This window comes from Bacteroidales bacterium, from assembly GCA_035353855.1.
GTDB lineage: Bacteria > Bacteroidota > Bacteroidia > Bacteroidales > CG2-30-32-10 > DAOQAK01.
Window position 1 is genome coordinate 1 of record DAOQAK010000030.1, and the last position, 49,284, is coordinate 49,284.

The 49,284-nt window shown below is 33.9% G+C and carries 39 protein-coding genes, 1 other RNA gene and 1 pseudogene; 27 read left to right on the forward strand and 14 right to left on the reverse strand.

Annotated features, from left to right (window positions below; genetic code table 11):
• The first annotated feature begins 97 nt into the window (after positions 1 to 97).
• From PKK00_08885 to fabG, 10 genes and pseudogenes are all read left to right on the forward strand, one after another.
• Positions 98 to 2,044 (forward strand): amylo-alpha-1,6-glucosidase, encoded by a 1,947-nt coding sequence (locus tag PKK00_08885; protein ID HNW98509.1) that lies wholly within the window; start codon positions 98 to 100, stop codon positions 2,042 to 2,044.
• Between the two features lie 97 nt (positions 2,045 to 2,141).
• Positions 2,142 to 3,428: a glycosyltransferase family 4 protein gene (locus tag PKK00_08890; protein ID HNW98510.1), complete on the forward strand. Its 1,287-nt coding sequence runs from the start codon at positions 2,142 to 2,144 to the stop codon at positions 3,426 to 3,428.
• Between the two features lie 33 nt (positions 3,429 to 3,461).
• A pseudogene (locus PKK00_08895) lies at positions 3,462 to 4,640 on the forward strand (glycoside hydrolase family 57 protein).
• Between the two features lie 12 nt (positions 4,641 to 4,652).
• The gene (locus PKK00_08900; GenBank protein HNW98511.1) at positions 4,653 to 5,141 is read left to right on the forward strand and encodes a FliG C-terminal domain-containing protein; all 489 of its coding nucleotides are present in this window, start codon (positions 4,653 to 4,655) and stop codon (positions 5,139 to 5,141) included.
• 375 nt (positions 5,142 to 5,516) lie between these two features.
• Entirely contained in the window at positions 5,517 to 9,788 is a 4,272-nt protein-coding gene (glgP, locus tag PKK00_08905) for an alpha-glucan family phosphorylase (GenBank protein HNW98512.1), read from the forward strand.
• Positions 9,789 to 9,921: 133 nt separating this feature from the next.
• The gene (locus PKK00_08910; protein HNW98513.1) at positions 9,922 to 10,533 is read left to right on the forward strand and encodes a hypothetical protein; all 612 of its coding nucleotides are present in this window, start codon (positions 9,922 to 9,924) and stop codon (positions 10,531 to 10,533) included.
• Between the two features lie 29 nt (positions 10,534 to 10,562).
• On the forward strand, positions 10,563 to 10,751 hold the full coding sequence (locus PKK00_08915) for a hypothetical protein (protein HNW98514.1): 189 nt from the start codon (positions 10,563 to 10,565) through the stop codon (positions 10,749 to 10,751).
• A gap of 71 nt (positions 10,752 to 10,822) precedes the next feature.
• Positions 10,823 to 11,647: a penicillin-binding transpeptidase domain-containing protein gene (locus tag PKK00_08920; GenBank protein HNW98515.1), complete on the forward strand. Its 825-nt coding sequence runs from the start codon at positions 10,823 to 10,825 to the stop codon at positions 11,645 to 11,647.
• Between the two features lie 112 nt (positions 11,648 to 11,759).
• Positions 11,760 to 12,200, forward strand: a complete 441-nt coding sequence (locus PKK00_08925; protein HNW98516.1) for a VOC family protein — start codon at positions 11,760 to 11,762, stop codon at positions 12,198 to 12,200.
• 217 nt (positions 12,201 to 12,417) lie between these two features.
• Positions 12,418 to 13,164: a 3-oxoacyl-[acyl-carrier-protein] reductase gene (gene fabG, locus PKK00_08930; GenBank protein ID HNW98517.1), complete on the forward strand. Its 747-nt coding sequence runs from the start codon at positions 12,418 to 12,420 to the stop codon at positions 13,162 to 13,164.
• A 558-nt stretch (positions 13,165 to 13,722) separates the two neighbouring features.
• Here the strand turns inward: fabG and PKK00_08935 are convergent.
• The 3 genes from PKK00_08935 to PKK00_08945 are packed head-to-tail and all read right to left on the reverse strand — an operon-like array spanning position 13,723 to position 19,605.
• Positions 13,723 to 15,777, reverse strand: coding sequence for a T9SS type A sorting domain-containing protein (locus PKK00_08935; GenBank protein ID HNW98518.1), 2,055 nt, complete (start codon positions 15,775 to 15,777; stop codon positions 13,723 to 13,725).
• Entirely contained in the window at positions 15,774 to 17,000 is a 1,227-nt protein-coding gene (locus PKK00_08940; GenBank protein HNW98519.1) for a T9SS type A sorting domain-containing protein, read from the reverse strand. Before PKK00_08940 ends, PKK00_08935 begins: the two co-directional genes overlap by 4 nt.
• A 4-nt stretch (positions 17,001 to 17,004) precedes the next feature.
• Positions 17,005 to 19,605, reverse strand: coding sequence for a right-handed parallel beta-helix repeat-containing protein (locus PKK00_08945; protein ID HNW98520.1), 2,601 nt, complete (start codon positions 19,603 to 19,605; stop codon positions 17,005 to 17,007).
• Between the two features lie 577 nt (positions 19,606 to 20,182).
• On the opposite strand from PKK00_08945, the gene PKK00_08950 reads away from it, so the two are divergent.
• Positions 20,183 to 22,276, forward strand: a complete 2,094-nt coding sequence (locus PKK00_08950) for a hypothetical protein (protein HNW98521.1) — start codon at positions 20,183 to 20,185, stop codon at positions 22,274 to 22,276.
• Positions 22,277 to 22,281: 5 nt separating this feature from the next.
• On the opposite strand, the gene PKK00_08955 is transcribed toward PKK00_08950, so the two are convergent.
• The 3 genes from PKK00_08955 to ffs form a co-directional block, all read right to left on the reverse strand.
• Positions 22,282 to 22,605, reverse strand: a complete 324-nt coding sequence (locus PKK00_08955) for a cupin domain-containing protein (protein ID HNW98522.1) — start codon at positions 22,603 to 22,605, stop codon at positions 22,282 to 22,284.
• Positions 22,606 to 22,641: 36 nt separating this feature from the next.
• A complete protein-coding gene (locus PKK00_08960; protein HNW98523.1) occupies positions 22,642 to 23,262 on the reverse strand; it encodes an L-threonylcarbamoyladenylate synthase in 621 nt (206 codons plus the stop codon).
• 128 nt (positions 23,263 to 23,390) lie between these two features.
• Positions 23,391 to 23,490: signal recognition particle sRNA small type (gene ffs, locus PKK00_08965), an RNA gene on the reverse strand.
• Between the two features lie 99 nt (positions 23,491 to 23,589).
• On the opposite strand from ffs, the gene PKK00_08970 reads away from it, so the two are divergent.
• From PKK00_08970 to PKK00_09005, 8 genes are all read left to right on the forward strand, one after another.
• Positions 23,590 to 24,138 (forward strand): DUF4199 domain-containing protein, encoded by a 549-nt coding sequence (locus PKK00_08970; protein ID HNW98524.1) that lies wholly within the window; start codon positions 23,590 to 23,592, stop codon positions 24,136 to 24,138.
• Positions 24,139 to 24,145: 7 nt separating this feature from the next.
• On the forward strand, positions 24,146 to 25,084 hold the full coding sequence (locus tag PKK00_08975; GenBank protein HNW98525.1) for a glycosyltransferase: 939 nt from the start codon (positions 24,146 to 24,148) through the stop codon (positions 25,082 to 25,084).
• Between the two features lie 12 nt (positions 25,085 to 25,096).
• A complete protein-coding gene (locus tag PKK00_08980) occupies positions 25,097 to 25,492 on the forward strand; it encodes a glycoside hydrolase family 43 C-terminal domain-containing protein (GenBank protein ID HNW98526.1) in 396 nt (131 codons plus the stop codon).
• Between the two features lie 39 nt (positions 25,493 to 25,531).
• Positions 25,532 to 26,677, forward strand: coding sequence for an AAA family ATPase (locus PKK00_08985; GenBank protein HNW98527.1), 1,146 nt, complete (start codon positions 25,532 to 25,534; stop codon positions 26,675 to 26,677).
• 1 nt (position 26,678) lies between these two features.
• Complete coding sequence (locus PKK00_08990) at positions 26,679 to 27,278, forward strand: DUF4276 family protein (GenBank protein ID HNW98528.1); 600 nt, start codon at positions 26,679 to 26,681, stop codon at positions 27,276 to 27,278.
• A 17-nt stretch (positions 27,279 to 27,295) separates the two neighbouring features.
• Positions 27,296 to 28,426, forward strand: a complete 1,131-nt coding sequence (locus PKK00_08995; protein ID HNW98529.1) for a glycosyltransferase — start codon at positions 27,296 to 27,298, stop codon at positions 28,424 to 28,426.
• An 11-nt stretch (positions 28,427 to 28,437) separates the two neighbouring features.
• Positions 28,438 to 29,124 (forward strand): SagB/ThcOx family dehydrogenase, encoded by a 687-nt coding sequence (locus PKK00_09000; protein ID HNW98530.1) that lies wholly within the window; start codon positions 28,438 to 28,440, stop codon positions 29,122 to 29,124.
• 192 nt (positions 29,125 to 29,316) lie between these two features.
• On the forward strand, positions 29,317 to 29,898 hold the full coding sequence (locus PKK00_09005; protein ID HNW98531.1) for a SagB/ThcOx family dehydrogenase: 582 nt from the start codon (positions 29,317 to 29,319) through the stop codon (positions 29,896 to 29,898).
• Between the two features lie 43 nt (positions 29,899 to 29,941).
• Here the strand turns inward: PKK00_09005 and PKK00_09010 are convergent, their stop codons facing one another.
• The 6 genes from PKK00_09010 to PKK00_09035 all read right to left on the reverse strand — a co-directional run bounded on the left by PKK00_09010 (position 29,942) and on the right by PKK00_09035 (position 37,236).
• Positions 29,942 to 30,085 (reverse strand): hypothetical protein, encoded by a 144-nt coding sequence (locus PKK00_09010; GenBank protein HNW98532.1) that lies wholly within the window; start codon positions 30,083 to 30,085, stop codon positions 29,942 to 29,944.
• Positions 30,086 to 30,260: 175 nt separating this feature from the next.
• Positions 30,261 to 32,228: a hypothetical protein gene (locus tag PKK00_09015; GenBank protein HNW98533.1), complete on the reverse strand. Its 1,968-nt coding sequence runs from the start codon at positions 32,226 to 32,228 to the stop codon at positions 30,261 to 30,263.
• 416 nt (positions 32,229 to 32,644) lie between these two features.
• Positions 32,645 to 33,886 carry a DUF1015 domain-containing protein gene (locus PKK00_09020; protein HNW98534.1) on the reverse strand — a complete coding sequence of 414 codons (1,242 nt, stop codon included), beginning with the start codon at positions 33,884 to 33,886 and terminating at the stop codon, positions 32,645 to 32,647.
• Positions 33,887 to 34,011: 125 nt separating this feature from the next.
• Positions 34,012 to 34,935 carry an NAD(P)-dependent oxidoreductase gene (locus PKK00_09025; protein HNW98535.1) on the reverse strand — a complete coding sequence of 308 codons (924 nt, stop codon included), beginning with the start codon at positions 34,933 to 34,935 and terminating at the stop codon, positions 34,012 to 34,014.
• Between the two features lie 104 nt (positions 34,936 to 35,039).
• Entirely contained in the window at positions 35,040 to 36,113 is a 1,074-nt protein-coding gene (serC, locus tag PKK00_09030) for a 3-phosphoserine/phosphohydroxythreonine transaminase (protein HNW98536.1), read from the reverse strand.
• A gap of 133 nt (positions 36,114 to 36,246) precedes the next feature.
• Entirely contained in the window at positions 36,247 to 37,236 is a 990-nt protein-coding gene (locus PKK00_09035) for a hypothetical protein (protein HNW98537.1), read from the reverse strand.
• A 96-nt stretch (positions 37,237 to 37,332) separates the two neighbouring features.
• Here PKK00_09035 and PKK00_09040 point away from each other — a divergent pair, with 96 nt between their 5' ends.
• The 8 genes from PKK00_09040 (at position 37,333) to PKK00_09075 (ending at position 47,285) form a co-directional block, all read left to right on the forward strand.
• Complete coding sequence (locus PKK00_09040) at positions 37,333 to 38,394, forward strand: acyl-CoA reductase (protein ID HNW98538.1); 1,062 nt, start codon at positions 37,333 to 37,335, stop codon at positions 38,392 to 38,394.
• A 116-nt stretch (positions 38,395 to 38,510) separates the two neighbouring features.
• Positions 38,511 to 38,777 (forward strand): type B 50S ribosomal protein L31, encoded by a 267-nt coding sequence (locus PKK00_09045; GenBank protein HNW98539.1) that lies wholly within the window; start codon positions 38,511 to 38,513, stop codon positions 38,775 to 38,777.
• 153 nt (positions 38,778 to 38,930) lie between these two features.
• Positions 38,931 to 40,115 (forward strand): GlmU family protein, encoded by a 1,185-nt coding sequence (locus PKK00_09050; GenBank protein ID HNW98540.1) that lies wholly within the window; start codon positions 38,931 to 38,933, stop codon positions 40,113 to 40,115.
• An 81-nt stretch (positions 40,116 to 40,196) separates the two neighbouring features.
• Positions 40,197 to 42,653, forward strand: a complete 2,457-nt coding sequence (gene lon, locus PKK00_09055; GenBank protein ID HNW98541.1) for an endopeptidase La — start codon at positions 40,197 to 40,199, stop codon at positions 42,651 to 42,653.
• Positions 42,654 to 43,271: 618 nt separating this feature from the next.
• Positions 43,272 to 44,927, forward strand: coding sequence for an ABC transporter substrate-binding protein (locus tag PKK00_09060; GenBank protein ID HNW98542.1), 1,656 nt, complete (start codon positions 43,272 to 43,274; stop codon positions 44,925 to 44,927).
• A 142-nt stretch (positions 44,928 to 45,069) separates the two neighbouring features.
• Positions 45,070 to 46,023, forward strand: a complete 954-nt coding sequence (locus PKK00_09065) for a hypothetical protein (GenBank protein HNW98543.1) — start codon at positions 45,070 to 45,072, stop codon at positions 46,021 to 46,023.
• A gap of 147 nt (positions 46,024 to 46,170) precedes the next feature.
• The gene (locus PKK00_09070; GenBank protein ID HNW98544.1) at positions 46,171 to 46,449 is read left to right on the forward strand and encodes an ATP-dependent Clp protease adaptor ClpS; all 279 of its coding nucleotides are present in this window, start codon (positions 46,171 to 46,173) and stop codon (positions 46,447 to 46,449) included.
• An 11-nt stretch (positions 46,450 to 46,460) separates the two neighbouring features.
• A complete protein-coding gene (locus PKK00_09075) occupies positions 46,461 to 47,285 on the forward strand; it encodes a M48 family metallopeptidase (protein ID HNW98545.1) in 825 nt (274 codons plus the stop codon).
• A 15-nt stretch (positions 47,286 to 47,300) separates the two neighbouring features.
• Here PKK00_09075 and PKK00_09080 read toward each other — a convergent pair whose 3' ends face one another.
• Positions 47,301 to 48,161 (reverse strand): cation diffusion facilitator family transporter, encoded by an 861-nt coding sequence (locus PKK00_09080; protein ID HNW98546.1) that lies wholly within the window; start codon positions 48,159 to 48,161, stop codon positions 47,301 to 47,303.
• Between the two features lie 17 nt (positions 48,162 to 48,178).
• A complete protein-coding gene (locus tag PKK00_09085) occupies positions 48,179 to 49,078 on the reverse strand; it encodes a hypothetical protein (protein ID HNW98547.1) in 900 nt (299 codons plus the stop codon).
• Positions 49,079 to 49,284 lie beyond the last annotated feature (206 nt).

The following is a 49,284-nucleotide window of genomic DNA, read 5'->3' on the forward strand; positions in this document are numbered from 1 at the left end:
CTATATTTACAACTTAATTTGTTTGGCTAAATTTTAGTCGGACAGCAATGAAAAATTAATTATATTTGCAAATCATTTCTTTTTAAGGCAAAATTTTATGAGTTATCTAACTTTTGATAAAAGCCAACTGGTTAATTTAGAATATATTCTGAGCAAAGAACTGCTTCGTTCAAATCGGGCAGGATCGTATGCCTGTACAACAATAATAGGGTGTAACACCCGAAAATATCATGGTTTGCTTGTAACACCTCAACCTGCACTTGATGGCGAAAATCATGTTTTGCTTTCAACACTTGATATTTCTGTGGTGCAAAGAGATGCTGAATTTAATTTCGGAATTCATAAATATCCTGGCGGAGTTTATAGTCCGAAAGGAAATAAATATTTCAGCGATTTTACAACAGAACCTATTCCTAAGTTGACATTTCGTGTTGGTGGAGTAATTCTTTCTATGGAATTACTACTTGCAATTGATGATGAACGTTTACTGATAAAATATACTCTCGAGGATGCTCATTCTCCGACAATCCTTAGGTTTAAACCTTTTCTTGCTTTCCGTAATGTACATAAACTGGCACATGCAAATGTTTTTGTAGACAGGAAATATGAAAAAATAGAAAATGGAATAAAATACAGGATGTACTCCGGGTATACTAATCTTTTCATGCAGTTTTCCAAAACTGTTGAATATACCCATGCTCCTGATTGGAATTATAATATTGAATATTCAGAAGAGCAAAACAGGGGATACGATTACCAGGAAGATTTATTTGTTCCCGGCTTCTTTGAATTGCCTATAAAAAAAGGAGAATCAGTAGTGTTCTCAGCAGGTACAAGTGATATCAACCCTGCGCTTCTGAAAAAACTTTTTACATCAGAAACTAAAAGAAGAATTCCTCGCGATAGTTTTTATAATAACCTTGTCAATTCGGCTCACCAGTTTGTTGTACGCCGTGATAAGAAAACAAAAATAAAGGCAGGCTTCCCTTGGTTTGGAGCATGGGGGCGCGATACTTTCATTTCATTGCCGGGATTAACTCTTGCTATTGATGATCCCAAAACATGTAAAGCTGTTCTCGATACAGCTTTAACAGAATTACACGGACCATTATTCCCCAATGTTGGAGAAGGTCATAATGCGGCGTTCAACTCGGCTGATGCTCCACTTTGGTTTTTCTGGGCTTTACAGCAGTATGCTGAATATACCAATACCAAAGAACAGATTTGGAAAGAATACGGTCGTAAAATGCAAATGATATTAAAAGGTTTCAAGGATGGAACTTTGTACAATATTAAAATGCTTGATAATGGATTAATATATGCCGGTGAACAGGGAAGTGCCGTAACTTGGATGGATGCAATTGTTGGAGGAAAGCCTGTAACACCACGAATTGGACAAGCTGTTGAATTAAGCGCTTTATGGTATAACGCGATTATGTTTTCACTGGAAGTTGCATGCATGGCAGAAGATGAATCATTTATTGAAGAATGGAAAGGTATTGCCGGCATTATTCCCGAGTCGTTTAAGAATACATTCTGGTGTAAAGACAGAGGTTACCTTGCCGATTATGTTAATGGTGATTTTGCTGATTGGACTGTTAGACCGAATATGGTTTTTGCAACTTCTCTTCCTTATGTTCCATTGAGTGAAAAAATACGTCAATTGATTTTAGAGAAAATTCAACAGGATCTTTTGACACCTCGCGGGTTAAGAACACTCACTCCTAAACATCCCGATTATAAAGGTATTTATGCCGGAAACCAGGTAGAGCGGGATATGGCGTATCACCAGGGAACGGTGTGGCCATGGTTGCTCGGGCATTTTGCAGAAGGATATTTAAAAGTTCATGGTAAAAGCGGATTACCATTCATAAAATCGTTGTATGACGGATTTGACTCAGCAATGAAAGAACATTGCATTGGAACCATATCGGAAGTGTATGATGGCGATCCTCCGCATAAAGCAGGTGGCGCGATTTCGCAGGCATGGAGTGTTGCAGAGATATTACGAATGTGGAAGTTGATCGAGAAATATGAAAAATAGTTTGTAGGCAATAATTGTAGTTTTTTGTTATTCTCATTAAATAATTTTTTAACAACAAACAACTAACTACAAACCACAAACAAAATTTAAAAATAGAATGAAAGTATTAATGTTTGGTTGGGAGTTTCCTCCTCATATTACTGGTGGGTTGGGAACAGCATGTTTTGGGCTGACAAAAGCATTGCTGAAGCAGGGTGTGGAAATATTATTTGTTGTTCCTAAAGCATATGGCGACGAAAGTCAGGAAGCTGTAAGGCTTATCAATGCAAGTGATGTAAGTATTGATATCAGGAATGAGATATACCAGGAATATTGGAAACAGATCACTTATATGGAAATAGGTTCAAACCTGATTCCTTACACATCACCTGAAGAGTTTCAGAAAATTATTTCACAAAATCTACTTGATGGAGCTGATATAAATCAATCAGTATTTTCTGAACATTTTGTGTTTAGCGGGAAGTATGGCAAAGACCTTATGCAGGAAGTGTCGCGTTATGCGTTGATTGCAACATCGCTAGCTGCTACGAATACTTTTGATGTGATTCATGCGCACGACTGGCTTACTTATCCTGCAGGTATAGCTGCAAAAAATATCAGCGGTAAACCATTGGTAATTCACGTCCATGCTACAGAGTTCGATCGTTCCGGTGAAAATATAAACCAGAATGTTTACGATATTGAACGTAAAGGAATGGAAGCTGCCGATATGATTATTACCGTAAGTAATTTAACCCGGCAGATCGTGATTGACCGTTACGGAATTCATCCTGATAAAGTGATTACTGTTCATAATGCTGTTGATGATCCTGTTAATCCTGCTGTTCTGGATGCAAAGAAACATGTGAAAGAAAAAGTAGTAACATTTCTTGGTCGGGTTACTTTTCAGAAAGGTCCTGATTATTTTGTTGAAGCTGCAAATAAAGTATTACAAAAAGATGGCAATGTCCGTTTTGTAATGGCAGGGCAGGGCGACATGCTGAACCGTATGATAAAACGTGTAGCGCAATTACGCATTTCTACAAAATTTCACTTTACCGGATTTTTAAAAGGTGATGATGTTGACCGGATGTTTGCTATGAGTGATGTTTACGTGATGCCATCAGTTTCGGAGCCTTTCGGAATATCTCCGTTAGAAGCTATGCGAAGCAGCGTACCTGTTGTTATTTCTAAACAATCGGGTGTTTCTGAAGTTTTACGTTATGCAATGAAAGTCGATTTCTGGGATATTGATGCTTTATCTGATGCTATATATGGGCTTTTGCATTACAATGCCCTCAGTAAAATGTTTATGCGCTACGGAAAAATTGAAGTAGATAATATGAAGTGGGATAATTCAGCAATAAGGGTAAAGTATATTTATGATATGATGTTGAATAAGTAAAATTGAAGTTAAAAGTTTTCAAAAATTATTATAATGAAATCAATTTGTTTTTATTTTCAGGTTCATCAGCCGTTTAGGTTAAGAACATTCCGTTTCTTTGATATTGGCGTGAACCATAATTATTTCGACGACTATGCAAATAGGTATATACTCCGAAGAGTAGCCGATAAATGCTATATTCCTGCTAATAATGTCATTCTTAATCTTATTAAAGAATTTGGTTCTTCATTCAAAGTAAGTTATTCAATAAGCGGTACTGCTCTCGACCAATTTGAAATGTATACCCCAGATGTTTTGGAAAGTTTCCAGCGTTTGGCTGAAACAGGTTGTGTTGAATTTCTTGCCGAAACATATTCTCACTCGCTGAGTTCATTAAAAAGTAAAAATGAATTTTTTAAACAGGTTAATGAACAGGCAGCAAAAATAGAAAGGCTATTTGGTAAAAAGCCTACTACATTCCGTAATACAGAGCTTATTTATTCTGATGGTATTGGCGAAATGGTTTCGGAAATGGGATTTAAAACCATGCTTACCGAAGGCGCCAAACATATACTGGGGTGGAAAAGCCCGAATTATATGTATTGCAATTCTATCAATCCCAAATTAAAATTATTACTTAAAAATTTCAGGTTAAGCGATGATATTGCATTCCGGTTTTCTCAGCAATCATGGAGCGAATGGCCTGTTACCACTGAAAAATATGTAGACTGGTTAAATAGTGTTGATGGAAGGGAAGAATGTATAAACCTGTTCATGGATTACGAAACATTCGGAGAACATCAATGGCCTGAGACAGGAATTTTTGATTTTCTGAAAGCATTGCCCGGTCGTGTTCTATCGCATTCCAATTTTAAATTTAATACACCTTCTGAACTTACAAATCTTTTACAACCGGTTTCGCCGATATACGTTCCTTATCCCATTTCATGGGCCGATGAAGAAAGAGATTTAACAGCATGGCTTGGAAATGAATTGCAGGATGATGCTTTTAACCGTTTGTATGAACTGGAAGACAAAGTAAATCATTGTTCGGATGAAAATATTATCCGCGACTGGAAATATCTTCAAACCAGCGACCATTTTTATTACATGTGTACTAAATGGTTTTCCGATGGCGATGTGCATAAATATTTCAACCCGTTCAATTCACCTTATGAAGCTTTCATTAATTTCATGAACATCCTTTCTGATTTTCAAATACGATTAGATGAGAAATGTCATGGAATGGCTGCAATACCTGTTGTTTCTGAAAATGAAAAAGCAGAACAACCAGAAATAAAAAAATCGGTACTACAACCTGTTCAGAAAAAAATAAATGAAATCAAAGAAGTTGTTAAGAAGAAAACAGCTAAAAAAGTTATTTCTGAAAAAATTCAAAAGATAGCTAAATCAAAGGTTGTAAAAGAAACTGTAAATAAAAAACAAGAAATAAAAGTTAGAGGCAGCGAGATTAAACTTTTGGAATCGCTTGCACGTCCTGCAATAAAACAAATTTTTAAAGAATATGATCTTAAAATTCTTGCAATGGCATTACAAGGCGCCGGCGAAGAATTAACCGATAAAGTAAGAAGTTCAATAGGGCAGGGAGCCGGAAGAAAACTTACTACAGCGCTAAACAGGATAAAATTACCTAAATCCAAAGAGGTAAAAGAAGCGAGAAGACTAATTGAAGAACAGATTAAAAAATATTTTGCTTCGAAAAAAAATATTTAGGTTTTTATAATTTTCTTTTATTAACTGATGTTACGCAAAACTCAAAATAAAATTTTAAAAACTTTAATTAATAAGGATTTTAAGAATATATGCCACCCGCCATGCCAACGAGGCAGATAGGCACAACCCAATTAACTGAGCGTGCTTGAAAGCTATATAGTCTTGAATGTTTAGTGCCTACGGTACAATAAGAAGTGAGTTGTACCTTTCTTTACCAAGCTGTTGTCCCTAACGGGACATAATAATAATAAAATAATGTTGTTTCGATACAAATAATGATTTTGCGTAACATCAATTCATAATTCTTCCTGTATTTATTCAACCATTTGGCATTTATTTATTATTTTTACTTTTTGTAATATAAAGGATAAAATTATGTCAGAAGAAAATATTCTGAAACCTGATTATTTATTTGAGATCAGTTGGGAAGTATGTAATAAAGTTGGAGGTATTTATACTGTAATTTCCACAAAAGCTTCAACGTTAGTATCTGAACTAAAAGATAATTACATTTTTATTGGTCCCGATGTTTGGAAAGAAACCAAGGATAATCCTGAATTTACAGAAGATAAATTTTTGTACCGCAGCTGGCGCGAAGAAGCAGAAAAACAAGGATTACGTTTCAGGCTGGGCCGGTGGAATATTGCTGGAAACCCCGTTGCTATTCTTGTTGATTTCACACCATACTTCGTTGTTAAGGATAAAATTTTCGCAAAATTATGGGAGAATTATAAACTCGATTCTTTACCCGGACAGTGGGACTACATTGAACCTGCAATGTTTGGATTTGCTGCAGCAAAAATTATTGAAAGCTTTTATGAATTCAATATTAGCGGACGTGACCGTATCATTGCCCAGTTCCATGAATGGATGACAGGAACCGGGATTTTATATTTAAAAGATAATATTCCCCAGGTGGGAACTGTATTTACTACACATGCAACAGCTTTGGGAAGATCTGTTGCCGGTAATGGTTTGCCTTTATATAAAGACATTGAAAGCTTTAATGCCGATGTGCTTGCGCGTAATTTTAATATTGTTTCAAAACAATCGCTTGAAAAACTCTCGGCTCAGAATGCTGACGGATTTACTACCGTTAGTGAAATTACAAATAAAGAATGCAAACAATTTCTGGAAAAAGAAGCGGATGTAATTACTCCAAATGGTTTCGATTCATCATTTCTTCCACCGGAAAATGTTTTCGAAGAAAAAAGAGATGAAGCACGTGTGAAATTATTTGATGTTGCAGAAGCCTTGTTAAACCAGGAGTTGCAGCGCGACAGTATGTTGGTGCTCATTAGCGGACGTTATGAATTTCGTAATAAAGGGATCGATTTATATATTGATGCACTGACCAGGTTGTACAATAATCCTGATTTAGATAAAGATATTATTGCTTTCATTATGGTGCCTGCAAACAATGCAGGACCAAGGAAAGATGTATATGAACGTATAGGCAAACCCAATTACGAGCAATCCCTGCATCATGAATTTCTTACTCATTACCTTCATGACCCGGACAATGATCCTGTATTGAAAAAAATCTATAGCTCAGGAATATCTAATGAAAAGGGAAGTAAAGTAAAAATAATTTTTGTTCCTTCTTATTTGAATGGCAGCGATGGAATATTTAACATGCATTATTACGAACTGCTGATTGGATTTGATGTTACGGTCTTCCCGTCATATTATGAGCCATGGGGTTATACGCCAATGGAAAGCATAGCATTTCACATTCCTACGATAACAACTACTTTGGCAGGTTTCGGAAATTGGATTCGTAATACATATGGCAAACTCGAAAAAGGAATTTTAGTTATTGATCGCGATGATGATAATGATGAATCTGTTGTTGAGCAAATAGCTGCTGGTCTTACGCGCTGTCTTCACCGGAATTTTGAAGATAAAAAAAGTTCAAGGAAAAAAGCACATGAAATATCTCATGATGGCTTATGGGTTAATTTTATAAATAATTATTACAAAATATATGATAAAGCGCTCCGTGAGGTTGCACAGCGCGAAACATTATTTTCTAAAAAACAATTACCTGAACAAACAACAATTCTACGTCCTGTACAAGGTGTTAAACCTACGTGGAAAAAAATACTGGTAAAATCCGATTATCCTGAAGGATTATCCGAATTGGTAAAGCTGACGAAAAATTTATGGTGGTCATGGAATAATGATGCAAAAGAATTATTCGAGATGGTCAATCCTGAATTGTGGGAAAAATCACAGCATAATCCAATTGCTATGCTGGAATCATTATCATACGAACAATTACTGGAACTGGAAAGAGATAAAGAATTCAGGGATAATCTGAAAAGTGTTTATGAAAAATTCGGTAATTATTTATTGGAAGGATGTAATAAAAAATCTCCTGCAATTGCATATTTTAGTATGGAGTATGGTTTGCACGATTCGGTGAAAATATTTTCAGGTGGACTGGGAGTATTAGCCGGTGATTATTTAAAACAATGCAGCGATTCAAATATAAATATTACAGGTATTGGGCTTTTATACAGGTATGGATATTTTTCACAGGAATTAGCGCTCAATGGTGAACAACTTGAAAATTATTATCCTCAAAAATTTTCACATTTACCGTTGCATCCTGTACGTGTAAATAATGGAGATGAAAGCGATAGTAATAATGGTTCCTGGTTGAAAATAAGGCTGGCATTACCCGGCCGTACGTTGTATGCCAAGGTTTGGCGTGTTGATGTTGGAAGAGTTCCATTATATTTACTGGATACCGATATTGAAGAAAATTCTGCTGAAGACCGTTTTATAACGCATCGCTTATATGGCGGGGAATGGGAAAACCGCTTGAAACAGGAAATCCTTCTTGGTGCCGGCGGAATACGTTTGCTGGATGCAGTAAATATTACTCCTGATATATATCATTGCAATGAAGGTCATGCCGCTTTTATGGGTGTTGAAAGAATGCGTAAACTGGTCCAGGATGAATTTTTTACTTTCCAGGAAGCCATTGAAATTGTTAGGGCATCTTCATTATTTACCACGCATACGCCAGTTCCCGCTGGTCATGATGAATTCAGTGAAGATTTATTAAGAACCTATATTCCTCATTATGCCGAACGACTGAATATTAGCTGGGATGCTTTTATGAACCTTGGAAGAGCAAAGGAAAATGTTCCGGGCGAAAAATTCAGCATGAGTGTTTTGGCGCTAAAGTTATCACAGGAAGTAAATGGTGTAAGTAAGATTCATGGACGTGTTACACGCGAAATGTTCAGCCATATATGGGATGGATATTTTAGTGATGAGTTGCATATAGGATATGTTACCAATGGAGTTCATTATCCTACATGGGCTGCAAAGAAATGGAAACAACTTTATAATGCTGAATTTGGAGAAGGATTTAATAACGATCAATCGAATGCCGAGCATTGGAGAAATATTTTTCACGTTTCGGATGATGAGGTATGGAAGATAAAACAAAGTCAAAGAAAAGAACTTATTGATTTTGTAAAAAGGCGTTTAATGGATAACCTGGAACGCAGGCAGGAAAACCCTAAGACCATTATTGAGCTTCAGAATGCTTTAGATGAAAACGCGCTCACCATAGGATTTGCAAGACGCTTTGCAACATATAAACGAGCACAACTTATTTTTAAAAATCTTGAAAAACTTGCACGTATTGTAAATAATCCGAATAAACCTGTTCAGTTTATATTTGCCGGTAAAGCGCATCCGGCCGATGGAGCAGGACAGGAGTTGATAAGATATATTACAGAGGTATCAAAAAGAAAAGAGTTTTTAGGGAAGATAATTTTCCTTGAAAATTATGATATGGATATTGCTTCCAAATTGGTTCAGGGAGTTGATATCTGGCTGAACACACCTGCACGTCCAATGGAAGCATCAGGTACAAGCGGGCAAAAAGCAGTAATGAATGGTGTGATGAATTTCAGTGTTCTCGACGGATGGTGGGCTGAAGGTTATATTGATAAAGCCGGTTGGGCGCTGAAAGAAGAAATGACTTACAAAAATCCGCAATACCAGGATGAACTGGATGCCGAAACTATTTATGATTTGCTCGAAGATGTTATCGCTCCTATGTTTTACAAGCGTGATAAAAATGGCGTACCTTCGAAATGGATCTCGCATATAAAAAATACTATTGCCGAAATAGCGCCACATTTTACTACCAAGCGCATGCTCGATGATTACTGTAATAATTATTACAATAAGCTTTATGAACGTACCTGTAAACTGAAAGAGAACAATTATGACCAGGTGAGATATTTATCAAACTGGAAAAAGAAGATCATACGAGGGTGGAACAGTGTTGAAGTGCTTTCGGTGAGTGTTCCCGATTCTACTAAGCGTGCATTTAAACTAGGTGAAAAATTTATTGCTGAAATTTCATTGGACCTTAATGAGCTTTCGCCCGAAGATATTGGCATCGAAGTAATATTCGGTCAGAAAGTAATGGATCAGGTTACCGATTTCTTTTATAAAAATGAAATGAAGATTGTAAATATCGAACGCAACCAGGTGAATTATAAAACTGAGATTTTTGTAACGCGTTCCGGTGTGTTCGACTTTGCATTCCGCATGTTTCCTAAGAATCCGCTATTGCCGCATCGCATGGATTTTTATTTGATAAAATGGATTTAAAAAATAAATTGCTGGTTATTGAATTGTTTTATTGTTGATTGTAATTAGAATATTAATTTTTTTTAAAAAGAGAAATAATATTAATAGAATAATGCAAATGTTAGATTCATACATGAATTTAAAATTATAAAATATGAAAAAAATAAATAATAATTTTTTGATTATTTTAATTATGTTTACCTTTTTAACAAATGTTAAATATAGTAATGTAAATGATGGGATTTCAACACAAGGTAAACAGTTCCTAAGTGATTTATATTGGAACATACCCTTAAACACAGACCCAATTACAGTTTTTAATTTGCTCTCAGAAAAAAACAATATATTTTATGATATATCAAAGTCAGGTTTAGCATCAACAATTATGGCAGAAGCATATAACAATAAGTATATTGATGCATCTTTATCTAGGTGGAAATATATGACACTCTATGTATACTTTGATGATAAAATGAAATCTAAAGGAAAAATGATTTCAATTCATGGTTGTACTTCATATTCTATTCTCAATACAATGACTTTTTTGATAGAAAGTATATCTGCAAAAAATACTTCAACTACTTGTAATAAAGAAGTTTTATTTGATGAAGCTTATAAATATGAATACTTCGCAGCCACAACTTCAACCACTCCTTTTTTTACAATAATCTCGCAAATTGAACATGACTCGAAAGATAAAACAAAAATAGTTGAAGCAAAATATCAATTTTGGTTAGATGAGACTGCATTAGTTTTTTCTAAATAGCTATTACTTTGTTACACTAATTTTTTTATATGAAAAAGAAAATAGGGTATATCAAATATAATGATCAACTCTTTGAGGTTTTTTGGGATACTGAAACAAAATTAGTATGGTGTAAGGATGACAAAGGGACTTTAACAAACTTTAATGATGCAAAAGCTTTAGCAGAAAATGTTGTTATTGACTGCGCAAAAGAAATGTTAAAATCTAGCGGATTATAATTAAAATATTGTTTCCCTGTGTTTGCGATGGTTCGCAACAAGTGCAAGTAAGGATTTAATACTAATTTAACATGCAAAGTCTTAAACAAATATTTTTATACATATTTATATTTCTATCATTCGAATCGTTTTCGCAAATAACGGATACAGTTGATTTGAATAAAATATTTGGAAAGTTTGTTGGAGGATTTTGTATTTATGATATAAACACAAGCAAATATATTCAGTATAATAAGGCACAATGTGAAAAAAGATTTTCGCCCTGTTCCACTTTTAAAATCACGAATTCGCTTATAGGACTTGAAACTGGCGTAATTACTGATACCAGCTTTGTTATCAAATATGACAGTCTGCTTCATCCGAAAGATTCATTTATGTTGAACAATTCACCTTACAAATACTGGTATGATGATCTGTCATTAAAAAATGCCTTCAAATATTCGTGCGTTTGGTATTACCAGGAATTAGCAAGGAGGATAGGATTTGAAAGGATGAAAAAATATATCGATATTTTAAATTACGGGAATAAAGATATTTCAGGAGGTATAGATAAATTCTGGCTTTGCGGCACTATTGAAATTTCAATTAACGAACAGGTGGAATTTTTAAAAGCATTTTATCAGCATAAATTAAAAGGTTTTTCTGACAGGAGTATTGATGCTGTAAAAAGCATAATGCTTTATGAAACTACTGACAATTACAAACTATACGGTAAAACGGGAAGCGGCGATTGTACGGATGATAAGGTTCTTGGCTGGTATGTGGGTTTTGTTGAAACCGCTTCGGGTCCGAAAATTTTTGCAATGAATGTGCTTGTTAATGATTACAACGACTTAAATAATAATTACAGAATAGAACTGACTAAAACAATTCTGAAAGAGCTTAAAATTATTTAAGCGGAGACAGCATTGCTTCGTGCAAGTCATATTACATATTAGAAAATAATAAATTACGCGTCATGAAACGCGCAAGAATAAATAAAAACAATAATTCATAAAAAATAAAACTATGTCAAAAGTTAGTACTTATCTAAATTTTTCTCGCAATACTGAGGAAGCTTTTAATTTTTATAAATCTGTTTTTGGTGGTGAATTCAGTGGGGGTGGAGTGGCACACTTTGGCGATTTCCCGCCACCGGCAGGCTCTCCGCAGTTGGCCGAAGAAGATAAAAAGCTTATACTGCATATTGAACTGCCCATACTTGGTGGTCACATTTTGATGGGCTCCGATGCACCGGAATCGATGGGATTCAAAGTGAACACAGGAAATAATGTTCACATCATGCTTGAGCCCGATACCAGGGCAGAGACAAAAAAATTGTTCGATGCATTAGCAGTAGGTGGTAGAGTAATAATGGAATTACAGGAAATGTTCTGGGGTGCATATTATGGCAATTGCGTTGATAAATTCGGAGTGCAATGGATGTTTAATTGCACAGAAAAAAAATAATAATTGTAATAATACTTTTTTATTCAATTGTTCTCTTCTGCGGTTATTCGATTGTTCGACTATTCAATTATTCCAATGTTCAACTGTTCAATTATTCACATGCTCAATTATTCGAATGCTCGGTTGTTCGATTATTCTAATGTTCAAAATATCTTTTTATTTCTTACACTTTCTTATATTTGCAAATCAAAAAAAGTTTTAAACAAAAATTTTAAACATGAAATTACTTGAAGGTAAAACTGCAATAATAACCGGCGCATCGCGCGGCATTGGTCGTACCATTGCCATCCGCTTTGCCAAAGAAGGAGCCAACGTAGCTTTTTCCGATTTGTTTTACGATGCACAAGCTGAATCACTCGAAAAAGAATTATTGAGTTATGGTGTTAAAGCAAAAGGCTATGCTTCCGATGCCAGCTCATTCAAAGCTTCTGATGATTTTATAAATGAGGTACTGAAAGATTTTCCTGTTATTGATGTTTTAGTTAATAATGCAGGTATTACGCGCGACAACCTGCTGATGCGCATGACAGAAGCCGATTGGGATGCTGTTATTAATGTGAATCTGAAATCTGTTTTCAATCTTACAAAAGCTGTTCAGAAAGTGATGCTGAAACAACGTTACGGTTCAATCATCAACATGAGTTCGGTTGTTGGTGTTGAAGGAAATGCAGGACAGTCGAACTATTCCGCATCAAAAGCAGGAATACTCGGATTCACAAAATCAATTGCACAGGAACTGGGTTCGCGCAGTATTCGCTGCAATGCAATAGCGCCGGGATTCATCGAAACCGAAATGACAGCAAAACTTCCGGAAGATGTAAAGAAGAACTGGATTGAAAATATTCCTTTGAAACGTTCTGGCTCTACTGATGATGTTGCTGATGTTACAGTATTTTTAGCAAGCAACCTTTCATCATACGTTACTGGTCAGGTTATTAGTGTTGACGGGGGAATGCATATGTAGTAAAAATAAAATTCAAAATTATAAAAGCTGAAAAATTCCAAACTCAAGGCAAAGGGTTTGGAATTTTTCTTTTTATTCAATAACTGATGTTACGCAGAAAAATAATATTTTACATAAATTCGCAATGATAGGTAATATATTTATTGATTTTTTTATTCCAATCCCGTAGGGATTACAGCTTGGTAAAAAATTATAATATCAAATATAAAAGTGCCGTAGGTACTACACAATAAGAAAATCCAAGCACTAAATCCTAAATAAATTCAAATTACAAAACTCAAATGAATAAAACTATTTTTGGATTTATAAAATTGAATTTGAAGTTTTGTATATAGTTTAGAAATTAAGATTTGAAGTTTGAATAAAGGATAGTGCTTACAGCACATCACGTTGTTGCTATGTTGGGTTTTACCAAGCGATTATGCCTACGGCATATACTTTAAGAATAATTTTTGAATAGAAGGCCGGCTTTGACTCGATTATCCTTACACTCTCGTTTCGGGAGAATCGGCCCTGTATGACCTTTTACTTTGTGTGAATTTATTTGTTTGCGTAACATCAGTCAATAATTATTTTTGAGGTTTTAATAATTTCATTATTCTTTTTCAATTGAAGAAAATAAATTCCGTTTTTTAAATTATCCCTGTCGATAATTACTTTTCCATTGCTAATATTTTCAATACTTTTGGTAATTTGACCAACATTATTATAAATTAAAACAGCGTAATTATTTTTTGATTCATATTCAAAATTCAAAATTGAAAAATCAGGAAACGGATTTGGATAAATCTCAACATCATCATTTGTTTGCAAATCATTTAAACCTGTATAGGTGTTTACATAAGCATTGTGCGAAAATTCAGATGTATTGCCCGAAGCATCGGTTGCAGTAGATGTTATAACATCACCTGCATTTATTCCTGAAAGATGAATGCTCCAGTTGCCACCAGCATCAGGCGTTACACAACCTAAATATGTTTTTCCTTCACCATATGAATTTGAATCGGAATCGGCTATGTAAATTTCAATATTTGTCGTTAGTGGATTTGTGCAATCAATCGTTCCTTGAATAAATGTAAGTCCGTTGTAAGTCCAATAATCAGCGGAAGTGATAACAGGATAATTCATCATCATGTTTGGCCCAGTATCAGAGTCGCCGGCATCATTTAAATTTGTTCCGATAGGGAAGAGGTCGATGCCCAAAGTGCCATTATTGTGAATGGAGTTGCAGGATATTTTATTATTTATATCTCCTGCAGTCATCAGGAATATCCCGGCAGAGCCGTTGTATGCAATGATATTTCCATTACCGGCACTTCCTCCGATAATATTATTTTTTGCGCCTTCGGCAATTCGTATTCCATCGAAAGCGTTGCCCAGCGGCAATAACCCTGATGAATCGGTTCCGATTTTATTTCGTGTGATTGAATTATTATCAGTGTATGTTACATGAATGTCAATTCCCTGTTGTGCATTTCCCGAAATCACGTTGTTGTCGATATAATTATAAACAGGTGCACCATCAATAACTACGCCGTTTCCATTAGGCAAAGCAAGCGTTCCGTTTTTATCAGTTCCAATGAAATTACCTTTTACGGTATTGTGATTAGTTCCGTTGTTGTATACAAAAACACCGTAACCACTATTTCCCGAAATAATATTCCTATATGAAATTGAATCACCACCAATAATATTATAAGAAGAACCATCGTCGAATAAAACACCGTATGTATTAGGAATAGCAGCGCTTCCATTGATGTCTGTGCCAATATAATTTCCAAAAACTTTATTGTATTTAGCATCTGTTCCAATTATCGGGACTCCGTAAGCATTATTTCCCGAAATAATATTTCGTAATGCAGGATTATTTCCTCCAACATTGTTATACTTAGCGGTTCCTTCAATGCTCACGCCGTCATAGTTTCCAAGAGAAGCTGTTGCAGTTCTGTTTGTTCCTACAAAATTTCCTGAAACAATATTGCTATCAGCATTAACAATACGAATTCCAATATGACGATTTCCCGATACAATATTTCTTTCTTCAATTGAAGACCCTCCAACAATGTTGTGTTTTGCCCCACTGATTATTTCGATACCTATATTGTTGCCAAGACTGTCGGTAGCATTGTAATTTGTCCCGATGTAGTTTCCGTAAACATGATTGTTCTTTGCGTTAGCACCATAAATCTGTATGCCGCAAACAAGCCGCTGAAGTGTAATTCCCTTTATTATATTATTCGCTGTATTCATTATGCAGAAGGCATGAGCAATTGTATTATTTACTCCGGTGATAATAATTTCTGGTCCATTTGGATTTGTATCACCCTGGTTGGTGGTTTGTGTTGTGCCGTCAATTGTGGTGTTCCCGTTAGTGATATATGGAAGGTAAGAAGCAAGTGTTATTGTCCATGTTCCTGTTGAAGAATTATAATTTGCATCAGATGTTGGAATATTAAATGCTATCACATCACTTCCTGAATTTGAATTGGACGAAGTTATAGTACTTCGCAAAGAACCTGTTCCTGAATCATTGGTGTTGGTTACAGTAAAAGTATTTCCCGAACTTATTTCTGAAATTAAAATTATAAAAACAAAAAGAATTATCTTTCTCATAATGAAATCAGTTTGCCTGAATGTATTGTTCCTTCTGCATTTCGTACAATGTAGAAATATATTCCTGAAGGTAATTCGTTTGTGATTTTTATTGTTCCATCACTTGTGAAATTTTTAGTTATAATTGCATTTCCTGTTATATCGTAGATCACAAGCGATGCGTTAGTAGTCGATGGCGAATGATAAATAAATGTAGCATTATCTGAATATGGATTTGGAAAAACTTCGATACCTTCAATGTTATTGCTGATTACATCAATTCCGGCAGAACAACTGTGTGTGCATGAAGTAACGGTATTTTCAACAACTCCGTTATTCAAATCAATATATGGAGGACCTGATAAAGGTGACTGGTCGCAGATATCAACAGTTCCTTTTATATAACCTGAATTAGTAGAGTATGCAGCTATACAGAATGAACCGCTGCTTCCTTTTAATGTATCGGCATTTGTAAAATTATTGCTGATGTTGACAAAGCCATTGTTTGTAAATACAGCATCATGACTTAATGAATCACCATTATAAAAGTCATGGTAAACGTTAAAAGGAACAGTAGATAAATTTTGAAAACTTCCTTTATTCATAAAATCATAATTCACAATCACACTGTCGTGTGTTGTTGCAGTTCCGGTATTTAAGAAATCTGTTGTGTAGATGGTGCCATTCCCAGTATATGAAACTGAATTTAAAAAATTGGTTAGCTTTAAACGTCCGTCATTATTGAGATTACCGTTGTTCCAAAAGTAAGTACTGTTAATTTCACTATTCTGAATATTTTCAATAGTACCATCGTTTCGCAAGCTGTCAACATCATTTATTATTCCATTGTTTGAAAAAGTTGTTGTATTATATAAAGCCTGTGTAACAGTCATGGTGCCTGAGTTTGTTACAGTTCCGCCTGATGAATAAAAACGGGCTACTTCAAAAGCTCCTTCATTAGTAAAAGAACCACCACCTATTGCGAAATCTACTAAGTCACCAAATTTTATTAATGAAGCACCGGCATTGATATTTACCGAACCATATGTATATCCAAAGTTAGTGTTAAGTATGACATTATGATTTACTTCAATGATATATCCTGGTGCGGGAACACAGTTACAATCCCATGTTGCCGGGCTTAGCCAGGCGCCGGGTGCTACTGATGATATGGTTTGCTTTTGTCCGAATAATGTTAATGATATGCTTGACGATATAAATAACGTAAGTAAAAGTTTTTTCATAGTTCTAGTTGTTAAGGATATTTAGTTTGATTGTTTTCTGGAAATTATTTGAATAAATGCTTACTAAGTAAACGCCTGATGGTAGTGAGTGATTTGAGTTTATGTTAAATTTATTCAGGCCTTCTATACATTGAATGCTGTTAATGTCTTCAATCGTTTGTCCCAAGCAATTTGTGATTTTTATTTGAATTGTCTGATTTTTTTCTGAAGTAAAAACCACAAAAGCATCATTGTTAGTAGGGTTGGGGTATAATGAAATATTTTCTAAAGGATTTTTATTTTCAATTATTGAAACAAATAATGTTACTGTATAATTTGCTGAGAACTCTGAAGTGTTCATTAATTCGTCAGTTGCTGTTGATGATAATAATTCACCATTGATGATTCCAGTAACAGTATCACAGAAGTAGCCTGTGTTATCAGGTGTTACAGAGCCTAAATAAAATTTCCCGTCTCCATGTGAAAAAAAGTTTGCCGAAGCTTTGAATAATTCAACAGTACATAATTCAGGATGATGAGTATCAAGAGTACCTTTAACAATCGTATAGTTCATGTTGCTGTTATATTCTGCTGAAGTTATAACAGGATAATTCATCAAATCATTTGGGCCGGAATCATTATCACCTGCATCATTCCCATTTGATAAAGGCGGGAAGAGTTCTATTCCCATTCCTATATTATTCCACATTGAGTTTCCTGAAATTTTATTGTATTTTGAATTTGCATCTGCAATCACCACACCACCGGAATCGTTGAATGCAATTATGTTTCCGAAATTCACTTCACCAATGATATTATATTTTGGTCCGTATGCAATTGCTATTCCTGCGGAACCGTTGCCCAAATCGGATGTTCCGTTAGTTGCTGTTCCGATCTTATTTGAAATAACAATATTGCTGTCGGCATTTTCATAAATTGCTATTCCCATTCTTTTGTTTCCGGAAATGACATTATTGCTAAACAAGTTATGTTTCGGATTTGTTGCAATGCCTATGCCTATTGAATTTCCAAGTCTTAGTGTGCCGGTAATATCAGTGCCGATATAATTCCCGATAATCTGGTTTGAGTCGGTTTTCTGGTCGGCCATTTCAATTCCATCATACCTGTTTCCTGAAATTATATTTTTATCCGAAGCATTAAATCCGCCGATAATATTGTAACGTGCCCCACCGGCTATAATCAGTCCAATATCATTTGGAACAGTATCGGTGCCTGTTGCATTTGTACCAATGAAATTTCCTTTGAGTTCATTGTAGTTAGTGCCATGCGTTACAATAAAAATTCCATAACTCATATTTCCTGACAAAACATTTTTTTCAATTGAATTATGATTTGATGAAGCATCAATGCAAATGCCTGTAGCATTAGGTAATGAAGCATTTCCCGTTGCAGTTGTTCCGATATAATTTCCAATAAGAGGATTACAAGAACAATTGCCGTAATAGATAAATCCATAAACACGATTGCCGGAGATAATATTTCTTTCACCACTTGTATAGCCGCCAATAGTATTATATTTTGCGGTAACGTTCACTTCAATACCATTCCCCTGAACGAGTGAGTCACCAATTTTCAGTCCACCATTACCGCTTGCATCAGGGCCAATATAATTTGCGGAAATTTTGTTGCTGTCGGAAGATTCAATGTAAATGCCTATTTCAGTGTTTCCTGAAATAACATTTCTTTCGTTTGCAGTTAACCCGCCAATAGTATTATTGTTTGATTGGCTTTGAAAAAGAACTCCGGTATAATTACTGAGTATCTGCAATCCGCTAAAATCAGTGCCAATATAATTTCCTTTTATTTCATTATGCCTGCAAGTGTTGTTAAATGTTATTCCTGTATTTGTGTTCCCTGAAAGTATATTTCTTTCTGTAATTGTTGAACCGCCTATGATGTTATAATTTGCTTCGTTAAGCATAATGCCGTCACCATTGGGAATGGCAAGCGTTCCCGTAGCATTACTACCGATATAATTTGATGTAATGGTATTATTATTTGATTTATCGAATATTATTCCAGCAAGTGTGTTTCCTGAAATTATATTTTTAGAAATAATATTTGATTTTGTATTTACATCCATTGCAATACCAATAGTATTAGAATTGGCAGCGTTTCCGCTGTAATCGGTGCCGATATAGTTTTCTGTGATTGAATTTCCTGAGCTTGTTCCTCCATATCCTGTTATTATAATTGCATTGTTGAAACGCCCTAATGCAAAGCCTTTGATTACCGAATTGCTCGAAACAACACAAAATGCAAAATCAAGAAGATTTTTTCCATCAATATATATTTCGGGACCGGATGTATTTGTGTTTCCCTGGCTTTGTGTTTGAGTTGTTGCATCAATAACGGTAGTTTTAATAATGTATGGCAAAGTGCTGTCGGGACTGATGGTCCACACACCTGTTGAAGCATTATAGTTTGCATCACTTTTGGGAATGTTGAATTTTATTGAATCTGCTCCCGAACTGTATATCCATTGATTGATTGCCCAGCGCAAACTTCCGTTGCCGCTATCATTAGTGGTTGTTACTGTATACACATTACTTTTAATAAGTAAAGGGAAAAATATTAAAGCGAAAAAGAAGTAAATTTTTTTCATAAATCTTATATATACAAATTTAGCAAAATTTCTGAAGCCAAATTAATACAAGAAGATTCGTGAAGTTAACGGTATTATTGCCTGATTTTGTTTTTTATAAGCAGGTATTTTTACCTGTTTTTATAATTAATAGTTCTGTAATTATATTATGTGTGGACTAAAGTACTTTATAAATGAGGGTTTCAAAATGAGGTTGTTTAAAAAGTAATACCAATTGTTAATTTAAAATAGTCCAAAGGAAATTTTAAATTTTACAATGGTTATGCCGATGACATAGATGTTATAGTACAATTTATTGGACTATTACATCTATGTCATCGGTATAATTTAACCGCAAAGTCCACGAAGAATAAAGCAAAGTTCGCAAGGAAAATTATTTGCTATACAATACTTTGCGTTCATAGCGGATATCTTAGCGCTCTTAGCGGTTCAAGATTTTTGACTTTTAAAACAACTTCATTAAAACTCAATGATATTGGGCTTTAGACCAAAATTTACTAAAAGTTTACCGAACTATTGAAAATAAAAAATTATAATAAATCAGTTTTAGCAATTATCTTTGCCCTGATAATATTTTATGAGCGGTTATACAATCATCACCGAATATCCTTTATGGTTTCTTATTCTCTGTGTTATACTTGGGGCAGGGTTATCAACCTTGTTATATTTCAGGAATAAAAAATATGTTTTTACTTCTAAAATAAAAAAAATATTATTTGTACTTCGTTTTTTAGCAATAACAATAATTGCTTTTCTTCTATTGTCACCATTAGTAGAAACAATATCACGAAATGTTGAGAAACCAATTATCATTATAGCGCAGGATAATTCCAGATCAATTATTATAAATAAGGATTCTGCTTTTTATAAAAATTCGTATCCTGAAAAAATGAAAAGTTTTATTGATAAGGTCAGCGATAAATTTGAGATAAAGACATATAACTTTGGCGAAAAATTTAGCGACAGCCTTTCGTTCTCATATAAAGATAAAACTACAGATATTTCTTCATTGTTTGATGAATTGCAAACACGATATACCAATCGTAATGTGGGTGCGCTGATTCTGGCTACCGACGGGCTATATAATAAAGGTAAAAATCCATTGTATGCTTCGGGTTTTGCATCGTTCCCTATATACACTGTTGCATTAGGCGATACAATGATCTATAAAGACCTTATTATTACAAAAGTTAATTCAAATAAAGTTGCTTACCTGGGGAATAAATTTCCTGTTGAGATAATAATTACAGCTAATAAATGTAAGGGAAGTTCAACTAAGTTAAGTGTTACAAAGGGAAATGAAACAGTTTTTGAAAAATCACTCGATATTAATTCCGAATCATTTATTCAAACGATAAACCTTGAGATTGAAGCAAAATATAGTGGGTTACAACACTATCATGTTTCAATTTCAGCATTGAAAGATGAAATAACTACAGCTAATAATTTCCAGGATTTTTATGTTGATGTGCTTGATCAGAAACAAAAAATTTTAATTCTTGCCAATTCACCAAGCCCCGATGTTGCAGCTATTAAAGAGTCGCTCGAAAAAAATAATAATTATGAAGTTGATTTTTATCTTGCCGATAATTTTACAAAAAGTATAAAAGGGTATAACCTTGTTGTTCTTCATCAATTGCCTTCAGCAAAAAATAATATTACCAATATTACCGATGCAATAAAAAAAGAAAACCTTCCGTCAATTTATATATTAGGTTCACAGAATAATTATACAGCGTTTAATGGATTAAAGACAGGATTAAATATTATTGTCAATACAAAAACTTCGCAAAATGAAGCCATGCCGGTTATTAATAATGAATTTCCTTTATTTTTAATAAGCGATGAATTGAAACGTTTTACTGACGATATGCCACCATTGTATTCACCATTTGGTACATATAATGTTTCAAACACATCAAATATATTGTTCTATCAGAAGATTGGGGCGGTATCTACAAAGCAGCCTTTAATTTTGTTTAATGAATTGAATGGACTTAAAACATGCGTAATTGCAGGCGAAGGAATATGGAAATGGAAAATATTCGATTATGCAAAAAATCAGAATCATGAAATTTTCAACGGGCTGATTAGTAAAATTGTCCAATACCTTGCTGTTACCGAAAATAAAAGCCTTTTCAAGATTACATGCAATCATAAATTTTATGAAAACGAAAATGTAGAATTTGATGCGGAAGTTTATAATGAAAGCTATGAATTGATTAATGAACCCGAGGTAAGTTTGACGATATATGATAGCTTAAATAAAAAATATCCATTTACTTTTTCTAAAACATCAAATGCTTATAGCCTAAATGCCGGCTTATTTCCAGTGGGAGCTTATCGCTATGAAGCTAATGTAAAAATAGGAGATAAGATTCTTACTCAAAAAGGTGTATTTAACGTGATAGCCATTAACATCGAGTCGTTACATACCATTGCTGACCATAAGACCTTATACAGTATTGCCGAAAAACATGGAGGTAAATTATATTACCCGAATCAACTGGACGACCTTTTGAAAGCGCTTGAAAAAAGAGATGATATCAAATCGGTTTCATTCACACAGAAACGCTTGAGCGATCTTCTGAATTTATTCTGGGTTTTTATAATTATACTTGGACTTATTTCTGCCGAATGGTTTATTCGTAAGTGGAGCGGAAATTATTAATCTTGTTACTTAATATGAACAGCAAGCCAGATACACTGCGGAACCGTTGATGTGTATGTAACCCGGTGTTTGCAATGAGCCGGAATTAAAATATAATCACCTTCTCGTAATTGCACTTTATTATTTTCTTTTTCAAATAATATCTCAGCTTCACCTTTCAATAAAATAACCCATTCATCATCTTGCTGGTCGTACCATGTGTTTTCAGGGGTTGTATGTCCGGCAGAAACAATGCTTTCTATTTTTAAATTTTTATTTTCAAGAAGAGTATCAAATAATTCTTCTTTACCAGCAATATTATTTTTTTTGAAAAGGTTACCTGGTTCCATTGGAAAATAAAAAGGAGGATTTTGTATGAGTATGCTTTAAGAATAATCGTCAACGATTCCTTTTCCCTGACGTATGATATCGAATTCTTCTTTAGTACAATCAATAACAGTAGAAGGTTCTATGCCTCCAAAACCGCCGTCGATAACAATATCTACAATATCACGATAACGTTCATAGATAAGTTCCGGGTCGGTGGTGTATTGGAGTAAATCATCATTATCTTTTATTGAAGTGCTCATGATAGGGTTTCCCAGCCGGTTTACAATTTCACGGGCAATACTGTTGTCGGGTATACGTATACCTACGGTTTTTTTCTTGCTTTCAAAAAGTTTAGGAACATTATTATTTGCATTCAGAATGTATGTAAATGGTCCGGGTAATGTTCTTTTCATTAATTTGAAAACATCATTGCTGATTTGTTTTGTAAAATCAGATAAGTGACTTAAATCGTAACAAATAAAAGAGAAATTAGCTTTTTCAGGTCGTATACCTTTTATCTGTGCAATGCGTTCTACTGCTTTATGCTGGAAAATATCACAGCCCATACCATAAACTGTATCGGTGGGGTAAATAATAATACCGCCATTTTTCAGGCATTCAACAATTTGCCCGATATGGCGTGGATTAGGGTTTTCGGGATATAATTTAATTAACATAACATTGATTCCAGCTGCAAATGTATTAGTTTTTTATTATTTATATTCAATAATAAATTATTTTCTGTTTCTGAATTTGTCATCTATTATTGCTGAAGGAAGGAGTTGGAATTTTTTCCCTAAAAAAGAAGGGGTAAGCAACTTATATCGCACCGCTCAACCATTTTACCCTTGCTTCCTTCCGAACCTGGGGGAGTTCAACAGGAGCTGGTCGTATAAGACTTACCCCGCGACAAAATTATAAAAAGAAATGATATGTATAAAAAATATTTATAAATTTCTGAAATTACTATTAATTATTACATTTGCATATCAAACATTATTAACATGGAACCGTCAACAGAAACCAAAAAAATCAGCGTTGCCAGAAATGCTTTAAACTATGGCTTTTTGCTTGGTATTACCTTAATTATTTTATCACTGCTTTTTTATATATTGAATGTCGATTATCAAAGCGTTGCCCAATATATTAGTATTGTAATAATGATAGTTGGAATGATTATAGGCATTTTAGCCTACAGAAAAAACAATAATGGATTTATTACCTATGGACAATCTCTGGGTAACGGAGTGCTTATTGGATTATTTTCAGCAATTCTCGTTTCAATATATACGATCATCTTTTTTACATTGATTGATCCCGGAATGATAGATGTGATTCTTAGGCAGGCTGAAGAAAAAATGATTGAAAAAAATCCCAACATGACCGATGAACAAATTGAGATGGCGATGAGTTATTCCCGGAAATTCATGACACCTCTGTCGATGGCAATATGGGGTACGATTATGAGTACAGTATACGCATTTGTTGCTTCCTTAATCATTTCAATATTTACCCGTAAAGTGGATAATTCATTCGAAGCTAATTTCAGATAAAAATTACATGGATATTTCAATTGTTATTCCCTTATTAAATGAAGATGAATCCTTACCTGAACTTTCAGCATGGATTGAAAAGGTTATGAATGAAAATAGATTCTCGTATGAAATTATTTTCGTTGATGATGGAAGTACTGACCGTTCGTGGGAGATAATAGAACACCTTTCTGAAAAAAATAAAAATATCAAAGGAATAAAATTCCGTCGTAATTATGGAAAATCAGCAGCATTGAATTGTGGATTCCTGGATGCACAGGGCGATGTTGTAATTACTATGGATGCCGACATGCAGGATTCGCCTGATGAAATTCCTGAATTATATAAAATGATAAAGGAAAAAGGTTTTCATCTTGTTTCAGGATGGAAACAAAAACGCTACGATCCTATTACGAAAACCCTTCCCACCAAGTTATTCAATTGGGCTGCCCGTAAAATGAGTAAAATAAAACTACATGATTTCAATTGCGGGTTGAAAGCATACCGGAACGATGTTGTGAAAAATATAGAAGTGTATGGCGAAATGCATCGCTATATTCCTGTAATAGCAAAATGGTCGGGTTTTTCAAAGATTGGCGAAAAAGTTGTTCAACACCGTAAACGTCAATACGGAAAAACAAAGTTCGGGATGAGCCGGTTTATCAATGGTTTTCTTGATTTGATATCTTTATCTTTTGTTGGAAAATTTGGGAAAAAACCGATGCACTTTTTTGGTTTATGGGGAACATTCCTTTTCTTTATAGGATTTGTAATTGCAACATACCTTGTTTATGCAAAGTTTGCAATGGATTCCTATAAAATGACTGAAAGACCATTGTTCTACCTGGGTTTATTATGTATGATTATTGGTGCGCAAATGTTCCTTACCGGTTTTATTGCTGAAATGATTTCAAGGAATTCATTGGATAGGAATAATTATATTATCGAGAAAAAAATAAGTTTATAGAAAATTAAACAGATGAAATATAATTTATATTTATTCCTGATTTTTGGAATTCTTATTTTTTTATTTTCTTGTTCGGGTACTCCTGATAAAAGCAAGGCCACTATTGCTGAAGTGAAAAATATTAAGGATACTTTTAAAAATAATGACGATTTTTTTAAAGAAAAAATTATTGGTACATGGTCGGCATTTGAAACCGTAAGAGGTGAAACGATTTCATTTGACAGCGATGGAAAATTTAAAGGATATGATGGACGTACCAGGTATGAAGGAACATGGGAAATTAAAGAGCATAAAATAAATTTATCTACAAACGGCTTATTTTACCTTGACATAAAAGACGACACGCTATATCTTGATTCTACAAAGTATATGCGTCAGCCGCCGGCATTGTCAGATAAGAATAAATAATATTTATTCTGAACTTTGAACTGAAAAAGTAGTTTAATTATGATTATATCAAGATTGATATTAAAGAATTGGAAAAATTTTAAAGATGTAGATATTGAGCTAAAAGAAAGGGTTTTTCTAATAGGGGCGAATGCTTCAGGTAAATCTAATCTGTTGGATGTTTTTCGATTTTTAAGAGATATTGCAAAACCTGGAGGTGGATTACAAAAAGCAGTAACTGATAGAGGTGGGATTTCTAAAATTCGCTCTCTGGCAGCAAGAAGACATCCAGATGTAGAAATTGAAGTTCATATTTCTGATTTTGGTTCAGAAGAAATTATTTGGAAATATGCTATTGGAATTAAACAGGAAGCAAGAGGTTATAGACTTCCTTATTTATCTTATGAAAAAGTTTGGGATGGAAATAAATTAATAATAAATCGTCCAGAAGATGATGATAAAAAAGATAAAGTTAGATTAACACAAACTTATCTTGAACAAATTAATACTAATAAAGATTTCAGGGAGATTTCAAGATTTTTTGAAAATGCACTTTATCTACATTTAGTGCCTCAATTATTAAAATATCCTTCTGCTTTTACAGGGCAAGATTTACCAGGTGATCCTTTTGGAAAAGGATTTTTGGAACGTGTTGCAAAAACAAATGAAAAAACTCGTAAAGCATGGTTAAATAAAATTGAACATGCTCTTAAGATAGCTGTCCCACAATTGACGAATCTTGAATATACAACAGAAAGAGGTTATCCTCATCTTGAAGTTACATATTCACATTGGAGACCTGGTGCAGGAAGGCAAAGAGAAGAACAGTTTAGTGATGGAACACTTAGATTAATCGGTCTTCTATGGTTATTACAGGAAGGTGATTCTTTATTATTACTTGAAGAACCTGAACTTTCGTTAAATGGAGCAATAGTTTCAAAATTAGCACCGTTAATATATAAACTTCAAAAACAAAGAAAAAGACAAGTATTAATTTCTACTCACAGTTCAGATTTATTAAATGACAGAGGTATTTCTTTAAAAGAAATTGCAGTATTGGAACCTGCATCGGAAGGTACTAAAATAACAATTGCTTCAAATATTAAAGATGTAAAAAAAATGCTTGATACAGGAATGAGTCCTGCATCAGCAATATTACCCCGAGTGAAACCAAAAGATATTAATCAACTATCTCTTGAAATATAAAATGAATCCTATTCCTCTGAACCTTGTATTTGAAGACCAAATCAGCGAATTTGTAATGAGAAAACTTGCAGCTATTTGTGATGACAAATTCTTTATTTCTTATTCATATTACGAAGAAGGATTTGGGTATATAAAAAAAAATATAGATGGTTTTAATGAAGCATCGAAAGGTTGTGCTTTTTTTGTTCTCACAGATTTGGACAAAACCGATTGTGCTCCAACTTTAATTAAAAATTGGTTGAATAAAAAGGTTCACAATAATTTAATTTTTAGAGTTGCTGTCAGAGAAGTTGAAGCATGGTTGTTGGCAGATATAGAAGGATTCTCGGAATATACAGGAATATCAATTGCTAATTTTTATGATAATCCTGAAAAGATTGATGATCCAAAGATTGAACTTTTTAGATTGATAAAAAAATGTCGAAAAAGAGAAATTAGAGAAGATATATTACCAAAAGATGAATATGCGAAAATAGGTCCTAATTATAATGAGAGATTAGGTGAATTTGTTTTTAAGTATTGGAATGTTGAAAGGGCGGCAAAGCGTTCAATTAGTTTAAAAAAAGCACTTTCTCACCTTTCAAGATTTGATTATATTTAAAACAAAAGATATTATTAATGAGTACAAAAAAAATAGTTATCATTGGCTCGGCTTATCCCTTACGCGGTGGAGGTCTTGCAACATATAATGAACGACTTGCCCTTGAATATATACGAAATGGTTGTGATGTTACTATATATACATTTTCATTACAATATCCCTCTTTTCTTTTTCCAGGTAAAACACAGTATTCAGAAGGTCCCGCGCCAAAAGATTTAAATATTAAAATTACTGTCAATTCCATAAATCCACTTACCTGGCTGAAAACAGGCAAAGAAATTCGCAAACTAAAACCGGATATTGTTATAATAAAATTCTGGATTCCTTTTATGGGTCCATGTTTGGGAAAGATTGCGCGCATCATTAAAAAAAATAATCATACAAAAATAGTTTCTATTATTGATAATATAATTCCTCATGAAAAAAGATCTGGCGACAGGATGCTTGCGAATTATTTTGTTAAGGCAATTGATGGTTTTGTAGTTATGTCGAAATCAGTTCTGAATGATTTGGAAACATTTGATAAGAGCAAACCTAAAGTTTTTTGTTTGCATCCACTGTATGATAATTATGGAGAAATAATTCCTAAAGAAATTGCAAAACAAAAACTAGGGTTGAATAATTCATTAAAATATTTATTATTCTTTGGATTTATCAGGGATTACAAAGGCCTCGACCTTTTGCTCGAAGCATTTTCGAAATGTATTGAAAAAGATAAAACTTTAAGACTAATTGTAGCCGGCGAATTTTATACCGATTCAAAACCCTATTTAGAAATTATAAAAAAGCATAAACTGGAAGAATATGTTTTAATGCATACTGATTTTATTCCCGATGAAAAAGTAGCAGAATATTTTTGTGCATCAGATATTGTAGTTCAGCCATACAAAGATGCAACACAAAGCGGCGTTACACAAATTGCATATCATTTTAATAAACCAATGATAGTAACTGATGTGGGTGGACTTGCAGAAATAATCCCTGATGAAAAAGTTGGCTATGTTGTAAAACCTGTGATTTCTGAAATTACTGATGCAATCCTGAAATTTTATCAACAAAATAAAGAGAATGATTTTTCGGCAAATGCCAGAATTGAAAAAGAAAAATATTCCTGGAATAATATGCTTAAAGCGATTGAACAAATTTAAAATTCTTTACTATGAAAAAAGTATTTTTAGTTTTATTTGTATTGATATCTTCAACAGTGATTAGTCAAAACACAAACACTGACTCTGTAAAAGTAAAATTACCGAAACCTTCATTAAAAGGCAGTATGTCGGTTGAAGAAGCTTTATCGGTTAGGCGTTCAATAAGAGTATATAAAGACACATCACTCACGTTAAAAGAAGTTTCCCAAATACTTTGGGCTGCATATGGAATAACGGATACCATACGACGAAATGGTATCGGCTTGCATACAGCGCCATCGGCAATGGCATTGTATCCCTTATCAATTTATATTGTTGCAGGAAATATTTTGGATTTGCCATCAGGAATATATCGTTATCACCCGAAAGGGCATTACCTGTCGTTAATAAAATCCGGTGATTACAGAACCGATTTATACGAGGCATCAAATAACCAGTATATGATAAAATCAGCGCCATTCAATATTGTTTATTCTGCTGATACTTCATTGGTGAATAACAGATACGGTAAAAATACAGGTATAATTATGGCCAGCATGGACCTTGGTCATTCCGCTGAAAATGTTTATTTACAAGCAACAGCTTTGGATTTGGGAACTTGTGCTGTAGGCGGATTAAAGCCCGAAAAAGTTGCTGCAATATTTAATATGACGGAGAATGAGAAAGCTGTTTATATTATGCCTGTTGGCAGATATTAATTTATAATGATAAATAAATTTTAATAATATTTCTTATGATAAAAAATATTCACTTTGCATTTGGAAAAATAATATTTTTCTTTTGCCTGGTTTTTTATCGCAAATGCTGCTGTTAGTCAGGATTCTTCGTTAGTAAGCAAAACTAACGATACCGTAAGCATAAATTTACCAAAACCTTTAACAACTTGCGGAATGTCGCTGGTTGAATCATTATGGAAAAGGCGTTCAATAAGGGTATATAAAGATACCTGTCTTTCACTTAATGAAGTTTCTATGTTGTTGTGGGCGGCATATGGCGTTTCTGATTCTGTTAAATGGGGCGGTATAGGTCTGCATACAGCGCCATCAGCAGGTGCGCTGTATCCTTTAGAAGTATATTTAGTCGCAGGAAATATTACAGGTTTACCTTCAGGTATATATAGATACCATCCATTAGGTCATTATCTAACGCTTATTAAATCGGGGGATTATAGGGTTGAATTATATGAAGCATCATTATATCAGGGAATGATAAAAAATGCATCTGCAAGTATTGTGTATTCTGCGGTTTTTGCAAGAACTACCGGTAAATACGGTAAAAGAGGGAGAGAGCGTTATGTGTGTATGGACCTGGGGCATTCCGGCGAAAATGTGTATTTGCAGGCTACTGCTATGGGTATAGGCACTTGTGCTATTGGCGCATTTGATGATAGCAAGATTTCAAAGATTATGCAAATGCCAAAAGTTGAAGAACCTCTTTACATAATGCCATTGGGCAAATTGAAGGATGAATAATTTTAGAGCGAGCATTTCAACTTAAATTATCTGATTTATTTTTTTATTCCTTTTTACTTTTCTTTATCATCACTGCACCAATGATACAGAATAATAATCCTGCAATAGTACTAAACTTATTATAATTGGTAATTGACAAATAGAAATAAGCATTCCATATCAGCATAAGCAATCCAATCCAATCCAATCATTCCGAATATATAACCTGTGGTTTTTATATGATATATTTGGATGTACTTCAAGTTTATTTCAAAAATATATAAAAATAAATTATCCAAATAGTAAAAGATTTTATAATTTTTATTTTCTTCGAAATCAATTTCAAATATATGAATATTATAAAATTTTTTATCGAAAATATTTTACTTACAAAACAAAATAATTGCGTCATTAGCTTTTATATTGCCTAATTCAGAGGCTTTGCTAAAATCGTTGCATGCGTCTGCGGTATCCTTCATTGCCAGCTTTAAGATAGCACGATTATAAAATGCCATATCATTTTTAGGATTGCCTTCAATGGCTTTGTTATAATCTTTCAGCGATGCATCATAATCGTTTAAAAGATATTCAATTTTTGCTTTATTCACAATATATTCCGAAGCGAATTTTGGATCCGCTTCAATAGCTTTGGTTACACTTATCAAAGCATTTGGAAAATCATTCAGGTTGAATTGAGAAAAGCTCATTTCGTTATACACAAATGCAATATTTTCAATTTTGTTTTCTATCGCTTTCTTGTAATCGTCAATAGAAGCGGCATAATCCATCTGTTTTTGTTTTGCATGTGCACGGTTATAATATGCCAGTGCGTATTTATTGTCGATATTAATAGCTTCGGTATACCCGTCAATAGCCAGTTTCAGTGAGTCCATTTTGAAATAACATTTTGCGCGGCTGTTGTATGCAGTAGCATATTTATAATTATGGTTTATCGCTTCATTATAATCCGATAAAGCTCCCTGAATGTCGTCGACATTAAATTTGCTGTTTCCTCTTGCCCAGTAACAATGACCAACATCGGGATTCTTAGCAATCACATCATCAAAAATAGTAATGTCGTTTTTCCAAACTGTATTTCTTTCGAAAGTAAGCACAGAAAAAAGAAGTGCAATACCTGCGAAAATAAACACAATATAGTTCTTCATTTTCTTGCTGTAGTTGCCGAATTTGTTGTCGGTGTAATCGCAATAAAGTTTTCCGGTAATAAAAAACAGCCCGATATATGGAATGTATGAATATCGTTCGGCTACAATAGCAAAGCCTACAGGAATGAATTGTAATACAAGAATAATGGTTATCAAAAAGAAAAGAAAACCAAAAATAAGTTCTTTGCGTACATTCTTAAATTTATAAATCAGGAAAACGATCAGCGCAATGCCAAGAGGGGCAAGGTAATAGAGCAGAGGTAAGGCTCCACCGGTTTTTAAAGGGTAATAATGAATTACAGAAAGCGAAAACGGAGCAATGGCTTTAACAATATAAAACATTACAGCATAGCTTACCAAAAATATTTTATCAAAGAATGAAAAGTCGAAATTAAAATCGGTTAGCGCGGAAGTAGCGCCAGCCGAGCTTTGCGATAATATGGATACAATGCCAAATATTAACGAAAGAAGGAAATAAGGGATTTTTTCCAAATACGTTTTTAAAATATATTTGCGCTTCATGTAAAAATCAAAAAGCACTATGAGTGGCGCAAGGCATACTGCTGCAGACTTCGACATAAGTGAAAATAAAAATAAAATTAAAGAATAAATAAGGTATTTGTATTTTGTATCGTCATAAATGTATTTCAAATAAGCGATTAGTGAACCTAAAAAGAAAAATGTATAAAGTACATCCTTGCGTTCCGAAATCCATGAAACCGATTCTACATGCATAGGATGAATACCGAAAAACAAAGCTACAATAACAGCAATCTCGATTCTTTTTGTTAGAAGATGGGTTAACCAAAATACCAGCAGTACATTTAATACATGAATCAATAAATTGAAAAAATGAAAATGAAATGCTCCGCTGCCAAATAAATTTGTTTCAATTGCTAATGATAATACTGTTAGCGGATGATAAATACCGGCAACATAACTTGAAAAGATAGTTCCGATATCATTTGCTGTTAATGCTTTAGCGTTGTCGGCGCTGGTTGTGTAAATAATATCATCGAAATTATATACAAAACTATTTTTCAGTGAATTTGAAAAAACAATAATTGTTAGCAAGGCAATAAGCATAGCATAAATAATAACTTTTTTATCCTTGTTATTATTTATTGTTTTATTCTTTGTAGCAGCAACCTGTTTCTTTCCTTTGGTATTCTTTGCTTTTGCCATTTTTTAAAAATGAAATTAGAAACAAATATAATATTTTCTCTGTGAAACTCTTATACCTGAATAAACTCAGTGCTTCATTTTTTTATGGTACCTGTCAGTGAATACCCGTTTGATCAGCGTTTACCCGCGTCGTTTATTACAGTTTTATGTTGATGGGTTATAGCAACTGGTTAAGTTATTTGTTATGAGTTAAAAGTTTTTTTACGATCGACTTTTGACTTTCAACAAGACTAACAGCTACAACTTACAACAGTTATAAAAAATAAAAGTCCCTGAATAATCAGAGACTTTCTTTATGTTTTATGTTGATAGGTTATAGCAACTGGTTAAGTTTAAAGTTTTAGGTTTAAAGTTTTTTTTTACAAACGACTTTTGACATCCAACCAGACCAGCAGCCACAAACCTACAACTTTCAATTAATCCAAAAGATGCACCACCAGTCCGCTTCTCAGCTTTGGCTCAAACCAGGTAGTTTTTGGAGGCATGATGTTTCCTGTATCAGCAATTGTAATTAATTGTTTCATTGAAACAGGATAAAGCGCAAAAGCAACTTTCATCTCGCCACTGTCCACACGTTTTTTTAATTCACCAAGTCCACGTATACCGCCAACAAAATCAATTCTTTTATCGGTTCTTAAATCTTTAATCCCAAGAATTTGATCCAGTATAAGATTGGAAAGTATGGTAACATCAAGCACACCGATAGGGTCGTTATCATTGTATGTTCCGGGTTTTGCATTTAAAGCATACCACTTGCCATCCAAATACATTCCGAACTCGTGCAGTTTTACGGGTTTAAATATTTCATGACCTTTTTCGGTAACAGAAAATTTCTCTTTTAATTTTTCCACAAGTTGAGCAGGAGTAAGTCCATTTAGATCTTTTACTACGCGGTTATAATCAATGATGTTTAATTGATTATCTGGGAATATAACAGCGAGAAAATAATTATATTCTTCTTTTCCTGTATGGTTCGGGTTTTTCTGTTTTTTTTCATTTCCTACTAAAGCGGCAGCAGCAGTGCGGTGATGACCATCGGCTACATATAAGTAAGGAACTTTTTTAGCAAAAAGCTCAGTTATTTTTTTAATAGTGGCATCATCATCTATTAGCCAGAATTCATGGCCGAATCCATCATCTGTAACAAAATCATAGATTGCCGGTGTCTTTGTAATTTTATTTACAATATCATCAATCTCCGCAACAGCAGGGTAGGAGAAGAAAACAGGTTCAATATTAGCATTGTTGTTTCTCACATGTTTCATGCGATCTTCTTCCTTGTCCTTGCGGGTAAGTTCGTGTTTCTTGATAATGCCATTCATGTAGTCATCAACATTGGCGCAGGCAACAAGACCATATTGTGTGCGACCTATCATTGTCTGAGCATACACGTAATACATTTCTTTTTTTTCAGGAACAAGCCATCCGTTCTTTTGCCACTTTTTAAAATTCTCAACAGCTTTGTCATATACTGCTTGTGTGTGTTCATCTGTTCCCGGGGCAAAATCTATTTCCGGTTTTGTAATATGTAACAGCGATTTTTCTGTTGCTTCTGCTCTTGCTTCAGCTGAATTAAGAACATCATAAGGACGAGATGCAACTTCTTTTACAATTTCTTTCGGCGGACGTAGTCCTTTGAATGGTTTTATTATTGACATATTTTATAGTTAAAAAGTTAATAAGTAGATAAGTTAGCAAGATAAAAGAATCCGCCGCAGCATGAGCATTGGCGGATATTTTAATTTTAATAATTTGAACGTTGAACTTTAAACATTGAACTTTTTTATTTGTTTACCTGGAAAGTTTTGTCGCCTTTCTTTATGAAGTTCACAATTTGATTTGCTGCTGCAAGTCCGGCATTGATATTGGCTTCCGAAGTTTCAGCTCCCTGTTTTTTGGGAGTGCTGTAATAACGGTTTTCATATTTCAACAAATCGGCATGGCATTCAGGAGCAATATCAGAAATATATTTGAAGTCAGGTCTTTCTTCCAGCATTTTTTTCAAACATCCTTCATCCATAACTTCTTTACGTGCAGTATTCACAATAGTTCCGCCTTTAGGCATTTTCGACATCAAATCAAAATTGATTGATTTTTTTGTTTTGTCGTTTGCCGGAATATGTAAAGAAACATAATGGCATGTAGAATAAAGTTCTTCAATATTCTTTACAACCTTTACTCCGTCTTTTGTAATATTGGCTTCAGGAACAAACGGGTCGAAAGCATATACTTCCATACCAAATCCTTTTGCAATGTTGGCAAGCATTTTAGGAACATGACCATAAGCATGCAATCCTAATTTCTTTCCTTTAAGTTCAGAGCCTGAGCCACCTTTAAATTGTGCACGTGCCATGAAAACCATCATGCCTGCTGCAAGTTCAGCAACTGCATTTGAATTTTGTCCGGGAGTATTCATTGCAACAATGCCTTTGGCAGTAGCAGCAGCCAAATCAATATTATCATAACCCGCACCGGCGCGAACAATGATTTTTAAATTTTTACCTGCTTCAATAACTTCTTTAGTGGCTTTGTCGCTTCTGATAATCATTGCGTCTGGATTAACATCTTGAAGAAAACTAATTAATTCATATGATTCTTTAGGTTCTGAAAACCAAGTTTCAAAACCAGCTTTATCAAAAATTTCTTTTATACCATCTTGTGCTATTTTAGCAAAAGGTTTTTCGGTTGCTATTAAAACTTTTGTCATTTTTTTTATTTTTATAATTTATAATTTCACGCAAAGTTGTTATGAATGCCAAGTTAAAACGAAATTCAAATATTCAACATTCAAAATTGAACTTTGGTTATTGACTATGCTTTTTGTTTTTCAAATTCTTTCATGCAGTCAACTAATGCCTGAACGCTTTCAATTGGTAATGCATTGTATGTAGATGCCCTGAAACCGCCAACCGAACGATGTCCTTTAATTCCAACCATTCCGTTTGCTTTTGCAAAATTCATGAATTCATCTTCCAATTTAGCATAATCGGGTTTCATAACAAAGCAAATATTCATCAATGAGCGTGAATCTTTTTCAACAGTACCAACAAATATTTTGCTGCTATCAATAGCGTTATATAAAAGGTTTGCTTTTTTCTTATTCATTTCTTCCATCACTTTCACACCACCAATTGATTTTAACCAACGCAGTGTTTCCATGATAGTGTATATAGGAAGACATGGAGGAGTATTGTACATTGAACCTTCTGCTATGTGTGTTCTGTAATCGAGCATTGAAGGGATTTTGCGGCTAACCTTACCAAGTACATCCTCGCGAACGACAACAAATGTAGCACCTGCAGGTCCTAAGTTTTTCTGGGCGCCACCGTAAATCATTGCATATTTCTTTACATCAACCGGACGACTGAAAATATCAGATGACATATCAGCAATCAAAGGAACAGGACTGTCCATGTCATACCTGATTTCAGAACCGTAAATAGTGTTATTGGTAGTGATGTGCATGTAGTCAACATCTTTGGGTATTTCCCATCCTTTTGGAATGTAAGTAAAATTCTTATCAGATGAAGAAGCTACAATATTAACTTCGCCAAAAAGTTTTGCTTCTTTAATGGCTTTCTTAGCCCACACACCTGTTTCAAGATATGCAGCTTTCTTTTCCAGGAAATTAAAAGGAACCATACAGAATTGCATGCTGGCACCACCGCCAAGGAATAATACATGGTATCCTTCGGGAACTCCAAGTTGTTCTTTAAATAATGCTACTGCTTCGTCAATTACTGCCTGAAAATCCTTACTGCGGTGTGAAATTTCGAGAACCGACATACCTATACCATTAAGGTCAAGTACAGCTTTTGCTGTGTTTTCAATAGCGATTCTGGGAAGAATTGAAGGTCCTGCATTAAAATTATGAACTTTTTTCATATTTATTTAATTTTTTATGGTTTGTTAAAATGTTTAATATTTTGCTCAAAATTGCAAATAATTTTAATATTAATAAAAATAAAATGATTTTTTTTTTAAGTAAGGTGAAAACAAGTTGAGAATGTAGGAATAATCAATTTCTCTGATGTTTCTTCTGCTCTTTGATGATCGCTTTTACTTTTGCTTTCTCGGCGCCGGTCTTCTTGCGCATACGGGCATCCACATCTTTCACCATATTCCATTTACCCATTCTGAAGATAAAAGCATCGAAAACATTGGTTTCGGGATAGTAAAACTGGTATTGTCCTTCAAGACTGGGGTCTTTAGGTGCAAGCCTATCGAAAACAATCATGTTGCGACTTTTTTTACCAGGAACTTTATCTACAATATCAATATTGAGTCCATCAGTTACTATGCTTTTGCGATTTTTCTTACCACTATACATAAATTGTTTTTCATATTTCAGCGACATGGATACCGTTGTTGAATACTCGAATATCACTCGTTTCTGAAGCTTTTTATTGTATTTAAATATAGATGCTCCGAAAACAGGTTTTTCGTTAGAATTGAATATAAGCACATCAATAATTTTTTTTTGTGAAAGTAAATCATTGCCATCCCAGCCAAGCAGTGTGTAGTATTTTTTCCCTCGCGATTTGTTATAAATGATTTTATAATAATGTGCTCCGTACCAGTTTGTATTAGTAAGGTTCTGCATTTCAGGAGTTGTGATTTTATCCGAATTATCCTTTAAGGGATACAGGTAATATTTTTTTTCTTTCTTGTTCCATGCCTGGATGATGCCAAAATATTCATAAGTGCCGTCAGTTTTTCTAAGATTCCAGTTAAATATTCTTAATTTCTTATCTTCCGAAACAAGCCTGGCAATAGTAATAAGCGAATCGAAAGGATAATCAAAAGAGTTTTCTTGTAATAAAGTATTTCCCAGTAATGACAGGAATTTTTCGTTAGCATTGTATTTAATGAAATCATTTTCTCCGCCGATAATGATTGTTCCGAGCTTTTGCAGAGAATCTTCCGCTTTAATAAAGTTCGCATTTTTCTGTGAAAATAGCTGGAACGATAATAAAATCAATAATAACAGGAAATATTCTTTTTTCATTATAAAAATCGATTGCTTAATATATAATGACAAAAATAACATATTATTGTGTTGTCATTAAAACGTATTTATATTTTTGTTGAAAAATTATAAGGAATGTCAAATACTGAAAACAGTTTAACCGCATTTATTAAACTTGGAGAAAAGATAAACAAACTCGTTGAAAACGGAGGTGATGAAAGCTTTGATGAAATTATCCGAAAAAGTTACAAGCAGAATAACTGGTTTATCCGCGAAAACATTTTGTTTGCTTTAAGGTCAATTGCATTAATGCTCAGTGAAGAAAAGCTGCGGCAATGGCTCGCTGCATATAAATTCCCTGATACAAAAAATCAAAATCCTAAAAATATTTTGGTTGTTTCTGCCGGAAATATTCCTTTGGTAGGTTTTCATGATTTTCTTTCTGTACTGATTTCCGGCAATAATTATGTTGGAAAATTATCTTCAGATGATAATATATTATTACCTGCAATTGCCGAAATGCTTATTTCAACAGAAGCATCTTTTGCTGAACACATTCATTTTACAGAAGGCAAAGCGCAAGACTTTGATGCAGCTATTGCCACAGGTTCAGATAATACTTCACGTTACTTTGATTATTATTTCGGGAAATATCCTAATATAATTCGGCGTAACCGCAATAGCATAGCTATATTAACAGGGCAGGAGAGTGAATCCGAACTTTCGGGATTAGCAGATGACATTTGTATGTATTTTGGTTTGGGATGCCGGAATGTTTCAAAAGTTTTTATTCCTGAAGATTCTGATATATCAATTATTTTCACTGCTCTTCAGAAATACCGCAATAGTTTATCGATGCATAATAAATACATGAATAATTATGATTATCACAAATCCATATTCATGATGAATCAAACTAAATATATTGATAATGACTTTATGCTTTTTACTGAAAATGCCGCACTTTCATCACCAATAGCGATTGTGAATTATCAGAGGTATAAAAATACAGAAGAAGTGAAAAAATATATTGCTGATGAAAAGGATAAACTGCAATGTGTTATTGGAAACGAAAACATATTTAATAATGGATATCCTTTCGGGAAAAGCCAGCAACCTGAATTATGGGATTATGCCGATGGCGTGGATACTTTAGCTTTCTTACTGAAATTATTTACATGTTCTTCTTCGTTTTGAAAAAAATAAATCTACATTTGTTATGCAAAATAGCAGGGATTAAAATTTTCTTCATAAAAATTTTGTATTTATTAAATAAATTAATACTTTTGCACTCCGAAATTAATTAGAACATTATGAAAAAAGACATTCATCCTAAGGAATACAGATTTGTGGTTTTTAAAGATATGTCGAATGAATATTCATTTATGACAAAATCTACTGCACAAACAAAAGATACAATTGTATGGGAAGACGGAAAAGAATATCCACTTGTAAAACTTGAAATTTCACATACTTCACATCCTTTTTACACAGGTAAGATGAAACTGGTTGACACAGCCGGTCGTATTGATAAATTCAAAAATCGTTACAAAACCCATCTCGAAAAAAAAGCTGAGTAATAAAAATATTCAAATCCTCCGAATACCGGGGGATTTTTTTTATCCTTCCATTTTATTTTTTTTGTAACAAAAAATATTTTTATTCGTAAATATTTTATTCGCACTTTCTGAAAAAATAAATATAACTTTGTAACAACGACAAAATATTTTAACATGAATTATATACTTTTCGACAACCCAAACCGCACCGATTTGTTGCCATTTACGTTTACCCGACCTGTAGCCGATATAAGAATAGGTATTCTTACAATTCGCGAAAAATGGGAAAAATGGCTTGATGTAAAAACTTCTACATTAACAGAAGAATACCTGAGTAAAAAGTATCCGCTGGTGAAAGGAAAACATAATATTTTAATCAATGGTTCTGTTTGCCCCAATGAAAAACTTATTGAACAGGTTCAAAAGCTAAAACGCAACCAGGCATTGGTTCATGATGATTATCTTATAGCTATTCATCTGAATGAAGAAGATATTGAAAACCTTGAAAGCACTGAAAATATTGAAGATATCGAAACCAATGTACCTCATATCAAAATTCAGCAACTTTGGGATATATTCAGTAAAAATGCTGATGCCATAAAAGAAGATTTCGCACTACTTACCAAAAATAAAGAGTCGAATGCCGTGAGCAAAACCAATACACTGATTTGCCCTGAAAATATTTTTATAGAACACGATGTGAAAATGGAATGCGCAGTGCTGAATGCTACCGATGGCCCTATTTATATTCGTCATCATGCTGAAATAATGGAAGGCGCTGTAATACGCGGACCTTTTGCTCTTGGTGAATTTGCAATAGTGAAAATGCTGGCAAAGATTTATGGCGCTACAACTATTGGCCCATATTCAAAGGTAGGCGGGGAAGTAAGCAATTCTGTTATTTTCGGGTATTCCAATAAAGCACATGACGGCTTCCTTGGAAATTCAGTTCTTGGCGAATGGTGTAATATTGGCGCCGACAGCAATAATTCAAATCTGAAAAATAATTATACCAATGTTAAACTTTGGAATTACCCGGAGAAAAAATTCATTGATACCGGCTTGCAGTTCTGCGGGCTTATTATGGGCGACCACAGCAAATGCGGCATCAATACAATGTTTAATACCGGCACAGTAGTAGGAATCAATTCAAGTATATTCGGACATGGTTTCCAACGCAATTTTATTCCTTCCTTCTCATGGGGCAGCACTTCAACAGGTATGACCACTTTCGAAATCAATAAAGCGATTGAAGTAGCTGAAAGGGTTTTTGAACGCAGGGGATTAGTGTTTGATGAAATCGAAAAAAATATTTTACGTAACATATACAATTTAACAAGGGAATATCGTAACCTGTAAACTGGCATAGTACTTGTCATAGGGGCAATTCCTCTACAAATACGTAAAATTCTGACAGTTTGACATGAAAGGAGTTTTTTAATGAAAGATCATTCTATTGATTTTAGAAGTTTCCATTTGCCTAATCTTATTGACGAGGACACTGAATTTATTCCATTGCTTTCATCGGAAGATGAAGAACAAATGAATGCTGAAGAAATGCCAGATATATTGCCAATTCTTCCGTTGCGTAATACTGTTCTTTTTCCGGGAGTAGTAATCCCGATTACAGTAAGCCGCGACAAATCAATAAACCTTGTTAAAGAAACTTATAAAGGAAATAAAGTTATTGGCGTTGTATCGCAAAAAGATGTTGCTGTAGAAGACCCTAAATTTTCCGACTTAAATACAATAGGCACTATAGCAAAGATATTCAAAGTGCTGCAGATGCCTGATGGAAGCTCTACCGTTATCCTTCAAGGCAAAAGACCTTTCATGATCAAAGAATGCATACAGTCCGAACCTTATTTCAAAGCATCGATAATTCCTTATAATAATGTAAGCATTTCCAGGAAAGATGAAAAGTTTGAAGCGCTCATGTCGTCAATTCGCGATTTGTCTGTTCAAATCATTAAGCTTTCTCCCAACATGCCTTCCGAGGCTTCATTTGCTATTAAAAATATTGAAAGCCCTACTTTTCTTCTGAATTTTATTTCTTCAAATTTAAATGTAGGTGTTACAGAAAAACAACGCTTGCTCGAAGTGTCTGATTTTACTGAGCGTGCCAATATTGTGCTTACCCATTTGACTAAGGAAATCCAGATGCTGGAACTGAAAAATCAGATCCAGTCAAAAGTAAAAGTGGACCTTGATAAACAACAGCGCGATTATTTACTGAACCAGCAATTAAAAACAATTCAGGAAGAATTAGGCGGCAATCCTAATGAGCAGCAAATAAATGCTCTTAAAGAAAAAGCAAAGACAAAAAAATGGAAAGCAGAAATTGCTGAAGTATTCGAACGCGAGATGAACAAGTTGCAACGCATGAATCCCGCTGCTGCCGAGTATTCCATTCAAATGAATTATATTGAGGTAATGGTTGAGCTACCCTGGAATGAATTAACACAGGATAATTTCGACTTGAACCGTGCCCAGGAAATTCTTGATGAAGATCATTTTGGGTTGGATAAAGTAAAAGAAAGAATTATAGAACATCTTGCTGTATTGAAATTAAAAGGCGATATGAAGTCGCCAATACTGTGCCTCGTAGGCCCTCCTGGAGTTGGAAAAACTTCGCTCGGCAAATCCATTGCTCGTGCACTTGGACGGAATTATGTAAGAATGTCGCTTGGCGGTATGCGCGATGAAGCTGAAATTCGCGGACATCGCAAAACATATATTGGCGCTATGCCCGGCAGAATAATTCAGAATATTAAAAAAGCCAAATCATCCAATCCTGTTTTTGTTCTTGATGAAATAGATAAGGTAAGCGGGAATAATGTAAATGGCGATCCTTCTTCTGCATTGCTTGAAGTACTCGACCCTGAGCAAAATATTGCTTTCTATGATAATTTTCTTGAAGTGGATTACGATCTTTCCAATGTAATGTTCATTGCAACAGCAAATACATTAAGCACTATACAGCCGGCACTACGCGACCGAATGGAAGTGATCGATATCAGCGGATATATCATTGAAGAAAAACTGGAGATAGCAAAACGCCATCTTTTACCTAAGCAATTAAAAGAACATGGTGTTCAGGAAAACCAGCTGGTATTGAATAAAAAAATACTGGAAAGCATCATCGAAAATTATACACGTGAATCGGGTGTACGTCACCTGGAAAAAAATATTGCTAAAATTATCAGGAATAAAGCCCGTTTCATTGCAATGAATGAGAAATACGATAAGTGTGTTTCAAAAGAAGACTTAGCTAAAATACTTGGTATTCCTGTTTATCAAAAAGAGAAATCTGCTACCGGCGATATTGCAGGAATAGCAACAGGACTGGCATGGACTTCTGTCGGTGGAGAAGTGATATTTGTGGAAGCCAGTATCAGCAAGGGTAAAGGGAACCTTACATTGACCGGTAATTTGGGCGATGTAATGAAAGAATCGGCAACACTTGCATATGAATATTTAAAATCGCATTCCAAAAGTTTAGGTATTGATGAGAATGTTTTTGAAAAATGGAATCTTCATATTCATGTACCTGAAGGTGCAACACCAAAAGATGGTCCTTCGGCAGGGATAACCATGTTCACTGCAATAGCATCAGCATTCACTCAACGAAAAATACGTACCGATGTGGCTATGACCGGTGAAATAACCTTACGCGGACGCGTACTTCCTGTTGGCGGTATCAAAGAAAAAATTCTTGCCGCCAAACGTTCCGGGATAAAAAACTTGATTCTTTCCGAAGAGAACCGTAAAGATATTGAAGACATAAAAGCTGTTTATCTCGAAGGGCTGAACTTTACCTATGTTAAGGAAATGATTGAAGTCATTGATATTGCTTTATGCAAAAGTAAAATCAAAAATGCTATAGTTTTTTTATAAACAATTTCCTTTTCCCTTTCATTTATACTCGTTCTTATCAGGTTTGCAAAGACAAAACTGTTTAGAACGAGTTATACCGTACAGAAAACAAAAAATATTTTTGCAAAACTCTTTTCTGTCGGTATAAAAATAAATTTATCATTAAATTTTATTTTCTCGCAGATTTTCGCAAATTAGAATACGGATACTCGCTGAAAATATTATCATCTGTGATAATCAACGGTATATTGCTGCGTTCGCCATGGCGAACGCAGCAAGTAGATATTTATTTCTAATTAATAAACTAATGGCAATTGGTATGAGTGATAGGTTGAATTTTTTCTTTTCCGATTCAATAAAAATTTTTTCAATTATATTTACATTTGAAAATAAATTAAAAGTTAAATTTTATTTTCTCGCAGATTATAGCAAATTATACTCGTTCTTATCAGGTTTGCAAAGGCAAAACTGTTTAGAACGAGTTATACCGTACAGAAAATAAAAAATATTTTTGCAAAACTCTTTTCTGTCGGTATAAAACGCTGAATCATGCTGAAGAAAATTAGCTTCTGCGATTATTAGTGATATTTATCTGCGTTAATAAGCGAGAAATATTTAAAGTGTTGAAAGAATTTTTTTATGAAGACTAAACTGTTTCTTTTTTTTATCTTTTTGATTTTTATTGTTTCATGTAGCAGAAACACCAATGAGGATAAGGGAAAGACTGTTTTCCATTACAATGAAGCAGCAGGAATAGTTTCGCTCGATCCGGCATTTGCAAAAGACCAGGCATGTATATGGGCATGTAATCAGCTTTATAATGGATTGGTTCAGCTCGACGATAATCTTCAAGTTCTTCCTTGTATTGCTAAATCATGGGAAATTTCACAGGATGGATTGCTTTATACTTTTCATTTACGTAACGATGTTTTCTTTCATGACCATAAACTATTTTTTAATAGCAAAGGAAGAAAAATCATTGCTTCAGATTTTGTATATAGTTTTAACAGAATCATTGATCCCAAATTAGCTTCACCCGGCGCCTGGATATTTAATAATGTAAACGATTCTATGACCGATAAATCTTTTAATTTTAAAGCATTGAATGATTCTACTTTACTCATAGCTTTAAAAAAGCCTTTTCCTCCTTTTCTTGGCTTGCTAAGCATGCAATACTGTTCGGTTGTTCCAAAAGAGATAGTTGAAAATTACGGAAAAGATTTCAGGAAAAATCCTGTCGGCACGGGTCCGTTTAAATTTAAAATGTGGAAAGAAGGAGTGAAACTTGTTCTGGTGAAAAATGAAAATTATTTTGAATACGATGGGGATAAACGTTTGCCTTATCTCGATGCCGTTGCTATTACTTTCATCACTGATAAACAATCGGTATTTCTTGAATTTCTCAAAGGTAATATTGATTTCCTGAATAGCATCGACCCGGCATATAAAGATGAACTCCTTACGCGTTCAGGCAAACTAAATCCCAAATACCGGGCACAGTTTAATATGCTTACTGAACCATACCTGAATACAGAATACCTCGGATTTCTTGTTGATTCGGCTTCTGAAGTTTTTAAAAACAGTCCTCTTTATAATAAAAAAATAAGGCAGGCTATTAATTATGGCTTCGACAGGAAAAAGATGATAAAATATTTACGTAACAATATTGGTACTCCCGGTAATTATGGAATGATACCCGTTGGCATGCCTTCGTTTGATTCGATTGCAATGAAAGGTTATGAATACAATCCCGAAAAAGTCCGTGAACTGCTAAAAGAAGCGGGTTATCCTGGTGGCGATGGCTTAGCTGATATTTCGATAAGCACTACATCAACATACCTCGACTTGTGCGAATACATCCAGCAACAGTTATCCGATTTTGGAATTAAAATAAAAATTGAAGTGAATCCTCCTGCAACATTGCGCGAAATGGTTGCAAATTCAAAACTGCCATTCTTTCGTGGTTCGTGGATTGCCGATTACCCTGATGCAGAAAATTATCTTTCACTTTTTTACAGTAAAAATTATTGTCCGCAAGGTCCTAACTACACGCATTTCAGCAATACAACTTTTGATAAGTTATACGAAAATGCTCAGCGCGAAACCAACGATAGCCTGCGCTATTCATATTATGTTAAGATGAATAAAATTGCAATGGACGAAGCACCGGTTGTAATTTTATATTACGACCAGGTTTTGCGTTTTACACAAAAAAATATTTCTGGATTAACAAGCAATCCAATGAATCTGCTTACGCTGAAACAAGTTAAGAAAATAAAATTTGTATCAAATTAATTTAGAAATAGCGGTCATCCAGAGTAAATCGAAGGATGAACCGCATACAGAATGTTCACGTTTCGTATTCAATATAACATTCTTTAACATAATAGACTTAAATAAAAATTAGTAATAAAACCGATTCTAATAAACATTAAAAATGAAAAATGCTATAGTGATTTTTTTCTTTTCGTTCCTGTTCTTTTCATTCAATATGAAAGCTCAGCAGAAGGAGTGTGTTTTCAGAGATAATGATATGCTTTTTATTTATCATACTTCACAAGGTCGAATTGACGGGAAGTATACGTCGTATTATAAAAATGGAAAAATAAAAGCGGAAGGAAATTTTAAAAATAATTACCGCTACGGAGAATGGACACTTTGGGATACTACAGGAAACATGCTGATAAAAAGGTATTATAAGAATCCTTTTACATTCGATAACCTGGTTTCCGAAAAACAATTTAAAATAACACCTTATGTTTTAAAATATAACAACGACGGTTATCTTGATTATTTCCAGTTAAAAGAAAAGATGATTGTTACTTCAAAGCGTGTATGGCGGTTTATTCCTTCTGAAAATAATTCATTGCTTTTTGAAAAAAATATTCTTCAAAAAATTATCACAACCAACATTAATAAAGACAGCATTACAGCTTATGATACAAAAGATGATGATTTCAACACCCCATTAAAACATTCTGAGATAAATTCAAACTTCGTTAAATTCATAGGTTATAAAATAAAAGAAGATTGGTTTTTCGATAATGAACGTATGGTTTCCGAAATGCGGATAATTGGTATCTGCCCGGTTGCTATAGATACGTTTAAACATGATACCATCGATTTGTACTGGCTTTATTTTCCGAAAATAAGAAGATACCTCGCAATGGAAAAAATTAATGTTGTTGGTGTTCCTCCCGAAATCACAAATTATGATGACCTTTTCTTTTACCGTTATTTCTATAGCAATATTTACAAAGAAGCAAATTTTAAAAACAAAGAAATTTCAGATTATAAAAACGGTGATGATATTAATAAAGAAGCCGAAAGAATAGAAATCAATATTATTGAAATGGAACACGATACCTGGAAAAAACTTGCCGGTATTTGATTTTTCTATCGGTATAATTTTTTTTCATACAACTACTGTTACGATACGGTACACTATATGTTAACATTGTAAAACCTTATTTTTATTGAAATAATTAAGTAATAATCTGTATTTTTTTATTAATTTTGAATTTCGAATTCAGTAACTATGGTAGAACATAAAACAAGACCGAAACACAGAAATGAAGAAAAAGAGACTTCAGTAAGTGAACTTGTTCTTCATAATGATGATTTCAACACTTTTGATTTTGTAATCAAAACGTTAATGGATGTTTGCAAACATGAGCCCGAGCAGGCAGAGCAATGCACACTGATTGTTCATCACAAAGGTAGATGTACTGTAAAAACCGCCCCTCATGATGTACTGGAACCAATGTGCAAGCAATTACTTGAAAGCGGACTTACGGCTACAATAGAAAAATTATAATCATTAATCATATGAGAAAACACAAAGTCATTGTAAGCATGATATTGCTTGCAGTAATTATATTTTCCTGTTCAAAAGTTCCTATCACGAACAGAAAACAATTAAAATTATTACCCGAAAGTATAATGCTCAGCATGGCGCTTACCAGTTACCAGGAATTTTTAACACAGAATCCACCGGCAGCAGCAACTGAAAAAAATACAATAATGGTAAAAAGTGTAGGAGGTAAGCTTAAAACAGCCGTTGTTGACCTTATGAAAGAAAAAGGGTTTTCAAAAAGAATACAAAATTATAAATGGGATTTTAATTTGGTAAATAGTGCAACTGTTAATGCATGGTGCATGCCCGGAGGTAAAGTTGTTGTATACTCAGGAATACTTGATTATACGAAAGATGAAACAGGCCTTGCAGTTGTTATGAGTCATGAAATAGCCCATGCCGTTGCACGTCATGGCAATGAACGTATGAGTCAGCAAATGGTAATACTTATGGGCGGTATCGGATTAAGTGTAGCAATGCAACAACAACCTGAAAAAACAAAGAATATTTTCCTGATGAGTTATGGAGTTGGTTCAGTACTGGGAACATTAGCATATTCACGTCAGCATGAATATGAAGCTGATAAGTTGGGAATGGTGTTTATGGCTTATGCCGGTTACGATCCTTCAAAATCAATAGAATTTTGGGAACGGATGTCAAAACTTACAGGTGGCGCTACGGTTCCTCAATTTCTGAGTACACATCCAAGTGATGAAAACAGGATCAAAGCATGTAAAGAATTTTTGCCTACAGCAATGAAATATTATAAAGCCGGAACAACTACTTCTGCAAAATAATTTTATTCTTCTTCTTTACTTTTTTAACGGTTCAACATGAATGGAAACTTCGATGTTTGGTATTTTACTTTCTATATCCTTTTCAATTAAATCGCATATATCATGAGCCTGTTGAACGGAAAGGTTTTCGGGAACCTCTAAATGTAAATCAACATATTTAAGATGCCCGGCATTACGGGTTCGTAGCTGATGGAATTTTCCAACACCGGATGATTTTGATTTAATGGATTCTTTAATGATTTCTATTTCTTCGTCGGGAAGTTTAACATCAAGTAAAGGAGAATATGCATTTTTTAAAAGTATAAATGATTCCCGCAAGATAAATGTAGCTACAAGTATTGCTATTAAAGGGTCGAGAATATGATAATCGGTAATCCATATTAATGCCAGTCCAACAGCAACACCCAAAGAGGTATACACATCAACTTTTAAATGCAATGCATCGGCTTCTAAAGCAATGGAATCTGTTTCTTTGGCAACCTTATATAGTCTTCGCGATACTATATAATTAACAACAGAAGAAATGAACATCACAAAAAATCCAATACCTAATTCTTCTATTTCATTTTGAAGTACTATTTTCTGAATAGCTTCATAAATGATCCATATAGCTGCAACAAAAATAAGTAACCCTTCGAGTACGCCACTTATATTTTCATATTTTCCATGTCCATACGGATGTTTTTCATCGGGAGCTTTATCGCTTACTCTTACTGATAAGAATGCGATTACAGCTGCAACCAGGTCCATAAGAGAGTGAATGGCTTCAGAAATAATACTTACGGAACCGCTTAAAATTCCTGCAATAATTTTCATGATTATCAGAAATGTATTCGATAATATGGAAAGCCTTGCTGTTTTTGCTTTTTTATTCATAACAATAGTTGTTATAGTTATAAAATCCCATTTAAGATCGTAGAAATATAAAATGTGTAATTCAGGTGAGGCGCAGTATAATTGCCCATTTTAACCTGTGAATAATAAATGTTTAATGTAGGCATTACAGAAATCGATTCACTGAAAATTAAATTCATTCCGCCACCGCCAAAAGCGCCAACTCCTACACCACCTTGTTCTAGTTTATAGTATAAGTAATACAAGCTCGTGAGTGAAAATTCCATTCCTTCAATATTTATTTTATTCTCAATATATTTTGTATTGGTAAGGTTAATGCCACATTGAATGAAAGGACGGTATTTACTTTCGGGATTAAACATGTATGAATAGCCTATATCAATTGATGCGCGCTGTTCACTTCCCCAAATTGATTCCTGTTTGTAAACAGGATCTGATGAAAAATTATTCGGATCATCTACTTTCAGTGTGAACACATCTTTTGCTTTTAATTTGGAAAAATGGAATTGCATAATTATTCCTGAATTCTTAATAGCATACTTAAAGTACACGCCCAGTGCAAAAGCAGGGGAGTAATGCATTTTTGCTGGTAATTCAGCAAGACTGAAATCATACAGCAATGCTTCCTTGATACGAGTATAATTTTGATAATAATTAATTACTGAATCCAGATTGTTTCGTCCCGAGCCATTATAATTTGAAGCGGTATAACGGTTGGCAAAATAAAAACCCAAATCAGCTCCTATATAAAGACCGTTTTCATTATCATTATCGTCATCCGGTAATTGTAATAAATTATATTTTTTATCTTTTTGTTTTATTTTGAATAATTGTACTTCATCCTTTTTATCATTAAATGAACATTGACATATTGCTTCAGACGAATAAGCAACACATATTATGAATGACAATATTTTTATTGAATTTTTAATAATCATAATTATTATCCTAAAAACAAAAGTAAACTTTATTAAAAATATAGTGATGCAATAATGTTGAATTGTTTAATATAATTTTTTATTTGTTTTAATAAAACAAGATAAAGAATAAAAAAATAAGCTATCCGAATGACGGATAGCTTTGATTTTCTAGTGACTCCGGAGGGATTCAAACCCCCAACCTTCTGATCCGTAGTCAGATGCAC

Coding starts and splice junctions, on each gene's coding strand:
- PKK00_08885 (HNW98509.1), top strand. CDS start 98: ATGAGTTATCTAACTTTTGATAAAAGCCAACTGGTTAATTTAGAATAT.
- PKK00_08890 (HNW98510.1), top strand. CDS start 2,142: ATGAAAGTATTAATGTTTGGTTGGGAGTTTCCTCCTCATATTACTGGT.
- PKK00_08900 (HNW98511.1), top strand. CDS start 4,653: ATGGCTGCAATACCTGTTGTTTCTGAAAATGAAAAAGCAGAACAACCA.
- glgP (HNW98512.1), top strand. CDS start 5,517: ATGTCAGAAGAAAATATTCTGAAACCTGATTATTTATTTGAGATCAGT.
- PKK00_08910 (HNW98513.1), top strand. CDS start 9,922: ATGAAAAAAATAAATAATAATTTTTTGATTATTTTAATTATGTTTACC.
- PKK00_08915 (HNW98514.1), top strand. CDS start 10,563: ATGAAAAAGAAAATAGGGTATATCAAATATAATGATCAACTCTTTGAG.
- PKK00_08920 (HNW98515.1), top strand. CDS start 10,823: ATGCAAAGTCTTAAACAAATATTTTTATACATATTTATATTTCTATCA.
- PKK00_08925 (HNW98516.1), top strand. CDS start 11,760: ATGTCAAAAGTTAGTACTTATCTAAATTTTTCTCGCAATACTGAGGAA.
- fabG (HNW98517.1), top strand. CDS start 12,418: ATGAAATTACTTGAAGGTAAAACTGCAATAATAACCGGCGCATCGCGC.
- PKK00_08935 (HNW98518.1), bottom strand. CDS start 15,777: ATGAGAAAGATAATTCTTTTTGTTTTTATAATTTTAATTTCAGAAATA.
- PKK00_08940 (HNW98519.1), bottom strand. CDS start 17,000: ATGAAAAAACTTTTACTTACGTTATTTATATCGTCAAGCATATCATTA.
- PKK00_08945 (HNW98520.1), bottom strand. CDS start 19,605: ATGAAAAAAATTTACTTCTTTTTCGCTTTAATATTTTTCCCTTTACTT.
- PKK00_08950 (HNW98521.1), top strand. CDS start 20,183: ATGAGCGGTTATACAATCATCACCGAATATCCTTTATGGTTTCTTATT.
- PKK00_08955 (HNW98522.1), bottom strand. CDS start 22,605: ATGGAACCAGGTAACCTTTTCAAAAAAAATAATATTGCTGGTAAAGAA.
- PKK00_08960 (HNW98523.1), bottom strand. CDS start 23,262: ATGTTAATTAAATTATATCCCGAAAACCCTAATCCACGCCATATCGGG.
- PKK00_08970 (HNW98524.1), top strand. CDS start 23,590: ATGGAACCGTCAACAGAAACCAAAAAAATCAGCGTTGCCAGAAATGCT.
- PKK00_08975 (HNW98525.1), top strand. CDS start 24,146: ATGGATATTTCAATTGTTATTCCCTTATTAAATGAAGATGAATCCTTA.
- PKK00_08980 (HNW98526.1), top strand. CDS start 25,097: ATGAAATATAATTTATATTTATTCCTGATTTTTGGAATTCTTATTTTT.
- PKK00_08985 (HNW98527.1), top strand. CDS start 25,532: ATGATTATATCAAGATTGATATTAAAGAATTGGAAAAATTTTAAAGAT.
- PKK00_08990 (HNW98528.1), top strand. CDS start 26,679: ATGAATCCTATTCCTCTGAACCTTGTATTTGAAGACCAAATCAGCGAA.
- PKK00_08995 (HNW98529.1), top strand. CDS start 27,296: ATGAGTACAAAAAAAATAGTTATCATTGGCTCGGCTTATCCCTTACGC.
- PKK00_09000 (HNW98530.1), top strand. CDS start 28,438: ATGAAAAAAGTATTTTTAGTTTTATTTGTATTGATATCTTCAACAGTG.
- PKK00_09005 (HNW98531.1), top strand. CDS start 29,317: ATGTCGCTGGTTGAATCATTATGGAAAAGGCGTTCAATAAGGGTATAT.
- PKK00_09015 (HNW98533.1), bottom strand. CDS start 32,228: ATGGCAAAAGCAAAGAATACCAAAGGAAAGAAACAGGTTGCTGCTACA.
- PKK00_09020 (HNW98534.1), bottom strand. CDS start 33,886: ATGTCAATAATAAAACCATTCAAAGGACTACGTCCGCCGAAAGAAATT.
- PKK00_09025 (HNW98535.1), bottom strand. CDS start 34,935: ATGACAAAAGTTTTAATAGCAACCGAAAAACCTTTTGCTAAAATAGCA.
- serC (HNW98536.1), bottom strand. CDS start 36,113: ATGAAAAAAGTTCATAATTTTAATGCAGGACCTTCAATTCTTCCCAGA.
- PKK00_09035 (HNW98537.1), bottom strand. CDS start 37,236: ATGAAAAAAGAATATTTCCTGTTATTATTGATTTTATTATCGTTCCAG.
- PKK00_09040 (HNW98538.1), top strand. CDS start 37,333: ATGTCAAATACTGAAAACAGTTTAACCGCATTTATTAAACTTGGAGAA.
- PKK00_09045 (HNW98539.1), top strand. CDS start 38,511: ATGAAAAAAGACATTCATCCTAAGGAATACAGATTTGTGGTTTTTAAA.
- PKK00_09050 (HNW98540.1), top strand. CDS start 38,931: ATGAATTATATACTTTTCGACAACCCAAACCGCACCGATTTGTTGCCA.
- lon (HNW98541.1), top strand. CDS start 40,197: ATGAAAGATCATTCTATTGATTTTAGAAGTTTCCATTTGCCTAATCTT.
- PKK00_09060 (HNW98542.1), top strand. CDS start 43,272: ATGAAGACTAAACTGTTTCTTTTTTTTATCTTTTTGATTTTTATTGTT.
- PKK00_09065 (HNW98543.1), top strand. CDS start 45,070: ATGAAAAATGCTATAGTGATTTTTTTCTTTTCGTTCCTGTTCTTTTCA.
- PKK00_09070 (HNW98544.1), top strand. CDS start 46,171: ATGGTAGAACATAAAACAAGACCGAAACACAGAAATGAAGAAAAAGAG.
- PKK00_09075 (HNW98545.1), top strand. CDS start 46,461: ATGAGAAAACACAAAGTCATTGTAAGCATGATATTGCTTGCAGTAATT.
- PKK00_09080 (HNW98546.1), bottom strand. CDS start 48,161: ATGAATAAAAAAGCAAAAACAGCAAGGCTTTCCATATTATCGAATACA.
- PKK00_09085 (HNW98547.1), bottom strand. CDS start 49,078: ATGATTATTAAAAATTCAATAAAAATATTGTCATTCATAATATGTGTT.